Source organism: Bifidobacterium sp. ESL0798 (assembly GCF_029395415.1).
GTDB lineage: Bacteria > Actinomycetota > Actinomycetes > Actinomycetales > Bifidobacteriaceae > Bifidobacterium.
In genome coordinates this window covers 288,356-346,026 of sequence record NZ_CP113914.1, presented here as the reverse complement: position 1 = coordinate 346,026, position 57,671 = coordinate 288,356, and the positions used below count along the sequence as shown (strand labels likewise).

General features: G+C 57.7%; 40 protein-coding genes, 1 tRNA gene and 2 pseudogenes (2 of these 43 running past the window's edge). 11 read left to right on the top strand and 32 right to left on the bottom strand.

Annotation, left to right across the window (positions count from 1 at the left end):
* Both OZX74_RS01305 and OZX74_RS01300 read right to left on the bottom strand, forming a co-directional pair.
* A protein-coding gene (locus OZX74_RS01305; protein ID WP_277156800.1) for an LPXTG cell wall anchor domain-containing protein crosses the window boundary here: on the bottom strand, positions 1–4,072 show its 5' portion. The gene continues 1,364 nt to the left of window position 1, outside the view; 4,072 of the gene's 5,436 nt are visible here — the first part of the coding sequence; the start codon lies at positions 4,070–4,072; its stop codon lies off the left edge, out of view.
* Positions 4,073–4,262: 190 nt separating this feature from the next.
* The gene (locus tag OZX74_RS01300; RefSeq protein WP_277156799.1) at positions 4,263–5,159 is read right to left on the bottom strand and encodes a hypothetical protein; all 897 of its coding nucleotides are present in this window, start codon (positions 5,157–5,159) and stop codon (positions 4,263–4,265) included.
* Between the two features lie 533 nt (positions 5,160–5,692).
* Between OZX74_RS01300 and OZX74_RS01295 the strand changes: the two are divergent.
* From OZX74_RS01295 to OZX74_RS01285, 3 genes and pseudogenes are all read left to right on the top strand, one after another.
* Positions 5,693–7,899 (top strand): annotated as a pseudogene (locus OZX74_RS01295) (alpha-1,4-glucan--maltose-1-phosphate maltosyltransferase).
* Positions 7,900–8,024: 125 nt separating this feature from the next.
* Entirely contained in the window at positions 8,025–8,519 is a 495-nt protein-coding gene (locus OZX74_RS01290; protein WP_277146152.1) for an inorganic diphosphatase, read from the top strand.
* 387 nt (positions 8,520–8,906) lie between these two features.
* Positions 8,907–9,476 (top strand): manganese efflux pump MntP family protein, encoded by a 570-nt coding sequence (locus OZX74_RS01285; RefSeq protein WP_277157369.1) that lies wholly within the window; start codon positions 8,907–8,909, stop codon positions 9,474–9,476.
* A gap of 301 nt (positions 9,477–9,777) precedes the next feature.
* On the opposite strand, the gene OZX74_RS01280 is transcribed toward OZX74_RS01285, so the two are convergent.
* Positions 9,778–10,638 (bottom strand): hypothetical protein, encoded by an 861-nt coding sequence (locus OZX74_RS01280; protein ID WP_277156798.1) that lies wholly within the window; start codon positions 10,636–10,638, stop codon positions 9,778–9,780.
* A 317-nt stretch (positions 10,639–10,955) separates the two neighbouring features.
* Here OZX74_RS01280 and OZX74_RS01275 point away from each other — a divergent pair, with 317 nt between their 5' ends.
* The 4 genes from OZX74_RS01275 to valS all read left to right on the top strand — a co-directional run bounded on the left by OZX74_RS01275 (position 10,956) and on the right by valS (position 16,950).
* Positions 10,956–11,726, top strand: a complete 771-nt coding sequence (locus tag OZX74_RS01275) for a response regulator transcription factor (RefSeq protein WP_277156797.1) — start codon at positions 10,956–10,958, stop codon at positions 11,724–11,726.
* A 116-nt stretch (positions 11,727–11,842) separates the two neighbouring features.
* A complete protein-coding gene (gene nth, locus OZX74_RS01270) occupies positions 11,843–12,511 on the top strand; it encodes an endonuclease III (RefSeq protein WP_277156796.1) in 669 nt (222 codons plus the stop codon).
* A gap of 85 nt (positions 12,512–12,596) precedes the next feature.
* On the top strand, positions 12,597–14,129 hold the full coding sequence (locus tag OZX74_RS01265) for an ABC transporter substrate-binding protein (protein ID WP_277156795.1): 1,533 nt from the start codon (positions 12,597–12,599) through the stop codon (positions 14,127–14,129).
* A gap of 67 nt (positions 14,130–14,196) precedes the next feature.
* Positions 14,197–16,950: a valine--tRNA ligase gene (valS, locus tag OZX74_RS01260; RefSeq protein ID WP_277156794.1), complete on the top strand. Its 2,754-nt coding sequence runs from the start codon at positions 14,197–14,199 to the stop codon at positions 16,948–16,950.
* A 165-nt stretch (positions 16,951–17,115) separates the two neighbouring features.
* Here the strand turns inward: valS and OZX74_RS01255 are convergent, their stop codons facing one another.
* The 15 genes and pseudogenes from OZX74_RS01255 to rmuC all read right to left on the bottom strand — a co-directional run bounded on the left by OZX74_RS01255 (position 17,116) and on the right by rmuC (position 33,751).
* Positions 17,116–18,039, bottom strand: coding sequence for a hypothetical protein (locus OZX74_RS01255; protein WP_277156793.1), 924 nt, complete (start codon positions 18,037–18,039; stop codon positions 17,116–17,118).
* Between the two features lie 171 nt (positions 18,040–18,210).
* A complete protein-coding gene (locus OZX74_RS01250) occupies positions 18,211–18,612 on the bottom strand; it encodes a chorismate mutase (RefSeq protein ID WP_277157368.1) in 402 nt (133 codons plus the stop codon).
* Between the two features lie 233 nt (positions 18,613–18,845).
* Entirely contained in the window at positions 18,846–20,894 is a 2,049-nt protein-coding gene (gene rho / locus OZX74_RS01245; RefSeq protein WP_277156792.1) for a transcription termination factor Rho, read from the bottom strand.
* A 245-nt stretch (positions 20,895–21,139) separates the two neighbouring features.
* Positions 21,140–22,822, bottom strand: a complete 1,683-nt coding sequence (locus OZX74_RS01240) for an NAD(P)/FAD-dependent oxidoreductase (RefSeq protein ID WP_277156791.1) — start codon at positions 22,820–22,822, stop codon at positions 21,140–21,142.
* A 404-nt stretch (positions 22,823–23,226) separates the two neighbouring features.
* Complete coding sequence (locus tag OZX74_RS01235; protein ID WP_277156790.1) at positions 23,227–23,541, bottom strand: DUF2469 domain-containing protein; 315 nt, start codon at positions 23,539–23,541, stop codon at positions 23,227–23,229.
* Entirely contained in the window at positions 23,538–24,728 is a 1,191-nt protein-coding gene (locus tag OZX74_RS01230; RefSeq protein WP_277156789.1) for a GNAT family protein, read from the bottom strand. The genes OZX74_RS01235 and OZX74_RS01230 overlap by 4 nt, the downstream gene beginning before the upstream one ends.
* Positions 24,729–25,047: 319 nt before the next feature.
* Positions 25,048–26,547, bottom strand: a complete 1,500-nt coding sequence (gene gatB / locus OZX74_RS01225) for an Asp-tRNA(Asn)/Glu-tRNA(Gln) amidotransferase subunit GatB (protein WP_277156788.1) — start codon at positions 26,545–26,547, stop codon at positions 25,048–25,050.
* 24 nt (positions 26,548–26,571) lie between these two features.
* Positions 26,572–28,110 carry an Asp-tRNA(Asn)/Glu-tRNA(Gln) amidotransferase subunit GatA gene (gene gatA / locus OZX74_RS01220; RefSeq protein WP_277156787.1) on the bottom strand — a complete coding sequence of 513 codons (1,539 nt, stop codon included), beginning with the start codon at positions 28,108–28,110 and terminating at the stop codon, positions 26,572–26,574.
* On the bottom strand, positions 28,110–28,409 hold the full coding sequence (gene gatC, locus OZX74_RS01215) for an Asp-tRNA(Asn)/Glu-tRNA(Gln) amidotransferase subunit GatC (RefSeq protein ID WP_277146135.1): 300 nt from the start codon (positions 28,407–28,409) through the stop codon (positions 28,110–28,112). The genes gatA and gatC overlap by 1 nt, the downstream gene beginning before the upstream one ends.
* A 216-nt stretch (positions 28,410–28,625) precedes the next feature.
* Positions 28,626–29,489 carry a hypothetical protein gene (locus tag OZX74_RS01210; RefSeq protein WP_277156786.1) on the bottom strand — a complete coding sequence of 288 codons (864 nt, stop codon included), beginning with the start codon at positions 29,487–29,489 and terminating at the stop codon, positions 28,626–28,628.
* A 239-nt stretch (positions 29,490–29,728) separates the two neighbouring features.
* Positions 29,729–30,664, bottom strand: a pseudogene (locus OZX74_RS01205) (ATP-binding cassette domain-containing protein); the annotation flags it as partial.
* Positions 30,665–30,795: 131 nt separating this feature from the next.
* Positions 30,796–31,587 carry a TrmH family RNA methyltransferase gene (locus OZX74_RS01200; protein ID WP_277156785.1) on the bottom strand — a complete coding sequence of 264 codons (792 nt, stop codon included), beginning with the start codon at positions 31,585–31,587 and terminating at the stop codon, positions 30,796–30,798.
* Positions 31,580–31,741 (bottom strand): hypothetical protein, encoded by a 162-nt coding sequence (locus tag OZX74_RS01195; RefSeq protein WP_277156784.1) that lies wholly within the window; start codon positions 31,739–31,741, stop codon positions 31,580–31,582. The genes OZX74_RS01200 and OZX74_RS01195 overlap by 8 nt, the downstream gene beginning before the upstream one ends.
* A gap of 1 nt (position 31,742) precedes the next feature.
* On the bottom strand, positions 31,743–32,405 hold the full coding sequence (locus OZX74_RS01190) for an orotate phosphoribosyltransferase (protein ID WP_277156783.1): 663 nt from the start codon (positions 32,403–32,405) through the stop codon (positions 31,743–31,745).
* Positions 32,405–33,751, bottom strand: a complete 1,347-nt coding sequence (gene rmuC, locus OZX74_RS01185) for a DNA recombination protein RmuC (RefSeq protein WP_277156782.1) — start codon at positions 33,749–33,751, stop codon at positions 32,405–32,407. The genes OZX74_RS01190 and rmuC overlap by 1 nt, the downstream gene beginning before the upstream one ends.
* Positions 33,752–34,036: 285 nt before the next feature.
* On the opposite strand from rmuC, the gene OZX74_RS01180 reads away from it, so the two are divergent.
* Positions 34,037–35,068, top strand: coding sequence for a hypothetical protein (locus tag OZX74_RS01180; RefSeq protein WP_277156781.1), 1,032 nt, complete (start codon positions 34,037–34,039; stop codon positions 35,066–35,068).
* Positions 35,069–35,474: 406 nt separating this feature from the next.
* Here the strand turns inward: OZX74_RS01180 and clpB are convergent, their stop codons facing one another.
* The 13 genes from clpB to OZX74_RS01115 all read right to left on the bottom strand — a co-directional run bounded on the left by clpB (position 35,475) and on the right by OZX74_RS01115 (position 51,841).
* On the bottom strand, positions 35,475–38,108 hold the full coding sequence (gene clpB / locus OZX74_RS01175) for an ATP-dependent chaperone ClpB (RefSeq protein WP_277156780.1): 2,634 nt from the start codon (positions 38,106–38,108) through the stop codon (positions 35,475–35,477).
* 330 nt (positions 38,109–38,438) lie between these two features.
* Positions 38,439–39,254: a fumarylacetoacetate hydrolase family protein gene (locus OZX74_RS01170; protein ID WP_277156779.1), complete on the bottom strand. Its 816-nt coding sequence runs from the start codon at positions 39,252–39,254 to the stop codon at positions 38,439–38,441.
* A 134-nt stretch (positions 39,255–39,388) separates the two neighbouring features.
* The gene (locus tag OZX74_RS01165) at positions 39,389–40,213 is read right to left on the bottom strand and encodes a YggS family pyridoxal phosphate-dependent enzyme (protein ID WP_277157367.1); all 825 of its coding nucleotides are present in this window, start codon (positions 40,211–40,213) and stop codon (positions 39,389–39,391) included.
* Positions 40,214–40,505: 292 nt separating this feature from the next.
* Positions 40,506–41,441, bottom strand: a complete 936-nt coding sequence (gene trpA / locus OZX74_RS01160) for a tryptophan synthase subunit alpha (protein WP_277156778.1) — start codon at positions 41,439–41,441, stop codon at positions 40,506–40,508.
* On the bottom strand, positions 41,434–42,633 hold the full coding sequence (trpB, locus tag OZX74_RS01155; RefSeq protein WP_277156777.1) for a tryptophan synthase subunit beta: 1,200 nt from the start codon (positions 42,631–42,633) through the stop codon (positions 41,434–41,436). Before trpB ends, trpA begins: the two co-directional genes overlap by 8 nt.
* A 124-nt stretch (positions 42,634–42,757) precedes the next feature.
* Complete coding sequence (locus OZX74_RS01150) at positions 42,758–43,567, bottom strand: phosphoribosylanthranilate isomerase (protein WP_277156776.1); 810 nt, start codon at positions 43,565–43,567, stop codon at positions 42,758–42,760.
* 12 nt (positions 43,568–43,579) lie between these two features.
* On the bottom strand, positions 43,580–44,431 hold the full coding sequence (trpC, locus tag OZX74_RS01145; protein WP_277156775.1) for an indole-3-glycerol phosphate synthase TrpC: 852 nt from the start codon (positions 44,429–44,431) through the stop codon (positions 43,580–43,582).
* Between the two features lie 196 nt (positions 44,432–44,627).
* Entirely contained in the window at positions 44,628–45,677 is a 1,050-nt protein-coding gene (gene trpD / locus OZX74_RS01140) for an anthranilate phosphoribosyltransferase (protein ID WP_277156774.1), read from the bottom strand.
* Between the two features lie 81 nt (positions 45,678–45,758).
* Positions 45,759–46,346 carry an aminodeoxychorismate/anthranilate synthase component II gene (locus tag OZX74_RS01135; protein WP_277156773.1) on the bottom strand — a complete coding sequence of 196 codons (588 nt, stop codon included), beginning with the start codon at positions 46,344–46,346 and terminating at the stop codon, positions 45,759–45,761.
* Entirely contained in the window at positions 46,343–47,932 is a 1,590-nt protein-coding gene (locus OZX74_RS01130; protein ID WP_277156772.1) for an anthranilate synthase component I family protein, read from the bottom strand. Before OZX74_RS01130 ends, OZX74_RS01135 begins: the two co-directional genes overlap by 4 nt.
* Positions 47,933–48,264: 332 nt before the next feature.
* Entirely contained in the window at positions 48,265–49,539 is a 1,275-nt protein-coding gene (locus tag OZX74_RS01125; RefSeq protein WP_277157366.1) for a glutamyl-Q tRNA(Asp) synthetase, read from the bottom strand.
* Positions 49,536–50,633, bottom strand: a complete 1,098-nt coding sequence (locus OZX74_RS01120) for a DUF3152 domain-containing protein (RefSeq protein ID WP_277156771.1) — start codon at positions 50,631–50,633, stop codon at positions 49,536–49,538. The genes OZX74_RS01125 and OZX74_RS01120 overlap by 4 nt, the downstream gene beginning before the upstream one ends.
* Before the next feature lie 476 nt (positions 50,634–51,109).
* The gene (locus tag OZX74_RS01115; protein ID WP_277156770.1) at positions 51,110–51,841 is read right to left on the bottom strand and encodes an MIP/aquaporin family protein; all 732 of its coding nucleotides are present in this window, start codon (positions 51,839–51,841) and stop codon (positions 51,110–51,112) included.
* 628 nt (positions 51,842–52,469) lie between these two features.
* Between OZX74_RS01115 and OZX74_RS01110 the strand changes: the two genes are divergently transcribed.
* Positions 52,470–52,543 (top strand) — tRNA-Lys (locus OZX74_RS01110).
* Positions 52,544–52,889: 346 nt separating this feature from the next.
* Here the strand turns inward: OZX74_RS01110 and OZX74_RS01105 are convergent.
* Positions 52,890–54,317: an MFS transporter gene (locus tag OZX74_RS01105; protein ID WP_277156769.1), complete on the bottom strand. Its 1,428-nt coding sequence runs from the start codon at positions 54,315–54,317 to the stop codon at positions 52,890–52,892.
* A 366-nt stretch (positions 54,318–54,683) separates the two neighbouring features.
* Here OZX74_RS01105 and OZX74_RS01100 point away from each other — a divergent pair, with 366 nt between their 5' ends.
* Together OZX74_RS01100 and OZX74_RS01095 are read left to right on the top strand one after the other, a co-directional pair.
* A complete protein-coding gene (locus tag OZX74_RS01100; RefSeq protein WP_277156768.1) occupies positions 54,684–55,385 on the top strand; it encodes an ABC transporter ATP-binding protein in 702 nt (233 codons plus the stop codon).
* Positions 55,385–57,671, top strand: partial view of an ABC transporter permease gene (locus tag OZX74_RS01095; RefSeq protein ID WP_277156767.1) — the 5' portion only. 965 nt of this gene lie beyond the right edge of the window; 2,287 of the gene's 3,252 nt are visible here — the first part of the coding sequence; the start codon lies at positions 55,385–55,387; its stop codon lies beyond the right edge, outside the window. Before OZX74_RS01100 ends, OZX74_RS01095 begins: the two co-directional genes overlap by 1 nt.

Sequence of the window (57,671 nt, the reverse complement as noted above, 5' to 3'; positions counted from 1 at the left end):
GGACAACCACGTCTTTGCTGGGATTGATGGGCTTGAGCGGATTGCTCACCTCATTGGTCTGCCTGCGTATGGTGTTTTCAATCTGGATGGCCTTGTTTTTCACAACATACCCATCGCTGACCTTCCGCACTTTGTACGGCATCACGATGTGATAGTACTGGCCAAGCAATGACTGGTCGATTGCCGGATCGGAAAGCGGGTCATGCCTATCATCGGCGGCGTATGCCTGAAGATCTTCGGGCTGCGGGTCGCCTTTCAGCGTGACCGCCGTTGCCGCTACGAACGTATCGACCTGACGAGCGAAAGCATAAAGAACACCGTCGCGGATGCCGATGTTGAATCTTCCGGTGTAGTCCTTCCCATCATCGCCACTGACCACAATGCCCGTAGGATCGACCTGGAGATATTCTTCGTCAAAGTCATCGACGACACCGAGTTTCCATACGTTATAGGCCTGCCCAGTCTGCGTGGCATCAAGGTCAATGACATAGTTGCCGCAGTCTCCAAGCAACAACGTTCTCCCGTCGATGGATACGGTGGGATCGCCCTGCTTTGAACTCTGAAAATCGTGCTTGACCGGGTTCAAGGTAGGCGGAACGTTGAACACTTCATTGCTTGGAGTCACAGAATTGTTCAAGGTGAGCATCCACTTATTGCCGACCTTATGATCCGCCGGAGCATCATTGGAGACGGTTCCCTCGAATCGCAGCTGCAAACGTGGCGTGCCTCCGGACTGCCATTGCGAGATAAGAGCGATATCCGTGATGCGCACCGCCACTTCATGAACGTCGTCATCCCACTTGGTTGCGTATTTCGACTTGGGGACCATGCGGCCGCTGTTGAGGTCCATAAGCTCGAGCGTCTGTTTGTCGGGCTTGAGGTAACGATCATAACGGTCGGTGAACACAATGGTCTTCACCGGATAGGCCAAAGAAGGCAATTGCAGTTGGGCGTCCAAATCGTATTCGACCTTCTGACCGGGATACACCACCTTGCCGTCCACGGAATCCTGATCGCCACCTTGCGAGGCTTCACTGACCACGTCCTTCTTCACAGCCGGTATGTAACCGCAAATTTTCGGCAGATTGGTGTCTTTGCCCTGCCTATTGACGCGGATCGAACCAATATTTAGCAAATCAGAACCGTTGGGATCAGTGCCGAAGGCAAGCTCGTCACCAGGATTTTTACCGAAATCCTCGCGCACTTTCGCGGCCCCCTTGCCATTGGCATAATTCGCCAGGAACGGTATGAACATCGTAATCTGGACAGGGCCGTCGTGGCGCGAGAACGTCGCAAGCCACTCGTACTTGGCAGTGGCCGTGATCTTTTTACCCGACTGAGAAACGTCAAACTCCTCGGTGACATCGGAGCCTGCGACTTCGTTGATCGCATCAACGCTTGACTGGCTGCTTGAGGAGGCCGGTGCCATGTAAACACGCACTTTGGAAAGCCCTTGCGGATCGACCAAGTAGTCAACCTTCGCGTAGTCATCGGTCAACGAAAGTGGGTTGATACGATGTTGCAGCACGCTCGGGTCAGTTATCGGAAGATTGACCACGGCGCCCAATTGGTCACCGTCAAGGAACGTGAGATTGTCGGCACCGGTCGCATTGCTCTTGCTCGGGTCAATGACCAGCTTCCACTTGCCTTCGCCATCCAGCCGCACCCAGCTTTTGTCGGGGTTCGGGCTCCACACATGCACTTGTGGTGTGTTCGCGGCAGCCGTTTTCCCGTTCCACTGCTCGCTGCCTTTGTTGACGAGGGTTTTGGTCGTGTGCGCATCAAGGTTTCTGGGCATGAGTCCCATCAGCACCAATTTAACCTTGCGATCCCGGGCCTGCTTGCCACTGCCGTTGAGAATCGCCGGCTTTGCCTTGGCGGTGGTCACATTCCCGTTGGTCTCGATGTTGAAGTCGCGGGTGCGATCCACGCCGTCGACGAAGACATTGGTCCGATCGCTGGAAAAGTGGGCATATGGAGCGGCCTGCGACCAATCATCCGTAATGGCATATTGGTCCAGATCCTTGGCCAGGTTCTTGGGCAACGTTCCGCCAACAAAGACGGTCACATCGTCGCCGGTGATGTATGTTTTGTTGTCGGCCGCCACATTGTTGGTATGCCCAGGGTCCTCGGTATTTTTGGCTTCCGTTGGGTCCATGACCCATGCCTTGTCTGGATTCGGGCTGCGCACAAGCACTGACGGTGTGTTCGTATCTGCATTCTGCCCATTGAATCGCTCTGTGCCGGAATTGTTCATGGACACAGCATCGGCGGCCGTCGTCTCCGACTTGAAACTGCCGTCGAGTACCAACTTGACCACCCGATCATTGCCTTGATGCGCGCTGCCGGCAAGCATCGACTGATGGGCTACGGCCGTTGTCTTGAAACCGGTGGTGGTGATGTCAAAATCGGCGGTGCGATCGACGCCATCCACATACACTTTGGCGTTTTCGTTGGGGAAATCGAGATAACGAGAGGCATCTGACCAGTCATCGCTCAACGAATATTGAGAAAGATCCTCTATCAGATTCTTGGGCAACATGCCGTTGACCACGCTGGAGACCCGGTCGCCGGGAACAAACGCTCTGCCGTCGCTACCTACCTGATTCGTATGGTTGGGATCAGAAACGGACAAGGACTCATTGGGGTCAGTGGTCCATGCCTTGTTCGGGTCAGGACCGCGCGTTGGGAATTCATAATGCGGGGTGTTCACAAAGGCTTTTTTGTTCCACGAGACCGAAGCCGTGTCCCCCACCTGATTCGTATTTGGATTGTGTACCCCTACCTTGAACTCAAAGCGGAAAACGTGGTCGACGGGCATCTCACCCATATCCTTCGAACGATCGGCACTGACCGTGTTCGCGGACCGGTCCCAATTCATCGCGAATTGATCGGATATATCCCTATTTGTAGTAGTATCCGTGACTTTCATGCCCGACACGTCATAATCGACACCATTGGGAGCAATGACATCCCTGAAATGCAGCTCGTAACCGCCCCGACCAGTACCCGATTCGATGATGGTCGTGTTCGACATACCATCCGCACTCGTTCCCTCCTGCACGGATTTAGCGGGTGCGGAAGGCGCCAAAGAAGCTATATCCCAACGTTCGGCAGCGTCGGCATAGCCGATGTGGCCGACATCGGCGCTCATCCTTCCCTGCTTGTATACACCCACATCGAACCAGTAGGGGCCCTCTTGCCAATGGCTCATGCCCAAATCCGAGGGAACGAACGACGGCGACCATGAATCGCCGTTGTTATGAATCGCCATGGTTTTCGTAACCCGAGTTCCTGGCACATAGCCGTCAGGCTGGCCGCCATAATACAGGGTCACATTGGCATTAACATCCTCGGTGATAGGCGACCCGTTGCCGGTGGCATGGATGAGATCACGGACCGGATCCGTGGCACCGACCACGACGCCAGCTGGCATCTGTTGGCTGGAAGTCAGGCCAAGATCGTAATTGCGTGGCGGCTGCTGGTTGTTGACCGCCAAGCACACCACCTGTACGCCGGCCGGAGTTGCCGCCGCCTGCGCGTTGATACCAGCCTCGAACATGGACTTGCCTCGCGCAAGCCATCCCGAATCCCAACCAACCAGGCTTCCGGAAGGATTCGCCGCGTCCCAGTCAGCATGGAACCGGTTCATGAAATCCGTACCGTTCGTCCCCCATAAGTTGATTTTGTTGCCGCCTGCCAGTGAAGGGGTTGCCGCCACCGCCATCATTACCCCGACCACACGCGCCTGGGTTGCGGGACCGTCACTGACATCTGCGATGGCATTGCTAATCGCATTGCGACAAACCGGCTTGACTCTACCGTCGAAATCGTTGCCCACCGGAGTTCCGGGGTTCGACACAGCAAAGTGACTATGAATCTGGCTCAAGGCATAGGTAATCGAGTCTTCGCCCCAGCCTTGTGCCGGAGTGCCAACGTAATTGTTGTTATCCAACAACCAAAGAGCATCACTATTGGGACCTACACTGCCGCCTCCGCCAACACCACCGCCCCCGATGCCCATTCCAGCATTCGCCACACTAGGAACAAGCATCGAAAATGCTGTCAACATCGCCAATCCGCAAGCAATCAAATGTCTTATGCTTCCGGGTTTCAACCAGTTATGCCTTTTCATCTTTCTCCTCCATTCGTTAAGATGGAGGAAGAGCACCCGCACGGGTTCTCTTCCAACTATTGGAGTCGCGTTCTCTGCCCGAATCCGCCAAGATAAACAGCGGGGAACACGACAAAATCTTTGATTGTTAATTACCTGAAATTATGTTGCCATTCCCGTCGACTTGATTGCCGTTTCGGTCGAGACAGTCATGCGGACCGAAGCACATAATGTCATGATGACCGCCTTCAGGGCCATGGTCTTCACCAGCGCTACCCGCAAAACCATGTATTTGGGGAGTAGATGTTGTGGAACTCCGTACCCCAGAACCAAACGAGCCACCACGCGCCGAACCAGACGACTTCAAACGTGCCGAAGCCCGCTTCTGCGTAGCCTCAGCCGGAGCCTGCGCTGCGACCTGAGCAGCCTCGGCATCGGCGACAGCCTTCGCCTGCACACTCGCGTTGACTGCGTTTACCGCTCCATCAAGCGTCTGCGCGGCCTGTTGCAAATCGACAAGTTTGGATTGTTGATTGCCAATCAGCCCATTTGCCGCATCAATCTGTTGCGAAAGAGCCGTGCGGGTCGCGTCGTCAGCCACATTGCCAGCCGACGAATCCAACAGCTGCTTGGCTTGCCCCGCCTTCGCAGTTAACGCATCGCGCACATCTTTCAATGTCTTCGCGTCACGGCTCACCAGCACTGCTTTCGCCGACGTTCCAACATCCCTACGCGCCGACTTCAACGATTTCAGCGACGCAGCAGCAACACTTTCCTGCTTCTGCGCAGCCGAGCGCGAAGTAGCGTCACAGGCAGGTACGTTCTTTTGGGCCAAATCACTGAGCTTCTTCTGATCCGTTTGCAGCATTTCCCAGGTTTTGCCATCGGCGACACCCTGCTTGTCCACTTTCGCCGCCTCAATCACCGTACCGGCAAGAGGTGTTCCAGCAAGCTTTCGAATCTGCGCCGTATAGTGCCGACAATCTGAGATCGCTTCATCCTTGGTATGGACGTTGAAAGCCACCACACCGGCAGTGCCAGCCACAAATGATAGCAATCACGGAAATTGCGGCAATCCACACCGCTGGTCGCCTCCATAACGGCCGCTTATCGCCACCGGAAGCAATCTCGCCTTCATCTGACTGCTCATCGCCAGCGTTTCGCGATGCTGCTTGCGCGTCTAACTCATCGGGAGGCGGCGCACCCTTCTCTCCGCGTTCGTCGGCGACCTGCCCCGATTCCACCTCATCGTTCATCTTTCTCTCACTTTCTCTTTGCAAGCGGATACTGCCATCGTTGCACAGTTGCGCAAATTTCCGCGTTGTTTTCAGGCACTGTGGTCGAATGATCGGGGTCTCGGCGTGTTGTGGATAACTTGATTTCCACTATCCACATTTCGCCGTTTACAGGGCATCTTTGCCTGATTCGTCCACATGCTTATCAACTATTTTGTCATACGAAAAAATAGTTATACACAAATCCTATCATTTTGCTCAAAATAACGAAGGCCATCAATCCTACCTTTACAATGATGACTACAGAACAAGTCACCGACGCGAAAAACGAGGCGGTAATAAGATGTCAGCCAATACAACAAGCCATGAATTCAGGGAGCCGGCAACGCCCAGACTCCTCATAAGCGCGCCTCGCCAATTCGGACGGATAGTCATCATGTCGGTCACGCCAGGCGAGGAGCGCGGAACCTTTCCGGCACGCGTCGAACTCGGAGAAATGTTCACCGTCACAGCCCGAATCTTCATCGAAGGCCGCAGTCATACGGGAGCCACCGCGATTCTGCGCGACCCGCACGGCGAAATTAGGCAACGGATTCCAATGGACTGCGTTAATCCCGGCCTTGACCTGTGGAAAGCAAATCTCGCCGCCGGGGCTCCCAGCAATCTCAAGCCCTGGGACGAGGATTTCGGTAAGATACAGCAGCAGCTCGGCGAATGGACAGTCGTGCTGGAGGGCTGGGAAGACGTATACGACTCCTGGCTGGCCGATGCACGAATCAAGGTCAACGTCAACGACGATGCCGAAAAAACGCGTTGATTTCAGGCTCGCAGCTCCTTGCACGTTGGGCGGACGATGAGGAAGCCGGGCTCAATGACGCTCAGCGTGACATCTTGCAAAAAGCCGCTCGACAGCTTGCCGACGATTCTCTGAAAATCGAGGAACGGATTTCCGCCGCCGACAATCCTGCCATCGAGGCGCTGCATCTCGCAAACCCACTACGTGAAGGCCTGACCGCGAGCGCACCGCAACGATTCAAGGTCGAACGCCCCGAATCGAGCTTCACCGCGTGGTACCAGTTCTTCCCGCGTTCAGAGGGCGCAACGAGGAATCCTGAAACCGGCGAAATCGTCCAAGGCACGCTCAAAACAGCGCTGTCCGGACTCGACCGCGCCAAGGCCGAGGGCTTCGACGTGGTCTATCTGCCGCCGATCTTCCCCATCGGCGTTACCAACCGCAAAGGTCGCAACAACGCTCTGGTCGCAGGGCCAAACGACCCGGGCTCACCCTTCGGCATCGGCTCGTCGCTCGGCGGACACGATACGGTCGACCCGCTGCTCGGCACCATGGACGATTTCAAGGCGTTCTGCGCCTACGCACACAAGTTGGGTCTGGAAATCGCGCTCGACTTCGCGCTGCAATGCTCGCCCGACCACCCGTGGGTAACGGAACATCCGAACTGGTTCCGACACAAACCTGACGGCACCATCGCCTTTGCCGAGAATCCGCCGAAGAAATATCAGGACATCTACCCCATCGATTTCGACATCGACATGCCGGGCATCGAACACGAGACCGAACGCATCATGGACCTGTGGATTGCGGCGGGCGTTACGATATTCCGTATCGACAACCCGCACACCAAGCCGGTACGTTTCTGGCAGGACGTCATCGAGGCCGTGCAACGCAGGCACCCCGAAATTCTGTTCCTCGCCGAGGCCTTCACCCGTCCGGCCATCATGCGCGCGCTGAGCCTCGCGGGCTTCACCCAGTCGCACAGCTACTTCCCTTGGCGAAACACCAAGGACGAGGTGAGCGAATACCTGCAGACCACCAACAGCGACGAGGCCTACTACCAGCACAACACCTTCTGGCCCACCACGCCTGATATCCTGACCGACTATCTGCGCGACAACGGGCCGGCTGGCCACAAAGTTCGCGCGGTGTTGGCCGCCTTGGGCTCGCCTTCATGGGGCATCTACAACGGCTATGAGCTGGTGGAGAACCATCAGCAAGAGGGACGCGAGGAACAGGCGGACAACGAGAAGTACGAGATCAAGGTGCGCGATTGGAACAAAGCGGATACATACGGCATCGCCACTTTGCTCACCGACCTCAACCGCATCCGCCGAGCTCATCCCTCCTGCCGCAGCTATCACGATTTGATCATGCTGTGGACCAGCGACCCGAACGTCGTGGCTTTCGCCCGTCATATTCCTCCGATGTCAGCCGATTTAACGGATGGGCAACATAGCGATAAAACCAACAATGACACGGAAAGCCAAGCTCTCGCCAATGCAAGCAGCACCACAGCAGACCCAACCCTCGGCGACACCCTCATCGTTGTGGTGAACCTCGACTGCAAGGCCGCCCACACCTCGGAGGTCAACTTCGACCCGGCACTGCTCGGCCTCCCTCGCGATCACACCTTCGATGTCCACGACGAACTTGGCGGCGGCAACTTCACCTGGTCGAGCAACAACAAAGTCACTCTGAATCCCACCGAACGCCCGGCTTACATATTCAGTCTTGTTCAAACCGACCAGGAATAGCAATCAACCGCAGCCAACGGCAAAATGAAGGAAATCAGCGCATCGGCGAGTATCTGCGCTAGACTTGGTTTCGGTAATAAAACCGTACACACAACGTACGCAAGGCACGTTCAAAAGGAGCAAACATGGCTGAAACGTTCAATGTCCTCGTCGAGATCCCGCGCGGATCGAAGAACAAGTACGAAGTGGACCAGGAGACGGGCCGCATCACGCTCGACCGCACCCTCTTCACCTCCTTCGGATATCCGGATGACTACGGCTACATCGAAGGCACCCTCGGCGAAGACGGCGATCCGCTCGACGCCCTGGTAATGATTCCGAACTCGGTCTTCCCGGGCTGCGTCATCGAGTGCCGCGCCGTAGGCCTCTACCACATGGAAGATGAAGAGGGCGGCGACGACAAGGTGCTGTGCGTGCCCGCCGATGTGCGTTTCGATGACATCAAGGACATCGATGACGTCAACGAGTATCACAAGGCCGAAATCAAGCACTTCTTCGAGCAGTACAAGGCCCTGGAGCCCGGCAAGGAAGTCAAGCCCGGCGATTACTGGACCAACGTGGCCGAAGCCGAGAAGCAGATCAAGGCTTCCCGCGAGCGCCTCGCCGCTTCCAAGAAGTGAGACGATAGCTCATCTTGAATATCGTTGGTTCTCAATTACGACCATTGATGAGATAACCATTCGGCATTCACCATTACCTAAACCGGAACATGCATCGCGCATCGTTCCGGTTTTTATTTGCCAAATTCGCAGAACGACGAAACATCGGTCAAGTCATCGACCGGGTATTATACTGAGGTCAACAATTGTGGCATGCGAACGGTATTCACATCGGGAATTCAAAGCCGGGACATTGGTGGGTTGCCAGCAGTTCTCAATGCCGAAACACAAGGCGTAGGCGGGTAACCGTCGAGGCCCATTCGCGTGCGACTTGCGGTGACAACCGACTGGCTCACCGCCATCAACGTCGGCGCCGCGGATGAACACGAAAGTGCAGCCGTCAAGCTTATGATCGTCGAAATCCTGCTTATCGCGGTGTCCGTTTCGATGGATGCCTTCGCCATCGCCATCGGCAAGGGGTTGGCCACCAAACATGTCCGGCCGGTCAATGCGATCAAAACTGCACTCTGGTTCGGTGGTTTTCAGGCGCTCTTCCCCGTCCTGGGCTACTTCTTCGCTTCATTGTTCGGCAAGTACGTCGAGGCCGTCGACCATTGGATCATCTTCGCTCTGCTCGCGCTCATCGGCGGCAACATGATTCGCGAGGCCTTCGGCGAGCCGGAGGAAGACACCAAGGAAACCGCGCAATTCGACTGGCGGCACATGGCCCCGCTCGCCGTGGCGTGCAGCATCGACGCCTTCGCGGTGGGCGTGAGCTTCCAGTTCATGCCACTCAACATCTGGGGGGCCGCCGCCATCATCGGCGTCATCACGGGAGCCTTCTCCATCGCCGGCCTCTACCTCGGCCACACCATCGGCGTACGTTGGCAGCAGACCGCCCAAATCATCGGTGGTATCATCCTGATTCTCATTGGTCTGAAAACCCTGTTGGAACACCTCGGCATCATCGCTTGGTAAATATGCAATCATGACCGCCATATGCATATGTACAGCGAGCAGATGTCTAAATCCAATTCGATGCAACACTGAAGACCTAGGATACTCAAAAATGTGTTCGCCGCTGTATCGAACAGCAGAGAACGGAATTTCAATCGAAATAAGGTTTCCCTGCTGCAAATATATTCATCACAGCAATTTGTCAGTCACCGGAATCATTGGTATTTCAACGTTTTGCAATTCTCAAGCAAAACACGACACAGCGCTGAAGAACAATCACGGCATCTACACGCGTTCCATGCTATGAATCGCGACATAGCCATCAGCCAACAAAAGCAAGCAGCGCAACCACCGCGAGGAATACCACAAAACCGCCGTACATAATCGGCATCAGACCAAAGGAATACATGCCATAACGACGAAACTTCTGTACCTCTTTGGAATCATAGGTATCCTGCTTGAAGCGTGTAATGGGGCTTCCGGCAGCCCGATAATCCTTCGCCCACCTGGTCGACGCCCACGACAGCGCCGCCAACAGAGCCACGGCAATCACTGCGACAATCGCGACCACATACGGCTTGCGCGCACCCAACGCGCCGACACCGAAATAACGCAGCAGAGCCGGAGCGAACACCCAGCCCGAAGCCCCTGCCATCGCGACGTCGAACATCAGGCCGTGCGAAAGGGAAAGCACCATATTCGTCCGTTCGCGGCGCAGCATCTGATGCAGGAAACCGAGGATGACGAACGCCGCCAGCACAATCAGCAATGCGGTCGCCCAGCGAGTGCACCAATGCAGCAATTCATCACCAGACATCGCATCGAAACGGGCAGACACATGACGACGCAGCCTGCGCGGCCCCGTCATGCCATCGGCATTCGGCAACGCCTCCGCCAGTGACGTTTCGGTCGCATATATCATGCCGAATCCGCCAAAGGCTCCCACCAAGGCATCAAAAATGCTGGTGTGCAACGGCCAGGAAACTCCCACAAAAATCGCCAGTGCCCCGGCAACCGCCGTAAAGATGGCGACTTCCATACGCCCTTCGACAAAGCAGGCAACGACCAAGAGAACAGCGATAACCGCATACGCGCCGACCTCAAGCGCCACCATCCCCTTGGGGGAACCTATCGACATAGATTGCTGTCCACCATTGCCGTCGCCATTCGCCGCAGCAGTCATCCGTAACCCCGTTCCGTCTCGTGTCACTCGCTTTTCGCACCATTCTAGGCACGAAATCCGGTCATCCAAAACCTTGCCGCCTAGCCGCTTACCGGCTTTCGAACCACCAAACCCCGGCGTAACACCGCCGAAACCAACAAGGTTTTCTATAAGAAATATGGTAGCTGCCAGTGTCCACAACCAGCAGGTACAATGACGGTAATCGCATAAACCCCAATGACGTCGTATACACGGTGTCGAGTTGTGCTTGAGGCCGTTCGACCGGAGACGGCAAAGCCTACAGGCAACAGGGCGCACGATCGGGAGGGGAGGGCTCGATGACCGATTTGACATTGATGACGATGGCCCCCAACCCTGCGAGCGTGCTTCCCAGCCTCGCCCTGCTTTCCTACCGCGTGCGCGTGCTACCGATGGATGCCGCAAGCCTGGTGAAGCTTCCCGAAAACACCATTCTTTTCCTCGATGCGCGCGACGATCTCGCCAACGCCAAGACGCTGTGCAATCTCATTCACGCCTCCGGTCTTTCCATTCCGATCATCCCCATTATTACGGAAGGCGGCTTTACCGCCATCAATATCCAGTGGGGCGTGGCCGACGTCGTGGTGAACAACGCCTCCCCCGCCGAGGTGGAAGGCCGGCTGCGGCTGGTCTGCGAGCGCGGCCAGACCGCCCCGACCACTACGCGCACATCCGTGGAACGCGACAATTACAACGATGACGGGCAAATCCGTTCCGGTGACCTGGTGGTGGACACCAAGGGTTATACGGCCACGCTCAACGGCGAACCGGTGAACCTGGCCTATAAGGAATTCGAACTGCTGAAATATCTTGTCGCGCACCCTCACCGCGTCTTCACCCGCGCCCAGCTGCTACAGGAAGTGTGGGGCTACGACTATTACGGCGGCACGCGCACGGTCGACGTCCACGTGCGTCGCCTGCGCGCCAAGCTCGGCGGCGAATACGAGCATATGATCGGCACCGTGCGCAACGTCGGTTATCGTTTCGATCCGCCGGATGACGACAGCGCCAACACTGACGGAAACGACGATAACGACGAAAATATCGGCGATGGCGCAAACAACGCCTGAAATCCGCAAAATAGGTGACAACACGAAATTTTTCGCGCCTATAGTGGCAAAGAATCACCTGATTATCAATATGATTCGATAATCAGAAAACGTCTATACACAAGGAATGGAAGCCGATGCCTAGGGAAACCAAAGCGCAACGCGCAGAACGCATCCACGCCGAATACGATGTACTGTGCGAAATGTTTCCCAAGGCGATGTGCACACTCGATTACGAAACCCCGTTCCAGCTTTTGGTCGCCACTGTTCTAAGCGCCCAGACCACCGACGTGCGCGTCAACAGCGTCACCCCCACGCTCTTCAAGGATTACGGCACACCGGAACGACTCGCGGCGGCCAACCCGGAAGTCATCGAAGACATCATCCATCCAGTCGGCTTCTATCATACGAAATCAGCACATATCATCGAACTTGCAGCCCAGATCGTCCGTGATTTCGACGGCGTGGTGCCGCAGACGATGGAGGAACTCACGACGCTTTCCGGCGTGGGCCGCAAAACCGCGAACGTCGTTTTGGGCGACGCATTCGGCGTGCCCGGCTTTCCGGTCGACACGCATGTCATCCGCGTCACTGGCCGTCTGCGCTGGCGTACGGATTGGAGCAACAAGCATCCCGACCCGGTCAAGGTCGAAAAGGAAATTACGCAGTATTTCGAACCGAAAGAATGGTCTGACCTTTCGCACCGTCTCATCCTCTTCGGCCGTAACGTGTGCACCGCGCGCAACCCCGACTGCGAATCCTGCCTGTTGAATGACACTTGCCCCTCCGCTTTCCATCCACTCTGACCCGGCCTGCCTCAAAATCCATTGTGCCGCAAGGCTTTATCCGTTTTCAGGAATCATTCAGCACCGGATAGTAAACTGTTGAGTCATGTCACGTCATAAGCAGCAAATGAGCGGGCCGATGAGGGGTCTCGTCTTCCTCGGTGCTGCTGCGGTGCTCTTCGCCCTTGTAGGTGTCGGCTGGGCTCATTTCGACCATCGCTCCGTTGACGCCACCCTGCTTCATTCCGGTTCGGAAGTCACCGTCGGATTGGATGCCACGGCCCCGCAGTCTCTCGACATCCGCACAGTGCAAGGCAAAGAGCTCGACCAGGCGTTGCTCGGCAATGTATACGAAACCCTCGTCGGCCGCGACCAGGACAACAAACTTGTCCCGTCCATCGCCAAAAGCTGGGATGTCTCGAAAGACGGCCTCAACTATACGTTCACGCTCAATGCGGATATGCGCTTCGCCAACGGGGACGCTCTGGATTCCACCGACGTGGTCTACTCCCTTCAGCAGGTCATCAACAGGAACTACGTGGGCTCCGAGGATCTCACAGGTCTCAAATCCGTCAAAAACCCTGACACCTCGACGGTGCAGATAAGTCTTTCCTCACCCAATCCGCGACTTCTGCGGGCGCTTTCCTCACGTGCCGGAATCGTCTATGATTCGACTTCCAACATCAACTATGCCAAGCAGGCCGGCGGCAGCGGACCGTTCACCGTGCGCAGTTTCGACCCCGGCAATTCCATCGTATTCACACGCAATCCCCTGTACTGGAAACAACAGTCGGCCAGTTCACAGATGACCCTGCGCTATTTCGACTCCGTTCAATCGCTTGGCAAAGCCATGAAAGACGGAACGGTCCAGCTTGCGGTGCTGCGTCCCTCGGATTCCCCGAAGCCATTCCAAGGCAGCAAAAAATACAGCGTTTCGAAGGGATTGACGACTTCAAAGTTGACGCTGGCGCTCAACAACAGCAGCGATTCGATCTTCTCCGACGAACGCGCGCGTTCGGCCGTCCGCTATATCCTCGACAACGAGGCCATCACCAAAAGCCAGCCCAACGCGGCGTCCGTGCTCAACGGACCGATCAGTCCGCTGGAACCCGGTTACGACGATCTTTCCGCGATATTCCCGCACAATCTGGACGCTGGAAAAAACGATCTGAACTACTGGATCACCCGGCCGGGGTATTTCGGGGACATCACGTTCCTGGTACCCGACGAATACGCGTCGCTTGGCCAGCAGGTGCTCGACCAGTTCAAGACCACGCAGCTCCATCTGGTGATGCAAGTCGTCGATGACGATACGCTCAGGCAACGGCTCGACAACGGCGATTACAAAATGGCTATCGTCGCCATGCAGGGGCCGGACGATCTGGGCGCCTTCGCCGAAGGCCGCTTCGGCTATCAGAACAGCGAGGCCCAGCAGGATTACCGCAACGCTCTGGCCTCCACCAACGATATCGATTATCAGCAGAATCTCCGCGCCTATGCCAAAACCGTGAGCTCGGACGCCGGAAGCGCTTGGTTCTATAACGAAAGCAGCATGGTGGCCGCGGACAATAACATCGCCGGCTACCCCAGGAATATGACCGACGAACTGCTGCCGTTACGCGATGTGAGCACAAAGTAACCCGCCAACGCCCGCATGCCAACCACGGCGGCGCTGATGTCACCATTGCTTTCTAAAATTGGTCGTTATGACTGATCAGGACAATAGCATTATCCACGCAAGCCTTTCGCCGCTGCCCGACCGGGTCGGCGTCGACGGCCTGGAAGACAAATGGCGTTCCGAATGGGACAACGACGGCACCTACGAATTCGAGATTCCGCGCGACGGCAACGGCGCACCCGACCGTGCGTCCGTCTACTCCATCGACACCCCGCCACCTACCGTTTCCGGCAGCCTCCATGTGGGCCACGTCTTCTCCTACACCCACACCGACGTCATCGCCCGCTACGAGCGTATGCGCGGCAAGCACGTCTTCTACCCGATGGGCTGGGACGACAACGGCCTGCCCACCGAGCGCCGCGTGCAGAACTACTACGGCGTGCGCGTTGACACGTCGCTCAAATACGATCCTGATTTCAAGCCGCCGTTCGAGGGCACGGACGGCAAGAAGATCAGCGCCCGCGACCAGGTGCCGGTCAGCCGTAAGAACTTCGTGGAGCTGTGTGAGCGCCTGACCGCGCAGGACGAGAAGCAGTTCGAGGCGCTGTGGCGTTCCTTGGGCACGTCCATCGACTGGCGCCAGACCTACCACACCATCGGCGAGCATCCGCAGCGCGTGGCACAGAAAGCGTTCCTGCGTAACCTTGCACGTGGCGAGGCCTATCAGAAGGATGCGCCGAGCCTTTGGGACGTCACCTTCCAGACCGCGGTGGCGCAGGCCGAGCTGGAAAGCCGCGAATATGACGGCTTCTACCATCGCGTCGCCTTCCGCTTCGAGGACGGCACGCCGATCTACATCGAGACCACCCGACCGGAGCTCCTGGCAGCCTGCGGCGCGCTGATCGCCAACCCCGACGACGAACGTTACCAGAAGTATTTCGGGCAGTACGTTTACTCTCCGCTCTTCAAAGTCAAGGTGCCGATCATGGCGCACCCGGCCGCCGAGATGGACAAGGGCGCCGGCATCGCGATGTGCTGCACCTTCGGCGACCAGACCGATATCGAGTGGTGGCGTGATCTGAACCTTCCGCTTCGCCCGATCATCCAGCGCAACGGCCGCATCATCATGAGCGTGCCGGATTGGGTCGTCGACGAAGGCGGCAAGAAGATCTTCGAGGAGACCGAAGGCAAGACCACCTTCACGGCCCGCAAGATCATCGTGGAGCATCTGCGCGAGTCCGGCGATCTCGACGGCGAACCGAAGCCCACCAAGCGTATGACCAACTTCTACGAGAAGGGCGACAAGCCGCTCGAAATCGTCACCTCACGCCAGTGGTACCTCAAAAACGGCGGTACCGATATGAAGCTGCGCGCCGAGCTGTTGGAGCGCGGCAAGGAGCTGCAATTCCATCCCGACTTCATGCGTGTGCGCTATGAGAACTGGGTCAATGGCCTGAACGGCGACTGGCTCATCAGCCGTCAGCGCTTCTTCGGCGTGCCGTTCCCGCTGTGGTATCCGGTCAACGCCGACGGCGAGCCGGATTACGACCATCCGATCACCCCGCGCGAAGACCAGCTGCCGATCGATCCGACCAACGACGTGCCTGAAGGTTACACGGAAGACCAGCGCGACGTGCCCGGCGGCTTCACGGCCGAAAAGGACATCATGGACACCTGGGCCACCTCGTCGCTGACCCCGCAGATCGTCACCCACTGGGAAGAGCCGGATCAGGAGAGCAAGGACCTCTTCAAGGCCACCTTCCCGATGGACCTGCGCCCGCAGGGTCAGGACATCATCCGCACCTGGCTCTTCACCACGATGGACCGCGCGCATCTCGAGAACCACTGCCTGCCGTGGGCGCATACCGCGCTGTCCGGCTGGATCCTCGACCCCGACCACAAGAAGATGTCGAAGTCCAAGGGCAACGTCGTGGTTCCCAAGGAGCCGATCGAGAAGTACGGCGCCGACGCGGTGCGCTACTGGGCCGCTTCCGCCAAGCTCGGCCTCGACGCCACCTATGACGAAGGGCAGATGAAGATCGGCCGCCGTCTGGCCATCAAGCTGCTGAACGCCACCAAGTTCGCGCTGGCCATCGGCCGTGAGGACGACAACCATCACGTTGGTGCCGCCTCAAGCGCCGATTGGAATCCGGCCGACGTCACCGAACCGCTGGACCGCGCGGTGATGGCTCGCCTGGCAACCGTGATCCGCGAAGCCACCAAGTCGATGGACGCCTACGAGCACTCCAAGGCGCTCGAACTCATCGAGACGTTCTTCTGGCAGTTCTGCGACGACTACATCGAGCTGGTGAAGAACCGCGCTTACGGCACGGCAGATTCCACCGGCAAGACCCCATCTGAGGCCGCCGTGAAGTCCGCGCACACCACGCTGGGCCTCGGCCTTGAGGCGTTCGCACGTCTGCTCGCGCCGTATATGCCGTTCGCCACCGAAGAGGTCTGGCACTGGATGCACGCCGGCGAGGGATCCGTGCACACCTCCTCCTGGCCGACCGCCGAGCCTTACGAGGCCGCCGCAGGCGACGCCGACCCGGACATGCTCGTTTGGGCAGGCAAGGCACTGGCCGAGCTGCGCGGTTTGAAGTCGCAGGCCAAGGTCTCAATGAAGACCCCGATCTTGAAGGCCACGCTCAACGCGGCCAACGAGGCCGGCAAGACGGCCATCGACTTGAGCCTCGTCGACATCGCCGAAGCCGGCAAGGTCACTGGTCCGCTTTCGGTTACGGTCGACGCTTCCGACGATACCCCGGACAACGAGATTATCGTTCGTGTCAGCGACGCCGAACTCGGTGAGCCGCCGGCCAAGAAGCCCAAGAAGAAGTAACCTTCCGTCGCAAAACCGGTAATAAGAATACGCGAGTGGGGCTGCACTTTCAATCGGTGCAGCCCCACTCTCGTATTCTTATGCCCCTTATGCGCTCCTGTCAACAACGATCTTCGCGCGAACGACGTTTTAACGCTTATGTTTTAACCGTTACGTCTCACCGTTTTACTTGTTTTTATCGCCCTTGCCCAAATCGAGCCGCTTGAGTTCGGGGATATCACTCAACGAGTTGTTGCCTTGGGCATGTTTTCCATGGACATCGTTGTTTTTGACGTCGTTGCTACTGTCGGAACTGGCTTCGCCTTCCTTACCCCGTGCACCGACATTGCTATCAGTATCGGCCGCATTCTCAGACAATCCCTCGGTCGCCGCGGATTCGTTCAACGGACCGGTTTCTGCCAGGACTCCAGCGTCTTCCTCATCGTCTGATGCCTCGAAATCCGCTTCTTCATCAGCGAAGACATCAATGCCGATACCGGCCTCCCCGGCTTCATCATCAACGTCATCCAACGCGTCAGGATCGGCGTATTCCTTGGCATCCTCGAACGCGACGGCCCCGGGAGAATCTGAGGCATCAAACCTGCGGTCGTTCTTCGCCTCACGCTCTTCCTCGCGCGCGGCGATGGCCTGCAACGTGCGGGCGAAACGCATCACCTGATCGTCGGTAATCGCTTCAAGCTTCTCCTTGGTCATCACCGAACGCATGACCATACGGATATGCGCAACGTCAAACGCAGGCCCCTTCTCCCGCTTCGACTTGTTCTTCCTGGCGTAGATCTCCAAGCCGTGCTTGCCTTGACGCGCATGAACGAACGGCTTCCATTTGCCCCCGGTTTGCGAGGCGTCAAGCAGCGTCGCAAGCCTCGCTATCAAAATCGCGCTTTGCATGGTCGAAAGCCCATACCAAGAGCACATCAGATACCACGAAACCGAGCGTTCCAGCGTTCCGCCCAGATATTCGTCATATTCATCCATCGCCATCTGCATCAACAACACCCGGTCTTGAAGCCGCTTCTCCTCGGTGTCCAGATTGTCGATGACCTTGAATTTCTTTCTGCTGACGATTTTCTTGCCATGCTTTTTGCTCATACCAGCCTCCTTGCCAACGTATGCGAAAGCACATTACAAAGCAATACTATCATTCTTGGAAGTTTCGTTTCCCCAACATAACAAGGCAGAAGTCATCGTTGACTTGCCAGCATTCACCTTAAGCGAGAGCTTACATCAGCAACAAAACGTCATACAAATACTTGATGCATTTCACGCATAGATATCGAGCACGCCAGGATCGCCGCCGGCTTCGGCGATGCGCTGATGACGTTTTTTGGCTTCCGTGACCACGAACTCACGATAGCTCTCTTCAATGCTCGGATCGAGCCCGGCATCGAGAGCCACCTTCGTAAGCCGCTCGGCCTGCCGACTTTCACGTTGTCGATCTTCCGGAGCGAACCCGGACTGGGCCTTCAAAACCCCGACTTCAGCGGTGTATTTGAAGCGCTCCGCAAGCAACGAGACGATGGCCGTATCCACGTTGTCGATGGACTGGCGCAACCGCTTGATGCGTTCGACGGCCTGCGCGGTTTGCGGGTTGGCCCTCTCCTGCGCGTCGTCGATGGTGGTATCACGCCAGCCGTCTTTTTGCGGAGTATCGGCATTCCGCATAGTGTCAGCATCTTCAGAAAAATCAGTCATGTCTTTACCTTACGACAAGAACCCCACCACTGTCCTGTAATCCAAACGACAAAGCGCGCCAAAACATCCATATCACCGCCGAACTGTCACTTTGCACACGCTTCAATCTGCAGCGAGGTAACGAAAATTACCGCTCGAAAGAAAAACAGAACGACGTCTGGCCACAGTCAGACGTCGTCAGGGATTCAATGAAATCCATTCAATCAGGCGTTACCACTGTTCTGCTTGATGATGGCCTGCAGGAAGTCACGGTTGGTCGCCGTCTTCTTCAAGCGCGGCACAATGGTCTGATATGCCTTCTCCGGCTCCATGCCACCAAGCAAGCGACGCAGGCTGTAGATGACCGCAAGCTCATCTTTCGCCGTGATGAGCTCCTCACGACGCGTGCCGGAAGCATTGATGTCAATGGCAGGGAAGAGTCGCTTATCGGCCAAATCTCGCGAAAGACGAAGCTCCATATTGCCGGTGCCCTTGAATTCCTCGAAAATGACCTCGTCCATCTTGGAGCCGGTTTCCACCAGCGCCGAAGAGATAATGGTCAGCGATCCGCCGTTTTCAATGTTGCGGGCGGCGCCAAAGAACTTCTTAGGCGGATAGAGCGCCTGCGCGTCGACACCGCCGGAAAGCACGCGACCAGAAGCCGGAGCGGCGATGTTGTAGGCACGGGCAAGCCTGGTCATGGAATCGAGCAGCACCACCACGTCCTGGCCGAGCTCCACCAAGCGCTTGGCACGCTCGATGGCGAGTTCGGCGACAGTGGTGTGGTCGGAAGCCGGGCGATCGAACGTCGAGGAGATGACCTCGCCCTGCACGGTGCGCTCCATGTCGGTGACTTCCTCGGGGCGTTCGTCCACGAGCACCACCATCAGATGCACTTCTGGATTATTCGTAGCGATGGAATTGGCGATGTTCTGCAAGGTGATGGTCTTGCCGGCCTTCGGCGGGGAGACGATCAGACCGCGCTGGCCTTTGCCGATCGGCGCGACCAGATCGATCAGGCGACCGAGAATCTTGTTCGGAGTGGTCTCCTGCTTGAGGCGTTCCTGCGGATAGAGCGGGGTGAGCTTGGAGAACTGCGCGCGGTTGGCCGCATCCTCGACGCTCATGCCATTGATGGTCTCGATGGATTGCAGCGGCACGAACTTCTGGCGCTGGTTGCGGCGTTCGCCTTCGCGCGGTTCGCGGATGAAGCCCTGAACGGCGTCGCCCTTACGCAGACCGTATTTGCGAATCTGGCCCATCGAAACATACACGTCGTTGGGGCCCGGCAGATAGCCGGAAGTGCGGATGAACGCATAGGAATCAAGCACGTCGACGATGCCTGCGACGGGGACCAGCCCCTCCTTGTTGTCGCCACGACGCTCGTGCGCATTGTCAACATTGCCGGCTTCATCGTTGCCGTAACGGTCGTTGCGGTCGTTGCGATTGTCGCGGTCCTTATAATCGTAATTATTGCCACGATCGCGCCCACGCAAGCGGCGCTGATGCCGATCATTACCGCGATCATCACGGTTGTAGCGGTCGCTGCGACGCGCATGGCGGGTGAACTCGCGACGGGGTTCATCCTCTTTGGCGTCGTTGGCATGTTCCTCGTCATTGCCGGGAACAGGCAAGGTGGCAAGAATATCGTCCAGGTCGCGAACCTCATTGGAAGCGGTATCGTGACGGGACTGCTGCTCGGCGCGATAGTTGCGACGGCGGGTATGTTCCTCGCCGCCTTCTTCCATTTCACGTTCACCGCGACGATGCGCGACAAACGACCTGTTCCTGCGATGCGGGGGCTCGACGTCATCAAAAAGCCCAGGCTCCTGCTCAGCTCGTTCTTCCTCGTTTTCCTGCTTTTGCGAACGTCTCACGTTCCCCTCTGCAGAAGAATGTCGGATAGCCCTGGCCCCGGTCTTTTCACGGTTTTCGTCATTGCCCGATACGGCATCTGCGGTTTTTTGATCAGAAACGGGCTCCTGGCTTTTATCGTTACCCGCCTCGTCAACATGTTTGGAGGCAGAATCCTGCTCTTGCACGGATCCGGACTTATCGCTTTCGGCACCGTTCTTTTCCGCAGCCCTTTTCGGCGCGGCTTTGGGAGCACGAACCGTAACGCCACTAGGCGCTTCCCCGCCTGTTCTTGCAGCTTGAAGGGTGGCGAGCAGCTCGGGCTTACGCATCGTTGACGTGCCACGAAGCCCCATCTGTCTGGCGAGCGCTTTCAGCTCAGGCAGCTTCATATCCTCAATATTCTGGCTAGTTGCCACTATAATGTTGCCTTTCCTCGACTTCCTACGGCATTGCCCGGAAGCTATATGAAAAAGATACGGCATATTGTAAAACCGCTTATGAAATATCCGATACCACCATGTGGTTTTCGAACTTTTCTTTAGATTACAACCGATACAAGACCTTCGCCATGAGCCAACAGGCAGCGTGTCGAAAACGCAAAAGGCGAACACTCTTTCAAAGAGCATCCGCCTTGTTACTATGCTTTAAAACCGATTGCCGTCTACTTTTCCTCATGATAGGACTTTTCAGTGTTGACCGACCAGACGTTCTTCTTGTCGGCGCGGCCGGTCTTGATGTTGTCGACGGCCTCCATCGCGCTGGCCATGGAATGGTCCTGGTTGTTGTAGCGGTGCTGGCCGTTGCGGCCCACGCAGTAGAGGTTGCCGAACGAATCCAGATAGTCGATGAGCTGCGGCATCTCGTCGTAGGTGTCAAAGTAGGCGGGATACGCCTTCTTGACGTGCTCGCGGTGCGAGTCCAGCACATCCTGCGGCCCGTTGATCACGCGCATGCGGGTGAGTTCCTTGATGGCGAACGCGGTGGCCTCCTCGTCAGAGAGGTTCCAGAAGTCATCGCCCTCCTCGCAGAAGTACTCGAGGCCGACCCACACCGTGTTGTCGACGTCCTTGACGAGGTAAGGGCTCCAGTTGTTGAAGATCTGCACGCGGCCGACCTTGTAGCCCGGATCCTGCACGTAGATCCAGCAGTCCGGCACGATCGGCGGGTTGCCGAGCGTCTTCATGTCGGTTGTATTCTTCAAGCGCAAGTGCTTCACCAAGAGGCCCACGGTGACGAAATCGCGGTACGGCAGGCCGTTGGCGATGCGCTTCATGTCTGCCGGCACGTCCTCGGAGGTCGTGGCGATTTCCTTGGATGCGGAAGTATTCGCGGCTTCGGAACCGTCGACGGCCTTTCCGCCTTCATCCTCTTTCGCGGCACGATCGATGGCGTTGACCAGATCCTTAACCGGCATGGAGCTGATGAAATCATCCGCCGCCAGTTCGGTGCGCGCACCCTTGTCATCGACGTACACGACCGAGGCGATCGATCCGTCATCCTTCTGACGCAGCTCGACTACGTTCGCATCGGTGATGACCTTGCCGCCATTGTCAACGACCTGTCCCTCGACGATCTCCCAGAGCTGGCCCGGACCGAGCTTCGGGTACCAGAATTCCTCGATCAGCGAGGTCTCCACCTTGCTGGAGTCGCGCTTCTGCGGACGCATCTTGGCAATCGCGTTCTTCAGCACCGTGATCACGGACAGGCCGCGCACGCGCTGGGCGCCCCAGTCCGCCGAAATCTCGGCGGGCGTACGGCCCCAGACCTTGGTGGTGTAGCCCTCGAAGAACATCGAATAGAGTTGACGGCCGAAACGGTTGATATAGAAGTTCTCGAGATTGTCTTCAGGAAGCTTGTGAATCATGGACCAGAGGTAGCTGAACCCGGCCTTCAGCGTCAGCTTCAGACCCAGCGCCTTGAAGAGGCCGGCGGAAAGCGAAATCGGATAATCCAGGAAATGCTGGTTCCAGAAGATGCGGGAGACACGGTGACGCTTCAACATCACCACATCCGTCTTCTCCGGATCCGGGCCGCCCGGCTCGAGGTCATGATGTCGTCCGAGCTTCTTGTCATCGTACGATGGCGCGCCCTGCAACGGCATGATGTTCTTCCACCAATCCATCACGCGGTCGTCCTTGGAGAAGAAACGATGACCGCCGATATCCATGCGGTTGCCGTTGTGCTTCACCGTGCGCGAAATACCACCGAACTCGCGCGTCGCCTCCAACACCGTCACATCATATTTGCTGGCTCCGCCGTCCTTCAGCAGTTCCCAAGCCGCAGTCAGACCCGCAGGCCCGCCGCCGATAATCACCACAGACTTCTTGTCAGCACCCTCAGCCACAACAGCCTCCCCAAAAAAATACTTATTTTGAAGCCAATACGCCCCATACACAAATCAAAACCAGCCTACACGAACGCGCAAACCAGCACCATCATTGTCTAAAAACATACACGAACCATCTGCATGTTTGCTGAAAATATTCGCTTAAAAGCGCTTCAGAACCCCGACATCGGCCCAGTCGACTCCTAGCAGATTCTAAGGCTGAGGCCTGGAAGGGGAAGATATGCTTTGCTCGGGCGTAAAGACTTGGCCTGTGCAAAATTGGAAATTTTGCCTTCGCGCTCGATACATCGCGCTCACTTCGCCTACGAAAAGCCCACAGGGCTTTCCGCTTAACGGCTCAGCCCGGAGCGTGTCGAACAATGTATGTCCCACCCTCCCGAACCGTCATAAGCGCTAAAGAATCATGTCAGAGAATCGGGAATATCGATGTCGGTCTTCTGCACTTCCTCTACGTTGACATCCTTGAACGTGACAATCCGCACGTTCTTGACGAATCGCGAGGAACGATAGACGTCCCAGACCCACGCATCCGTAAGCTGTACGTCAAAATAAACGTCCTGACCGGCGGAACGCACGTTGAAATCGACCTTGTTGGCCAAATAGAAACGACGCTCTGTCTCCACAACGTAAGTGAACAGCTTGATAACGTCACGATATTCCTTGTAAAGCGCCAATTCGGCGTTCATCTCGTAATCGTCGAGATCTTCAGCGCTCACTGAACGCTACCCCCTGCTTTGTCGTTTTTGGAACCGGCCGTCTTGTCGACGTCGCCTTTTTTCTGCCCGGTATGCCCAAGATTACGCCACCAGGCCTTTTTGGATTTCTTGCTTTGTGTGGCGGAAAAGGGCCATGACGTTTCGGAACCATCGTCGGCATCGTGCTTGCGACCTTCGTGATCAATGCCTGCGGATGGAAGTTCGCCCGAACGCGACTTACCCGCCGTTCCAGCGCCGTTTGAACCAGTAGCGCGAGCCGCCTGTTCCTCGGCATTTTCCGCACCGTCTTGTCCGCCGCTTCTGGCGGCTTGGCTATTGGCCTGGCCGGAACCGTTGCCCCCGGTTTCGCCACTGCTGGTATCGGCGGCGCCGTCTTTGTCTTTTCTTGCCTTGTGCTGTTGGATTTCGATGGAATGCTCACGCGCCGCCATAGCCTCCTTGACACCGGGATTGCCCTCGATGACATGCATACCGAAGGCGTCGAGCGAACGGATGGGGTCATATTCATCGACAAGCGTATCAAGAACTATCAAATCCTGATACTTTCCGATAGAGGCGTCCCACAGCGAATCGCGGGAGGTGCCTGACTTGATGAAGCCCAGAGACTGGTAGACCGAGAGGGTGCGGGCGCTTTTCTCCGGTACCGCCACCCAAATACGATGCATTCCCAAACCCACCGGGGTGGAAGCGAACCCGTAGGTCATCACTCGGGGCATCGCGTCGCGCGAATAGCCGCGGCCACGGTAATCCTTGCCGAGCATCACCTGGATACGAGCCGAACGCGCCCAGCCGTCGATGTCGATCAGGAAAATCATGCCGATGACGTTGTCGGTCTCCTCGGCATCGATTTTGCCGTCGGCGTCATGGTCCGAATCGGTCAGAATGGTCCAGGCCATCGTGCGCCGGGCCTCGGGATCGCCGACTCCGGATTCAGACGCGGCAATGCCGTTGACCCATGCCACCGAACGCTTGACCCAAGCTTGGACGACGGCGCGCTCGGACTGCTTGTCTTTGCCGGTGTCGCCGGAAGCGTTGAAATAAACCTCAAGCTGATCGAGCTTCGGCAGATCGTCAAGGGTCGCGGGGCGCAGATGCACCATCTCACCACGAATCTCCGGTATGACGATACGTTCCGGCAGTTGACGCAAATCCGCCTGAACAGTAGGGTTTTCGGAGTTTCCAGACATTTGCTTTCATTCCTCCAACGCGCTTGAAATCTTCTTTAAGATTACCGTGTTCGCCTGACTATTGGCATTCGCTTCTTTTTTCGGTTGAGGCGTCGTCAGAACCCCAAAACACGAAAGCCTGGCCGGAAGGATATGCGTTGTTCGACCGTAAAGACTCGGCCTGAGCAAAATCTTACGATTTTGCCTTCGTGCTCGTACATCGCGCTCACCGAACCTACAGGAAGTCCACAGGACTCCCTGCTTAACGGTTCGGCCCGGAGCGTGTCGAACAATGTATATCCTTCCGGCCAGGCGTCAGTAACTACCCAGCCGAGAAGAGTCAGCCTTTCATCTTTTTGATGACCAGAGCGCTCACGGCCTTGGCGTCGGCCTGACCGTGGGTGGCGCGCATGACGGCGCCGATGATGGCGCCCATCGGCTTCATGTTGCCGCTCTTGAGCTTCTCGGCCACATCCGGGTTGGCGGCAAGTGCCTCATCAATGGCCTTGTCGAGCGCACCATCGTCGGAAACGACCTGGTAGTTGTGCTTCTTAACGACCTCATCAGGGGTGCCTTCGCCGTCCAGCACGCCGGTGACGGTCTGCTTGGCAAGCTTGTCGTTGAGCTTGCCCGCGGCGACGAGCTTCTCGACCTCGGCCACGTCGGCCGGGGTGATCGGCAGCTCTTCAAGCGAGACGCTGCGCTCGTTGGCGACGCGGGAAATCTCTCCGAGCCACCACTTGCGGGCGCCGGCAGCCGAGGCACCGTCCTTGACGGTCTCCTCGACCAGGTCGAGCGCGTCGGCGTTGATCAGGTCGCGCATCTGCAGATCGGTCAGGTTCCATTCCTTCTGCAGGCGGGCACGACGCTCGCGCGGCATCTCCGGCATGGTCTTGGCGATTTCGTCGATGTGCTCCTGCGTGATGTGCAGCATCACGAGGTCGGGATCGGGGAAGTAACGGTAATCGTTGGCATCGGACTTTACCCTGCCGCCAGCGGTGGTCTGCGTGGCCTCGTCCCAGTGGCGGGTCTCCTGCAGAATCTCGCCGCCCTCGTCGAGGATGGCCGCCTGACGGCGAATCTCGTACTGCAAGGTCTTCTTGATGCCACGGAACGTGTTGACGTTCTTGGTCTCCGAACGAGTGCCGAGCTCCTTAGTGCCCTTCTTGCGCAGTGAGATGTTGACGTCGGCGCGCATGTTGCCTTGCTCCATGCGGCCATGGGAAATGCCCAGGGCGCGCACGATGTCGCGGATGGCGCGCATGTAGGCGTCCGCAATCTCCGGGACGCGCTCGCCGCCGCCCTCGACAGGCTTGGTGACGATCTCGATGAGCGGAACACCGGCACGGTTGTAATCGACCAGCGAGTGGTCCGCGCCCTCGATACGGCCGTCGGCGCCACCAACGTGGGTGTTCTTGCCGGCGTCGTCCTCGATGTGGGCGCGCTCGATCGGCACGCGGAAGGTGGTGCCATCGTCGAGCTCGACGTCGAGATAGCCGTTGCCGTTGGTCGGCTTGTCGAACTGCGAGATCTGATAGTCGCGCGGCATATCCGGGTAGAAGTAGTTCTTGCGGGCGAACTGGCTCCACTCGTGGATCTCACAGTGCAACGCCAGACCCAGCTTGATCGCGAAGTCGACGGCGGTCTTGTTGACCACCGGCAGGCTTCCGGGCAGGCCGAGGCTCACCGGGGTGAGCTCCGTGTTCGGCTCCGCGCCGAACTCCTCGTGCGCCGGGCAGAACAGCTTGGTCTGCGTGCACAGCTCGACGTGGGTTTCCAGACCGAATACCGGGTCAAATTCCTTGACGGCATCGGAATACTTCATCAATTTTTCAGCCATGATTTGTTTCTCCTTGCCGTCCGATTACTTTGCGCTCTTGAGCCACGGGGTCTTGAGGTTCTGCCAGACCGGGCCGCCCCACTGCTCCTCCAGGGCCGCCTCAAGCGCGGCGGCGGGCTTGTACATCTGCTCGTCGTGCTTCTGCGGGGCCATGAACTGGAAGCCCACGGGCAGGCCATCGTCGGAAAGCCCGGCGGGGATGCTCATCGCGGGGGTGCCGGCCATGTTCGCCGGAATCGTGGCGATATCGCTCATGTACATCGTCAGCGGGTCGTTCATCTTCTCACCGAACTTGAACGCGGTGGTCGGGCTCGTCGGCGCAACCAGCACGTCGGCCTTCTCGAACGCCTTGTTGAAATCGTCGATGATCAGGGTGCGAACCTTTTGTGCCGAACCGTACCATGCATCGTAGTAGCCGGCGGAAAGGGCGTAGATGCCGAGGATGATACGGCGCTTGACCTCGTCGCCGAAGCCGGCCTCGCGGGTATAGGCCATCATGTTGGCGGCCGTCTGCGGCACACCTGCCGGCGGCATCACACGCAGGCCGTAGCGCATGCCATCGTAGCGGGCCAGGTTGGAGCTGACCTCGGACGGCATGATGATGTAGTAGGCTGCGAGCGCGTAATCGAAGTGCGGGCAATCGACCTCGACCACTTCGGCACCCATGTCTTGCAGAAGCTTGACCGCTTCATTGAAACGGGCCTCGACACCGGGCTGATAGCCATCGCCGCCGAGTTGCTTGACAAGTCCGACCTTCATACCCTTGAGGTCGCGCTTGTAGCCTTCGCGAGCAGCCTTGACGATTGGCGGAACGTCCATCGGAATGGACGTGGAATCACGCACGTCGTGGCCGCCGATGATCTCCTGCAGCAGCGCGGAATCAAGCACGTTGCGCGAGACCGGGCCGATCTGGTCGAGCGAGCTCGCCATGGCGATTGCGCCGAAACGGGAGACACCGCCGTAGGTGGGCTTGACGCCGACCGTACCGGTCAAGCTGCCGGGCTGGCGAATCGAACCACCGGTATCGGTGCCGAGTGCAAGCGGGGCCTCGAATGCGGCGACCGCGGAAGCGGAACCACCGCCGGAGCCACCGGGGACACGGGAGGTGTCCCAAGGATTGTGCGTCGGGCCGAACGCGGAATGCTCCGTGGAGGAACCCTGTGCGAACTCATCAAGGTTGGTCTTGCCCAAAAGCGGCATGCCAGCGGCCTTGAGCTTGGTGATGACCGTGGCGTCGTACGGCGGAATCCAGCCTTCGAGAATCTTCGAAGCGGCGGTCGTTTCGATACCCTTGGTGACAATCATGTCCTTGATGGCGATCGGCACACCGGCGAGCTCCGGCAAGCCCTCGGTCTCGCCCGCGGCGTTCTTCTTATCGAAGGCGTCGGCCTGAGCGCGCGCCTCGTCAGCGGAAATATGCAGGAACGCATGAATGTCCGGCTCGGCGGCATCGATGACGTTCAGCTCGGCATCGACCAGCTCGCGGCTGGAGACTTCCTTGTTGCGAATCTTCTCCGCCATCTGTGCGGCGGTGAGCTTCACCAATTCATTTGCTTCGGCCATCAGGCCTCACCTCCGAGGATGCGCGGGGCTACGAACATACCGTTCTCCGTGGCTGGGGCTCCGGCGAGCGCGTCCTCGCGGCTCAACGGCTTTTCGGGGACGTCGGGGCGCAGATACGCCTCGAGCGGAACCGGGTTGGCAGTAGGTTCGACGTCATCGGACGCGACTTCCTGCACCTTGTTGATGGAATCGGCGATGACGTTCAACTCGCCTTGCATGCGGGTCGCTTCCTCGTCGGTGAGCGCGATCTGGGCAAGTTGGCCCAGATGCTCGACTGTATCTCTTGTGAAAGTAGGCATAGCCTCAATTGTATGAGTCATCTGTGACGTTCAGATGACGAGTATTCCACGGCAAAAACCTCATCCCAGTAACGAATACCTCAGTATTCTGGCAACTTCTACGACTAACAAGAGACAATCCTGCTAGAAAACGTACGTTTCAGAGGTCCAAAGTATACGTTTCCTCGCAGGATTGTCTCGTTTCCAGCACAACCTACCGGTTATCGGACCGAATCGTCACTTCACGTCACGTTTGCGGACGATAAACATCCCGACAATGTAGAAAACGACGGCCCATGCAAGCATGATCAGACCGCTCTGCCACCAGCCCGGAACCGGCCAGCCCTTGGGCACCATGCCGGCCTCAAGCTCGTTGCTCTTCCCCGACAGGAACGTATTGACCAAGCTCGAGGGCATCAGCTGCGAGCACCAGTTGGCCCAAAGCATATGCTTGGAGAGGCTGGAGATGATGCCGAAAATCGTAGTGGCCATCATATAGATCACGACGAAAATGACCACACCGCCGGCCGTCGAGCGCGCGATAGCGCCCAGACCGAGCGAAAATTCAGCGACCAATGTGGTTATCGCCGCACCCCCGAGAATGACAATCAGCGGTAGCCAATGCTCTTTGGCAGTCAGCGGCGTCTGCTTCGAGCCCGCAAGCATGGCTTCGACCACACCCCATGAAATGAGCAAGGTCACCAGCGAAAGCACAAAGGAATAAATGGCCACCGCAAAGGCCTTGGCATTCATGAACATCACGCGCCGCGGGTTGACGACCAGCGACATCTGCACCGAGGACGTGGCATATTCGCCGGTGACCACGAGAATGGCGATGACACCGATCAGGATGATAGCAACAATAAGACTCTGTGAGACGCATTCAAACAGGACCGAACGAGGAATCGGCATGGCCGTCGCCATCCACTTGCCCTTATCGTCATAATGGCTCTCCTGCTTGATGCTCCACGCAAACAGCGCGGCGAAACCGACCGTCGTGAGCAAGGAAATGGCCGAAAGCCAAAGCGTCGAAGCGAGGCTGGACAGTTTCAGTAGTTCAGAACGAATGCTGCCGAAGAAGCTCAAATGCACGTGAGCCATGCTGCGGTTGCGGTTGAGATTCGCGGGACGTTGAGTGGAGGTCGGTCGTGGGTTGTTGCTTTTGCATGGCCTTGGCGTTTGTTGTCGCATTTGTCGCCATCATATTTGTCCTGCTTATCATCGCTGTTGTGTTCGGATCCGTCATCGTATTCGTCATCATCGTGCCTGTCCCCGTTCTGCTGCGCCGCGTTAGTGCCGTTTTGCTGCGCCGCGTTGGTATATTGAATCGGCTGCTGGCCGGGCAATTCGTGCGTGGCATATTGCGCCTGGGAATGCGTGAGTGACAGGTAGGCCTCTTCGAGCGACACCTTTTCCTCGACGAGTTCGTAGGTCACTAGCTGCGCCTGCGCGAACACCTGCGCGGCGGACTTCAGGTCGGCTCCGTTGATGCGGAAGACCTCGCCTTCACGCGGGTCGGACGCTGTGCGTTGTTCAACATGTACCTGGACCTCCGGGGCACTGGCGAAAATGGCCCTGAGTTTCTGCGGCTCCGGGGTGACCACACGAATCGAATGGGCGGAGTGCTCGGCGACGAAATCGTTGACCGTGGTCGTTTCCAAGACCTTGCCCTGCCCGATGATGACCAGATTGTCGGCGGTCAGCGCGACCTCGCTCATCAAGTGTGAGCTCAGCAGCACCGCACGGCCCTGGCTGGCGTAGAACCTGCACAGTTCACGCACCCATTTCACACCTTCAGGGTCGAGGCCGTTGACCGGCTCGTCGAGCACGAGGTTGTGCGGGTCGCCCAACAGCGCCGCCGCGATGGAAAGCCGTTGGCTCATACCCAGCGAAAAGCCGCCGGTTTTGCGTTTCTTGACGCTTTCCAAGCCGGTGAAATTGATGACCTCGTTGACGCGACGCTTGGAAATGCCGTTGGTGAGCGCCAGAGAAAGCAGATGATTGTATGCGGAACGGTTCTTGTGAGCCGACTTGGCGTCGAGTACTGCGCCCACACTCGTCATCGGGGCGCGGGATTTGCGGAAATCGCCGCCATCAATGAGCGCCTGCCCGGAGTCCGAGGAAATCAGGCCAAGCGCCGCCCGCATCGTAGTGGATTTGCCGGCACCGTTGGGGCCGAGAAAGCCGGTGACTTTGCCGTCGGCGGCCGTAAAACTGACATTGTCGAGCGCGACCTTGGACCCGAATCGCTTGCTCAAATTGGTTATTTTGATCATGTTTTGAATATAACATGACGAAGCAAAAGACCAGTACCCGTCTAAGGGACGTTTCAGGGTCTGTTCAGGGATAAATCAGGGGTTGATCCTTTGAGTTATCGCGCTACCTTGCCCAAATGTTCGATTAATGTTCAATCGACCAAATGCTGGGAAATCCAACAGTGCATGGAGACTGCGGCGGCGGCACCGGCATTAATCGAGCGCACCGAGCCGAACTGGGAAATATAGACCACATCATCGGCCAGTTCCAGCGCCCGCTGAGAGAGACCAGGCCCTTCGCCTCCGAAGAGCATCAGGCAACGGTTCGGGAAACGGTAGGTTTCGATGGGAACCGCGCCGGGGATGATGTCGAGTGCGATGATACGGGAGGCCCTGGCCTCCTCGGCAATGCGGTGATAACGGGCCTTGTCCACACGGAATTCGGCCTTGGCCTCGTCTGCTTCGGCTTGCTTGATTTCCTCGGCGATTTCCTGCTTCCAGCTCGTCACCAGCTCTTCGATGGAGGGATGGTGGTCGACGTGCTGGTAGAGCTCGGTCATCAGCGCGCCCTTGCGGTTCCACTTGTGCGGGCCGACGATATGGACCTTGTGGGCGGCGAAGGCATTGGCCGTACGCACCATCGATCCGATGTTGAAATCATGCGTCCAGTTTTCGACGGCCACGTCGAAACCATGACGGCCCCGCTTGTCCAGCTCAGCCTTGATGGCGGCCACCGACCAATAGCGGAATCCATCGAGCACATTACGACGGTCACCGTTGTCAAGCAGTTCCGGATCGTAGCGTTCGTCGAAATTCGGCGACTGCGGATTGTCGGGACGAGGTTCGTCTGGATGGGTCTGCGCCCACGGACCGACACCGATCTCGCGGAAAACCGGCTCGCCCGAAGCCTGGGCCGCCGCGGTTATGGGATTAGGCTCACGCACGATAATCAGTACTCCCTTCGATCATGGCCTTGACGTCGGCATCGACCATGCTCGCACTATCAATAGATTGCAAACGCCTATGCCGCACGAAATACGGTTGCTCGCTGCTCTCACGAGCGACTATAACAGCGGTCATGCGGGTTGGCTCATCCATATCAATCGGTCTTTTCTGCTTCAGTCGCGCCACCACGCAACCCGTCCTCGTCGAAAACCGTTACAAACGGCAGATTGCGTTGCTCGCCGGAAACGGGATTAATGACTTTGATGCCGCCAGCGTCGGCATCGCCACTAACCCCGCCGATCAATGAAGCGATGGCAACGACCTCTGCGCCCTCGTGCTCCACAACGCTGAAATCAAGACTCAGCTCATTGCCGTTGCGCAAGGTGACCAGCGACGAAGTCTGTACATACGACTTTTCGGAAAGCCACGAATCGAGCAAGACCACGCGCCTGCCTGAAATGGAAGGGCCTTTGATCGACGGATAGACGAAATCCATCACAAAGCCGTTAAGCTCACGTCCGCGCTCACGAGCGGCGTGCATCACCGCAGTCACCATCGGCACGGCGGCAGCGGTCAACGCGCCGACCGCATCAAAGCCACCAAGAGCGAAACCGCGCTGCTCCAACGCGTCGAGCAAAGCGTCACCGATTAACTCAAAGCCGTGCGCATCAAGACTCACTGCAAACAGCTCGTTGAACGGCTTCCTCGCCACCGCCGACCGCAGAAGCGTCGGCAATTCCCTAGCATTTTGGCCTTTGCCCTTATCTTCGCCTTTGCTTTTGGTTTCGACGTCGATCTCGGCTTGTTCGGCACTCATTACTTCTCCTCCGGCTCAAGGTCCAACTCGGGAGCCGTAAGCTCATGGACATCAGTTTTCTCGGAATCGGCCATCTCGACCGGCTCGATAACCTTGCTCGAATCAATCTTCTGCATTTTACGCGCGGTGACCAACACACGCGACTCCAACGACGAAGCGAAAGCATTGTATGCCGAAACCGTACGGGTAATGGAATGGCCAAGCTTGTTGGCTTTGTCGCCAAGAACCGCAAAACGTTCATACAGCTCACGCGAAAGATCGAAAAGCATCTTGGCGTCATCGGTAAGGCTCTGCTGTTGCCACGCGAAAGCGACCGATTTCAGCACCGCCCACAAGGTGACCGGCGAAGTCAACGCGACCTTACGCGCGAATGCATCGTCCATCAACGTCGGGTCGACCTTCAAAGCCGCCTCAAGCAAGGCATCGTTGGGAATGAAAGCGATAACAAAATCGGGAGTGGTCTCGAAAGCATTCCAATAAGCCTTGTCGCCCAAGGTCTTGACATGCTCGCGCAACGCTTTGGCGTGGGCCCGCAGCAACTCATCACGACGTTTGAGCTCGTCAACGGAAGCCGTATCGGGAATCTCGCAGGCACGCTGGTAATCGGAATACGGTGCCTTGGCATCGATGGGAATCGTCTTGCCGCCGGGAAGATAAACCACCATGTCCGGCCGCTGTATGCGACCTTCCGGATCGGCCACGACCACCTGCGTATCAAAATCGACATGCTCCAGAAGCCCTGCGGATTCTACGATGTTGCGCAGCTGCGCCTCACCCCATGCGCCACGCACCTTGTTGTTGCGCAACGCGGCCGAAAGCGAACTGGTCTCCTTGTCCAAGCGGGTCTGTTGCTCATTCAATCCCTTGAGCTGCTGGCCCAAGGCGCCCATCTCATGCTTGCGGCCTTCTTCAATCTGGGTGACCTTCTGCTGCAGGGCATCAAGGTTTTTCTGCACAGGCGCGAGCGCGGAAAGCACCTTGCTCTGCTCCGCCATCGCCTTGGCCTGCTCGGCCTGTTTGCGTTCGGCTTCCCGCCGCTCCTGCTCCTGCTGTCGTTGCACACGAAGCTGTTCGGCCTGCTGGGCCTGCGCCAATTGCGATTTGACGAACGCCAGCTGCTGATTCAACCCATCGCACTGCGTTCGATATTGCGCGGCCTGCGTGGTAAGCTCACCTACCTGTCGCCGAAGCTGGTCGTTTTGCGCCTGCGTCTCTTCGGCACCGGTGTCTTTGACGGTTCTCGCGGTCTCCTGCCCTTTGGATTTGCCCAGCACAAATCCGGCCACCAGCCCCAGCGCCGCTGCGAGGATGACCATTACGATTGCCACTACAGGATTTTCGAACATATGTTCTATTACACAGGATGCCATGGACGAAACCCGCATGGCAATAACGGCAATCAAGACCGCCAGTATCAAAACCAATGATCTTGCTGCAACGGGGGCTTCTCGCCAGCATCTTGACAATGAGACAGCCACTTGACCCCACCGATAGCATGCCGACACAAGACAGACGCGTCCGGTATGTCTGGCAACCAGGTAAAGCGTGCGTATATCTCGTGTCAATCAGCGTGTCACAAGAGATATCGGCACACAAAACTGCGATGATGAAGAGACAACCAGGGAGGGGCCATGGGATTCGACTTATTCATGGGCGGTTTGGCAGTGGTGGCCGCAGCGTTGGCCACTTGGCTCATCATCCTCTTTTTCCGCTCGCCCACTTTGCCGCAATCCTCGGCGGAAACAGCGCTTCAGGGGCTGCGCAGCCCCTCTTCCAACGACACATCGACACCGACGGACAAAACCCGTCAGACCGGCGAAACAGACCAAACCGAACAGACCGGTGCTCAGATCTCTCGCATTTCACGCCTGATGATTGTCGCAATGGTATTTACCGTAATCGTCTTCATTCCCTCATTGCTCAGCCGTTTCACCACAACTCTGATACCGACCTGGATGGTCAATCCTTGGCTGCAAGCCATTTTGACCACGCCGACGATGTTTTGGTGTGGCGCGCCGATTCATCGGGAAGGCTGGCACGCACTGGGCCGCCGCACCCCGGACGTCAATTCGCTGATTTCGCTGGGAGCCACGGGAGCCTTTATCTACAGTCTGGCGATTTGCGTGGCCGGCAACCAGTTCCCGGAAGGCTCGCGGCACGCGTATTTCGGCGGGGTCAATCTCATCATCACCTTGGCGTTGGCCATTGAGCTGGTCGAGGTCCTGATTCTTCGGGATGTCGAAAAATCTCAGAATTCGATGAATTCCGTATCAGCATCGCAGACCACGTCTGCAGCAACGAAAACCTTTACTGCCAACGATGGCTCACCGTCTCAAGTCTCAGACACCGGTTCCAGCACCAGCAATACCGCAACCACAAACGCAAGTGCCGCAGCCCACGCCATCGCCGATCGCGCGTTCAACACGCTTATTTCCGGCATCAGAAAGCTGGCGCATTTCAGCCGCATTTTCGTCATCACTGTCATCATCATCGCGGTCTGGGCGTTCGCGCTGCTGGTAGTGTTCGGCCCGCAACCACGGTTAGCCGTCGCGCTTTTCGGCGGCGTGGGGGTACTGGTTATCGCCGGCCTTATCCTCGCTATTCTCGCGGTTATCCTTATTATCAATGGACGCAGAAAAGCGCGCCGCAACAATATCGGTTAAGACAACGAACTGAAAGCACTGCCGGCTTGTAACGGACATATCCATACAACCTGCGTAGCACGGAAGAATTTCACGCGCATTTCTGATGTTCGTTGCTACGCGTCGAACATCATCCGTTCGTAGAATCGCTGGTATTCCGCGGTTTCTTATGTTCAGAAATCCCATACAATCAATTATCGAAGCACTGAGCCGATTTTTTTTTCAGATCAAGACGTTCCCTGCTGCAAATCGGTACGCCTAGTAACGATACACAATTCGAAACAGCACAAGAGCCGAGCCGCCGCATTGCTGCGACAGCCCAGCTCTTGTGCCAGATATTGCTATCTACCGGTTATCGATCAACCTGCAAACCTGCTGCAGAACGCTTGGCTACTCGCGTTCCGCAACGAAATTCATACCTTCCAAATCACTCGTCGTCGCGGTCCTCGTCCAGCGGGTCCTCCGGCATCGTGCTCAGCTCAAGGTGATCGCCGCCGGTCTGGTCGACCAGAACGGTGTCGCCGTCATGAACCTTACCCGAAAGCAGCATCTTCGCCATCTGGTCGCCAACCTCGGTCTGCACCAAGCGACGCAATGGACGAGCGCCGTAAGCCGGGTCGTAACCGGCATTGGCGAGCCATTCCTTCGCGGCCTTGGTGACGTCGAGCGTGATGCGGCGGTCGGTCAGGCGCGAGGCGACCTGACGCACCTGGATGTCCACGATGTCACCCAACTCCTCGCGGGTGAGCGGATGGAAGATGACCAGCTCGTCGAGACGATTGATGAATTCGGGCTTGAAGTGCGCGTGCACCGCGTCCATCACCGCGTTCTTCTTCGCCTCGTCATCCAGATCGGGTTGCACCAGGAACTGCGAACCGAGGTTCGAGGTCATGATCAGAATCGTGTTCTTGAAGTCCACGGTCCGGCCCTGTCCATCGGTCAGACGCCCGTCGTCAAGCACCTGCAGCAGAATGTCGAAGACCTCGGGATTCGCCTTCTCCACCTCGTCGAACAACACGACGGAGTAAGGGCGACGCCGCACGGCCTCGGTGAGCTGACCACCTTCCTCGTAGCCGACATAGCCTGGGGCCGCACCGATCAGGCGGGTCACGGAACCCTTGTCCATGTATTCGCTCATGTCGATACGCACCATGGCCTTCTCATCGTCGAAGAGGAAGTCCGCCAACGCCTTGGCGAGCTCCGTCTTGCCCACGCCCGTGGGTCCGAGGAAGAGGAACGAACCGGTCGGGCGATTCGGGTCGGAAATACCGGCACGCGAGCGCCGCACCGCATCCGAAACCGCCTGAATGGCTTCCTTCTGGCCGATGACGCGACGCCCAAGGAACTTCTCCATATTCAACAGCTTCTCGTTTTCGCCCTGCATCAGACGGCCGACGGGGATGCCGGTCCATTCGGAGACGATGCCCGCCACCGAATCGGCATCCACATGGTCGGGCACCATCGGCTCGGTCTCCTGGCCGTCCGCATTTTCCTCGTCCGCGGCTTGCTCAGCCAGATCGAGCTGCTTCTGGATCGCCGGAATCTCACCGTAAAGAATCTTGCTGGCCTTCTCCAAATCGCCCTCGCGGGTAAACTTGTCGGCCTGCACCTTCTTGGCGTCGAGCTGGGCACGCAAGTCGCCGACCTTGTTGTGGCCGGCCTTCTCGGCGTCCCAACGCGACTTCAGGCCCGAAAGCTTCTCACGGGTATCCGCCAGATCGCTTTGCAGCTTCTTCAAGCGGTCCTTGCTGGCCGGGTCCTCGGCCTTCTTCAGCTGCATCTCCTCCATTTCCAGGCGGGTCTCGCGGCGCTGCAGCTCATCGATTTCCTCGGGTTGACTATCCAGCTCCATGCGTAGGTGCGCCGCCGCCTCGTCGACCAAGTCGATGGCCTTGTCGGGCAGCTGACGGCCGGAAATGTAGCGATTCGAAAGCGTCGCCGCGGCTACGAGCGCATCGTCGCCGATGGTCACCTTGTGGTGCGCCTCGTAACGCTGCTTCAAGCCACGCAGAATCGCAATGGTATCCTCAACGCTCGGCTCACCGACGAAGACCTGCTGGAAACGACGTTCCAGAGCCGGGTCCTTCTCGATGTTCTCGCGGTATTCGTCGAGCGTGGTCGCGCCGATCAGGCGAAGCTCGCCGCGCGCCAGCATAGGCTTCAACATATTGCCCGCATCCATCGAGCCTTCGGCCGCACCCGCGCCGACGATGGTGTGAATCTCGTCGATAAAGGTGATAATCTCACCGTTCGCGCTCTTGATCTCGTTCAAGACGGCCTTCAGCCGTTCCTCGAACTCGCCACGATACTTCGAACCGGCTACCATCGATCCCAAATCGAGGCTGATGAGCTTCTTGTTTTGAAGCGTCGTCGGCACATCGCCGGCAACGATACGTTCCGCCAAGCCTTCAACGACAGCGGTCTTGCCGACGCCAGGCTCGCCGATCAGCACCGGGTTGTTCTTGGTGCGGCGCGAGAGAATCTGCATAACACGGCGAATCTCCTGATCGCGGCCGATCACCGGGTCGAGCTTGCCTTCCTTCGCCTGCGCGGTCAAGTCGGTGGAGTACTTCTCCAACGCCTTGTAGCTGCCTTCGGCGTCCGGGCTGGTCACTTTCGCACCGCCGCGCACGCCCGGAACGGCCTTGCGCAAGGCTTCCGGCGTCACGCCGTTGTTTTTTAGAATCGTCGCGCTTTCGTTCGGCGCGGCGTCGGCGATGCCGATCAGCAGGTGTTCGGTGGAGACGTATTCGTCGCCCATCTGCTTCATTTCCTTTTCGGCTTGAGCCAACGCGGCCGTCAACTGGCGGCTCGCCTGTGGTTGCGAGGTCGAGGAACCGCTGGCGCTCGGCAGCGCGACCAAGGCGTTGCGCACCGCGGCTCCGATTGCTTTCGGATCTCCGCCCGCGGCGCTGATGAGCCCCGTGACCACGCTGTTTTCCTGACGCAGCAGCGCATCCATCAGATGCAGGGTGTCGACCTGCGGATTGCCCGCAGCCGACGCGCTTTGAATCGCGTCACCGATGGCTTCCTGGGCCATGGTCGTAAATTGTTGTTCCATGTTTTCCTCCGTTTGTTCGCCCTGTTCCGTCGCAAATCGGCGGAATGGCAAGGCATCGTTCAATCTCTGATTAGTACAACCACAAACGGAAGGGTTCTATTCCCAAAACTTGAGTCTCTTCGACTCAACTTTTAGACCTCATTGTCTAGTTATGTAATTCAAATATCTGTTAGCCATAGGCCGCGCGGCGCTACAAGAATCCTTTGAATGAAATCTTCTGATTGACGCCATCAAATAAAAGCAAGCCGGCCAACGGAACTTCAATCCCGTCAGCCGGCCTGCCTGATACATACCTTCATATATTCATGAAACCACAATCAATTCCGCATATCAGCCCTTGACGACCACGTTGCGCAGGGATCCGATGCCCTCGATGTTGACGATGGCTTCGTCGCGCGGCTTCAGCGTACCGGAAGCGTTGGGGGTGCCGGTCATGATGACATCGCCCGGCAGCAACGTCGCAAAGCTTGAGATTTCGGCGATCTGCTCGGGAATCGAATGAATCAGGTCGGCGGTGGTGCCGGAAGCGGCGGGCACGTCTTCACCGTTCAGCGTGAAGGAGATCTTCGCGTCCTTCCAATCAAGGTCGGTCTCGATCCACGGGCCCAGTGGGCAAGAGGTGTCGAAACCCTTGGCGCGCGTCCACATCGGGTCGCTGCCCTGCAGGTCGCGCAGCGTCACGTCGTTGACGCAGGTGAAGCCGAGCACGTAGTCCATGGCTTTGTCGACCGAAACGTTCTTGGCGATGCGGCCCATCACAACGGCCACTTCTGGCTCGAAATTCATATCGTTGGAATAGTCGGGAATGACTATCGGATCGTCGGGGCCGATGACAGAGGTGGACGGCTTCATGAAGATGACCATCTCACTGGGAGCATGCTCGACGGCCGACTGGCCTTTCGAATGCATATATTGCGCATGGGCCTCGTAGTTTTTGGCCAGGCCGTAGACCTTGGAGGGAATGACCGGAGCAAGCAGGCGAACACCGTCCTCGTCGATCAGGTGGCGCTGGCCGGTGGGCCCGACCGGCTGGGAGCCGAACGGGTAGCCGTCAAGCTCGACCAAGTAATCCTTCTTGTCATTCTTGTCGGTCTGTACGAAGGCATAGTGCGGAACATCGTTATAGGAGTAGCGTGCGATTCTCATGCCTTTAGCCTACGCCACTTCCCTGTCTTCGGTAGGCCAAAAGCCGAAAACAGTTGGCTGCGAGCACGCCCACGGGCCCGCCCGGATCGGTTACCGAGCCTTCAGAATTGCGTCGAACCCGGAAGACCGACGTTTCAGATGAAGGCGCGCTCACCGAAAATCGCGGTGCCGACGCGCACGATGGTCGAGCCTTCGGCCACGGCGTAGTCCATATCGTGGGTCATGCCCATCGAAAGTTCGCGGCATTGCGCTGTTCCCGGTTCGCCAGAGTCCAGAATCGTGTCGCGGGTGCCACGCAGGTGCGCGAACCCGGCACGAATCGTCTTTTCGTCGTCGACGTGGGCACCGATGGTCATCAGACCCTGCAATTGCAACCCTTCCAAGGTGCCGATCCGGCAGGCCAGATCTACGGCCTCGTCGGGTTCGCAGCCGGACTTCGAGACCTCGCCGGATTCGTTGACCTCCAGCAGCACACCGACCGTGAGGTGACGGGCGAGCGCGCGACGGGCGATTTTCTGCGCCTCCTCGAACGAACCGACCGACTCGATAGTGTCAACGTAAGGCAGCACCTTGCCGATCTTGTTGGATTGCAGCTGGCCGATGAGATGGAAGGGAATGTGGCCGTTCGGGGTAGGCTGAGAAGCTTGGGAAGTAGCGGCACCCAGCGAGAAGCCGCGCTCGGCACATTGACGAATCAACCCCTCGGCCTTGGCGGAAATCTCCTGAGGGCGATTCTCTCCGATCATGCGTACGCCGGCGTCGATGGCCGCCATGATTTCGCCGACATCACGGGTTTTCGTAGCCGCAAGCAGACGCACCGACCCGGACTCACGCCCGGAAGCGGACTCGGCCTGCGCGATGTCATCGAGCACGCGACGCACGCCGTCCGTGATTTCCTTGACCCGCGCCTCGTCGATGACCTCGTTGGCGAGATCCTTGTGATCCATATAAGCAGTCATCATTCCCCGCTTCCCACTTCGATTATCCGCCTCCATATTATGCATGCCCATGTCATCGCGAAGAAATTATTTGAAAATCAAATCACGATTCCACCGATGATTCACGCCCGATTCATCTCGATGCTATAAAACGGGCTCTTGGCGACTATCAAGCGCAGCAACCCAACATTTACTGTTGAAAAACGAACTCTGACCATCAATCAGATACCGTTTACCAGCAGCAAAATGCGGGCACACCGTCGGATGACGAATGTGTCCGCGTTTATGCTGTTGCACTTTACTTACGAAACCCTCAGTTCAAACCGTGAACCGCGCCGGCAAGCGAGCGGACGTAGTCGGCGACGTAGGGCACCGCGTCCTCGCCGTACTTGCCGACGATGCGCACGATGGCCGAACCGACGATGGCACCGTCGGAATCGGCGGCCATCTCGGCGGCCTGCTCGGGGGTGGAGATGCCGAAACCGATGGCGGCCGGCACGTCGGTGGCGGCGCGCACCTCACGCACCATCCCGGCCACATCGGCGGTAATCTCCTTGCGCACGCCGGTGACGCCCAGCGAGCTCACGCAATAGATGAAGCCCTTGGCGTCCGAGGCGATGCTGCGGATGCGCTCGTGCGAAGTCGGGGCGATGAGGCTGACCAGCTCGAGCCCTGCGGCAGCCAACGGCTCGTCGAACTCCGGCTTTTCCTCGTGGGGCACGTCCGGCAGGATCACGCCGTCGAGCCCGACTTCGGCCGCCCTGCGCGCGAAACGCTCGAGACCGTAGGAATAGAGCACGTTGGCGTAGGTCATGAAGACCAGCGGCGTCTCGATCTTGTGCTCGCCTCGCAGGCGCTCGACCAGCGCGAAGGCGTCGTCGGTGGTGGTGCCCGCGGAAAGCGCACGGTTGCTGGCCGCTTGGATGACCGGACCTTCGGCCGTCGGGTCGGAGAAGGGCACGCCCAGCTCGATCAAGTCCGCTCCGGCATCGATCATCGCCGGAACCAGTTTCTCGGTCAGAGCAATCGAGGGATCGCCGACCGTGACGAACGGGATGAAGGCCTTGCGACGGCTGCCGTCAGGGTTGGCGAATGCAGACGCGATACGGGAACGGCGCGGCGCGACGGGTTGCGATTTCGCAGCGTCGCCGGCCGGGCGCGAACCCTGCGCATCGCCGTCATTGTTGGCAAACAGTCGCGCTTCGGCCGCTGCTGCGCGCGCGGAAGCGGTATTGGTGTTTTCAGTCATGAAGATCCTCCCCACGGTAGCGGGCGATGGCCGCCACATCCTTGTCGCCACGTCCGGAAAGAGTGACGATCACATTTTGGTCTTTGGACAACGTCGGCACGAGCTTCACGGCGTAGGCCACGGCGTGCGCGCTTTCGATGGCCGGGATGATGCCCTCGGTACGGCTCAGATATTCGAAGGCGTCGACGGCCTCGTCGTCAGTGATGGCGACGTATTGGGCGCGGCCGGAATCCTTCAGCGCCGCATGCTCGGGGCCGACGCCCGGGTAGTCGAGGCCGGCGGAAATGGTATAGACCGGCGCGATCTGGCCGTACTTGTTCTGGCAGAAGTAGCTTTTCATGCCGTGGAAGATGCCAAGCGAGCCGGTGTTCATGGTAGCGGCGGTACGGTCGGTGTCGATGCCGCGACCCGCAGCCTCGCAGCCGATGAGTTTCACTCCTTCGTCTCCGATGAAGTTGTAGAAGCTGCCGATGGCGTTGGAGCCGCCGCCGACGCACGCGATCACGGCCGCGGGCAACTTGCCTTCGTCCTCGAGAATCTGCTCGCGGGCCTCCTTGGAAATGACGGACTGGAAGTCGCGCACCATGGTCGGGAAGGGGTGCGGACCCATGCACGAACCGAGGCAGTAATGGGTGTCGTCGATGCGGCGCGTCCATTCGCGGAACGTCTCGGAAACCGCGTCTTTGAGCGTCCCGGTGCCGGTGGTCACCCCACGCACCTCCGCGCCGAGCAAACGCATGCGGTAGACGTTCAGCGCCTGACGCTCCATATCGACCTGGCCCATGTAGACCACGCACGCCATGCCGAAAAGCGCCGCAACGGTGGCGGTGGCCACGCCGTGCTGGCCCGCGCCGGTTTCGGCGATGAGCCGGGTCTTGCCCATACGTTTGGCCAACAGCGCCTGCCCGAGCACGTTGTTGATCTTGTGCGCGCCGGTGTGATTCAGGTCCTCGCGCTTCAAATAGACCTTCGCGCCGCCGAGGTCGCGGGTCATATTCTCTGCGTAATACAGCAGCGACGGACGGCCTGCGTACTTCTTCTCGAGGTCGTCGAGTTCGGCGAGGAAATCGGGGTCGTTTTTGTAATGATTGTAGGCCTCCTCCAGCTCGCCCACGGCGCCCATCAGCGTCTCGGGGATGTACTGGCCCCCGTGGATGCCGAAGCGCCCCTTTGAATTCGGTGAATTCGTCATGAGATTGCTCCTTACTATATACAGTTGGTTTTGATTATTTGATTACGTCGTTGATACCGGCGATATTAGCCGGATTTGGCGGCCAAAGCATCGAAACGTCTACCCCGTAAACCTCGCTATCGCATTACATATCATCGGTATCGCCTGTTTCCGTCTTATTCGAAACGTCCCGCACCGCCTTGACTGCGGCAGACATCTTGTCAGGGTCCTTGAGATGGTCAGTTTCAACACCAGAACTCATATCGACACCGAAGGGGTGCGTCGCTCGGATGGCTTCGGCCACATTGTCCGGAGTGAGTCCGCCGGCCAACATGAACGGACGATTCACATCACGAACGAGTGACCAGTCAAAGGTCTTGCCATCGCCCGCTCCGGCGTCAAGCAGCACCATGTCGGCCGACGATTCGAGAGCCTCGGCCACATCCAACGCCTCGCGCACCTTGAAAGCCTGCATGATTGGAACGGTTACTAGCTCGCATAATTCGGAGAGATAATCCTCATTCTCATGGCCATGCAACTGAACCACGTCAAGGTCTGCATCACTCACGATTTCCGCCACGCGCCGGGCAGGTTGGTCAACAAACACCCCTACCGCAGCCGGTGGATTCACGCCGGTTTCGCAGGCTTGGGCCTTCATATATTTGACCAGCTCGGCCGCGCGTTCGGGCGAAATCGAACGGTGCGATTTGGGGAAGTCGATAATGAATCCGACGGCATCGCTACCGGCCGCCAAAGCGGCGTCCATATCCTGCTCACGTTTCAGCCCGCAAAGCTTGACTTTGTAGGCGTTTGACGATTGCGCACTTGCGTCGCCGTTTAATGAAGATTCACGTCCTTCAATGGCATTGCAAATACTTGCGTTGTCTTCAAACGGCACGTGGATATCGGACGGTTCCTCAGACGTAGCCCGAGCCGATGCAGTTGGATTGTCCATTATTCCCGCTTCTTACTTCTGCGCCGCAACGGGATTATTCGCAGGGCCACCGCGAAGCTCGGCAAGAGCCGCGGTCTTGTCGGGAGAACGCATCAGCGTCTCGCCGATCAGCACTGCATCGACGCCAGCAGCCTCAAGTTCCTCAACGTCGGCACGGGTACGCACACCCGATTCCGAAACGAAGACACGGTCGAGACCGACAGTCGGGCGTAGCTTGATGCTGCGCTCGAAATCCACTTCGAAATTGCGCAGGTCACGGTTGTTGACGCCAACGATCCTGGCACCGGCATCCATCGCCCGTGGCACCTCTTCGGGTTGGTAGGCCTCTACCAGGGCATTCATGCCGAGTTCGTGGGCGAGCGCGATGTAATCCGCAATCTGCTTATCATCGAGAATCGAGCAGATGAGCAGAACGGCCGAGGCGCCGCACGCACGGGCCTCAAAGATCATGTATTCGTCGACGATGAAGTCCTTGCGCAGCACCGGGATATCGACCGCCGCCGCGACCTGCCGCAGATGCTCGTTGGAACCTTTGAACCACGTCGGTTCGGTCAGGCAGCTGATGGCCGCCGCCCCGGCCTTTTCGTAGTCGCGGGCGATGCTGAGGTAGGGATAATCCGGCGCGATGAGGCCCTTGCTGGGCGAGGCCTTCTTGAGCTCGCAGATGAAGCTCATGCCGGGAGCCTTCAACGCACGTTCGAACGGGAACGCCGCGTCGCCGACCTCCCCCGCTGCTACCTTTCGTGCGGCGACCTCACGAGCCTGAACCTCCACCACGCTCTGCGGAGTCTGCGCCTTTTCCTCAGCCACGCGTTCGCGGGTTTTCGCGGCGATACGCTGCAGAATATTCTCGGAATCAGCCATTACCTTTGCACCTTCTTATTGCGGATATCGACAGCCACATATTCACAAACCAATGTCATACGTTTAACAATATGCGGTGAATCTATTGCCATTCAACTCTGTATCGGCGCCGTTAGGGGCGAGAAGTTCACGAACGCACAAACCAATGTCGGCCATGAGACAACCCATTCGTAAACTTCCCGCCACTTTTCACCCATCACTTTTCGGCGTCGGCCTTGGCGAACTTCTGCGAGCCGGCGACGAACGCCTCGAGCGTCTTCATCGCGGCACCGGAGGCGATTTGCTCGCGGCCCAGTTCCACGCCTTCGCCGATCGAGTCCGCAACACCCGAAACATAGAGCGCACAGGCGGCGTTGAAAAGCGCGGCTTCCAGCTTCGGCCCGGTCTCCTTGCCCCCAAGGACGGCACGGGTGATGGCGGCGTTCTGCGGCGGAGTGCCACCGAGCAGGTCTTTCTTCTCACAGCGGGTCAGGCCGAATTCCTCGGGTGTCAGGGTCATCGGGTGGTATTCGCCGTCGCGCAGCTCGCAGGCGGCTGTTTCGGCGGAAAGCGAGACCTCGTCCATCTTGTCGCGGCCGTAGACAACCAGCGCACGCTTGACGCCTAGGCTTTCGAGCACATGGGCGATGGGCTCCACGAGATATTCGTCGTAGACGCCGAGCAGGAAATATTCGGGACGCGCCGGGTTGGTCAGGGGCCCCAGAATGTTGAAGACGGTGCGGAAGCCGAGTTCCTTGCGAATCGGGCCGACGTAGCGCATCGCGGTGTGGTAGCGCTGGGCGAAGAGGAAGGTGAAGTTGTCGGCCTTGAGCAGGTCGAGCGCTTCATCGGGAGAGAGCGAAATGTTCGCGCCCAAGGCTTCGAGACAGTCGGCAGTGCCACACTGCGAGCTGGCCGCGCGGTTGCCGTGCTTGCTGACGTGAGCACCAGCCGCCGCCGAAATCAGGGCCGCGGTGGTGGAGATGTTGAAGGTGTTGGCGCCATCGCCGCCGGTGCCCACGATATCGATGGTCTCGATACCGGGATGCGGCACGGGGGTGGCCAGTTCGCGCATGGCGGCCGCGCAGCCCGCGATCTCGTCGATGGTCTCGGCCTCGGCCGATTTGGTGGAAAGCGCCGCGAGGAAGGCCGCGTTCTGGGTCGGCGTCGATTCGCCGCCCATGATCTCCTTCATCGCATGGTAGGCCTCGTCGTAGGTGAGGTCGTGCTTGTTGACGATTTTGACGATGGCTTCACTGATCATCATGACTTCCTTGTTATTGATTGATGGATAATCTTGTATTACTAATTGAATAATTGCTGAATATTGAAAACTAAAGATTTATGCTCAATTGCCGAACCTTTCGACAACATCGATGAAATTCCTGAGAATGTCTTTGCCGAGCGGGGTCAGGATGCTTTCGGGGTGAAATTGGACACCGAACGTCGGGTCCGTAACGTGGGCCACGGCCATGATTTCATCGGTGCCGAGCGTGCGGGCGACGACGCGCAACGTTTTCGGCAACGTCGCCTTGTCGGCCTCAAGCGAGTGGTAACGCGCGGCTTGGATTTCACGCGGCATGCCTGCGAACAGCTGGCAATCGTCGCGCAGCTCGACCGGCGAAGCCTTGCCGTGCATGAGTTCCGCGGCGGGGATGACCTTGCCGCCCAGCGCCTCGCAGATGGCCTGATGACCGAGGCAGACGCCCAGAATCGGCAGTTTCCCGCCCAGTTCACGCACCACGTCTTCGCAGATTCCGGCATCTGCGGGCTTGCCCGGACCAGGCGAAAGCACGATACCGTCGGAGCCAAGCGCGGCAAGCCCGGCCACGTCGAGGTCGTCGTTGCGCACCACCTTGATGTTCGGATCGATGGAGCCGATGAGCTGGTAGAGATTGTAGGAGAAGCTGTCGTAATTGTCGACGATGGTAATCATTTCAGGCCTCCGTTCGCCTGGTTGATGGCGTCCACGACGGCGAGCGCCTTGTTGCGGCATTCCTCGAATTCCTTGTTCGGGTCGGAATCGGCGACAATGCCCGCGCCGGATTGCACCGTCACCTTGCCATCGTGCTTGAACGCCAAGCGGATGCCGATGCAGGTGTCAAGATTGCCGGAGAAGTCGAGGTAGCCGATGGCCCCGCCGTAGATGTCGCGCGGGGAATTTTCAAGTTCCGCGATGATCTGGCAGGCGCGGATTTTCGGGGCCCCGGAAAGCGTGCCGGCCGGCAGCACCGCGTCGATGACGTCGAGCGCATCCTTACCGTCAGCGAGCTTGCCCGCGACTGTGGAACCAATATGCATGACATGCGAGAAGCGCAGGATATCGTGCAGCCGTTCCACTTCGACGCTGCCAAGCTGCGAGACACGGCCGATGTCGTTACGTCCGAGGTCGACCAGCATGTTGTGCTCGGCCAGTTCCTTTTCGTCGCTGAGCAAATCCTGTTCGATGCGCTTGTCCTCTTCCGGCGTCGCACCGCGCGGGCGGGTGCCGGCCAGCGGATAAGTCAGCAGCTTGCCGTCTTCGAGCCGTACCAGCGTCTCGGGCGAGGCGGCGGCGATTTCGATATCGTCGCTGGACATGAAGACCATGTAAGGACTCGGGTTTTCGGCCCGCATGAGACGGTAGGCGTCGAACAGGCTTCCCGAGGCCAGAGCAGTGCTGGGATTGGAAAGCACGACCTGGAAGATATCGCCGGCGTAGATGTGCTCCTTCGCCTTCTTGACCATCGAACCGTACTGCTCGCGGTTGAGCGTGAGCTGCAATTCGCCCTGAAGTTCCAGCGGCTTAAAATCGTAGCGCTTACCGTTCTCGAGAATCTGTTGCATTCCCTCGATCTGGGCGACGGCGCGCTCGTAGGAGGCGTCCACATCATCGGTATCGACCCCGGCGATCAGCTGGAGGCGCTGACGGTAGGAATCAAAGGAGATGAGCTGGTCGAAGAGCATCAGATCGACATCAGGCAAGGCCTTGGGGTCCCGGGTTTTCTGCCGCAACGTCGGCTCGGCATATGCGAAATAGCCGAAGGAGAAGTAGCCCACCAAGCCGCCGGCGAACGGAGGGAAGCCTTCGAGCCGCGGGCTGGCATATTGGGCGAGTACCTTGCGAATCGCATCGCTCGGATGATTGACATGCCTGCGCTCGACCACGACGTCGCCGTCCGACGAGCCGGCAGGAGCGACGCGCTTGATGCTCAGCTCCCCGGCTTTGCAGGTCAGTTCCAGCGTCGGCGCAAACCCTAGGAAGCTGTAGCGTCCCATACGCTGGTCGGCTTCGGCGCTTTCCAGAAGGAAGCAGTGATTGGAAGCGGCACGCACCCGGCGCATCGCCTCGATGGTGGTCAGACGGTCGGCAAGCAGCTCGCGCATCACCGGGATACGGCGGTATTTGCCGGTACCAGCCAACTCGCGCACTTCATCAAGCGTCGGCCGAATGCCAGCGTAACGGCTCTTGCTACCGACAACGCCCCGCACGGCCGCATCGCCGTCCGAACCCGCACCAGCTTCCGCACTCATGCTCATCATGGGCACCTCCTGAAGGCTTTCGCCTCATTCAGGGACTAAAAAAGCCCGTCCCAGCTGTCAATTACAGCCAAGGACGAGCGAATATATGCCCGCGGTGCCACCTTGGTTCACGGTCTCCCGTGCCCTTATCGGAATGCCAACACATCCCCGGCAACTGACGTATGCCTTACGTCGCAGCCTCATGGCCAAAATCCAGCCAATCGGTGCGCCCTCAGCGGCCCACTCAACGGTTCGCATCTCGTCCCGGCTCTCACCATCCCAGGCTCGCTCATCGCGCGTTTCCGTCTACTTCCCCGCTTCATCGGTTTGTAGTGTTTTTTAGTTATTGATGCTTAGGCTACACTTCCGTTTTTCGGCCTGTCAACTTCATCTGCCCAATCCGGGCTTAGAATGCGGTCGGATTTGTTCGCACGAATATCGTCAAAAGTGAAGCATTCCAAGGCCTCTCGTGCGCTCATCGCAACCGGCGCGGAAGTGTCCGAAATGTGGACAGCCCCAGTTGTGCGAATGCCAAGCAACCATGCACAATACCCGATAATCTGCTCCGGACGGACCCCATCGGCACGCAACGCTGCGATATCCAGTGAATGTTTGCGCTTGGCCAGACGCACACCCGCAGGGTCGTCGATCAGCGGAAGATGGGCGTAGGCGGGGTTCACCGCTGAAATCATGCCGGCCGGTTCACCTGAGCCTTGCGCGATTGCCCCATCATCACTGTCTGCATTACACCTATTTTCCGGTGAAGAAATCCTATCGACGTTTCCGTCAATCCCGTATTTTGCGGCGAAACCGGAGGCCACCAACGCACGTCGAATCCAAATCTGCAGGGCCGTGGAACGCAGCAAATCGCGGCCGCGTACGATGTCGTTGACCCCCATCAACAGATCATCGACCACCACCGCCAGCTGGTAGGAAAAGATGCCGTCCGAACGCCGAATCACCGTATCGCCGACCTCACGCGATAAATCGAAACGCTGCTTGCCAAATACCGCGTCATCAAATTCGACAACACTTCCCGGCACCCCGGCTTCCGGGACCGCTATACGCCACGAATGACGCTTCCCGGCTTCCAACCGCGAGCGCACAACGTCAGGCCGCTCGGCCAGAAGCCTCCGGCACGTTCCGGGATAGATCAGGAACCGGTCGCCCTCCTGCGGCGCCGAGGCCGCGCGCAAATCGGCACGCGAGCAGAAACACGGGTAGACGAGCGGGAAATCAGACAGAGACGAATGACGATCGGATAGCACATATCCATCGAACTCAATGTCATTATCGGATGGCAATACGACCGCAGACTCAGCATCCCCAAGACTCATCGACTCCAGCGAGCGTAGCGCCTCCTCGTAGATTTCCGTACGCTGAGACTGATAGACCGGCTCACCGTCCCAGTCCAACCCGAGCCAATGCAAATCGTCCATGATCCACTTGTCAGCATCCTTCACCGCCCGAGGCCCGTCGACGTCCTCGATACGCAGCAGCACTTTGCCGCATTGCCCGCCCCTGTTGCCGGCATGCGCCGAAAGCCAAGCCGCAAGCATCGCGTAAACGTTGCCAATATGCATCCGGCCGGAAGGTGTGGGTGCGAAACGACCCGTACGCCCGGTCATTTCACCCACAGCTCTGAATCCAACGGCCATTCGTTGGGCGTGCAGCCGCGCAGGCTCATCGATTGCTCCTGCATCAGCGGCGCGGGCGACCCCGAAGCTGGGCATGAAGGCTGGTTGTCAAGATGGCCGAGGCGGTGGCCCGTCTCGTGGTTGATAACCATTTCGCGGTAACGGTCAAGACTCATGCCCGCTGAGAGCAATTGCGGCGTCGCCTCGTTGTAGCGGTCCTGATTGATGATGACGTTGTCGCCTACGCAACAGCTGTAGCTATTGGAACAATTGGCTGAAAACGTCTGCATCTGTGAGGCCTGGGCAAGATAGACGGTAAAATCGCAATGACTTGAATCGGCGTTATACGTAAACGTGGCGCCGGCACGAGGCCATCCGCGCGGATCGTTCAACGTACGGAACACGACGTTTTCAAAACTCTGGATCACACCGGCATCGCCGACATCGCCCTTGCCGCTCACACAGTACGAGTACTGGCGAACCTGCTTGCCGCTGGCAGCAGCGGTTTTCTGCGCCGCCGCGGCGATCACTGCGCGGCTATGGTCGGTCAGGGCCTCCTGCCCGCTCGCCTTGCTGGTATCTGGTTTCGGCGGTTTCCTTCTACCGGTGTCTTTTGATGGATTCGTTCGCTTCTGTTTCTTGGCAGCCTGAGAAGAGTTTTGCCCGCTTGCCAAATCATTGTGATGGCCGACGGCCGATATCACGGCCCTGCAGCCCAGGACGATGGCGACGACCACTACCAAAGCCACCACAGCCACGACGACGCGGCGTACAAGATAAACGGACTTCGGCACAGGACGCGTCCGCGATGGCGAGGCATTGCCGAACCTTCGCCCAGCACCAGGTTTTCGAGCTGAATTTCCGGCGCTGTCGTTTCCGAGAACGGAGCCGATGAAGCCTTGCGATATCGCAGAATCCTGACGCGGCATTCTTACGCGGGAATTCTGGACGCCGTGGGCCGCGGCACGACGAGACGTCGAATCCGTATCGGTTTTGTCGCGTGATTTATGCGAAGCCTTTGTTGCCGGGCCCAATCCCAAAACCTGCGAAGCGCCCGAAACCCGCGCCGTACGGAGTGGTTGCACCAACGAATACCGGCAAGCAATGTGCTGCCGAGCCAACGCAAAAAAGCCGAAACGACCTTGCCGGACTCTCCCAACGCAGCGTTCGTCGGAGATTTCTTCACCGGTTTTTTGCGGCGCGGAGACCTCGCCTCTGACCGATCCCCACGTTTCACATTGTCTCCCGCCTAAGGCTTCAATCGTTACGGGGTCAATAATAGAGATTCTTTATGACGAGAAAAATCTGCATGTCGCCAATTTTCATAATCATGGCAAACGAAAATAACCGAGGAATAACCGAAATGTGAGGTCTTTTCGTAGCGGAATTTTCGATAAAACTGTTTTCAGTATTCCTCGGTCAGAACCCAGACTGGCCAGAACGCAAACCACAAAAGCCTCAAGCCAAGTGCCAAAGCCAATAAAACGGCACAATCTGCGAATCACAGACCGCGCCGTCATAGTTAGCTATAAAAGATAAAGCCTTTGGAACCTTGGGCGAATCAGCCGAAGCAGACCTTGAAAATCCACGCGCCGATGATGGCGCCGACAATCGGGGCCACGACCGGGATCCAGGCCTCGCCCCAGCGAGAAGTGCCCTTGTTGGGGATGGGGAGGATCCAGTGCAGGAAGCGCGGCACAAGGTCACGAGCCGGATTGAGGCCGGGGCCAGTGGAGCCGCCCATGGAGGTCACAAGGCCCCAAACGATAAGGCCGACGACGATGGCTGCAGCCGCCGGGTCCTTCTTGCCCCAAGGCAGAGAGAGCATGCACAGGGCGCCGAGCACGAGAACGAGGGTGCCGAAGAGCTCGTTGAGGAAGTAGACGACTTTGTTGCCGGAGGCCTCAGTGGTGCTGAACGTCGCAAAAATGGCGTCCGGGCTGGTCTCCATCTTGTAGTACGGGAGATAAGTGATGTAGATGATCAGCTGGCCCAGAGCAGCACCAAGAAGCTGCGCGATGATATACGGCATGACCTCGGACCATGGGAACAGGCCATTGACGGCCTGGCCGATGGTCATCGCGGGGTTGATATGCGCACCTGAGACGGAACCAATCATCATGACCGGGAACATCACGCCGAAACCGTAGCCCATCGCTATGTTGAGCCAACCGGTACCATGACCCTTCGTGCCTTTGAGTTCGGTGTTGGCGACCGCACCGTTGCCGAATATCATCAGAAAAGCGGTGCCGATGAATTCGGCAGCCAATTTTGCCGTAAGAGAGAATTCCATTATTCCTCCTTCTCGAGTGCGACGCATGCACCATCGCCACAACCGCGTAGCTTAGGCACAGAACATCTATCGTTCTTAGTCATTATTCGAAAATGCTATGCTCAAACGTTGAACATATTCATATCCGATAGGAAGAATCCTATCTCGCCAAGTCGTTGCAACATTCCGATTTTGGTTATTTCTTATTCTTTTTCATATTTTTGTTATATAAATCACTTTTTAATTCAACGATTTATTGAAATTTAGCCTAAAAATCACCTATGCGTTGCCCATAAAACCCGTCGGCACTATTCCGAATTCCACTGACGCTTCTACTGAATTAAGAAGATGGCTATCGCTCAATCAGGGAAGACGCTCCATCCAAACCATATTAAATTATCTGATAATGATGAACCATATAAAAGCCGGCAAACGTTCTTAATCAATAATCAGGAAAATACGATTCCACATACAACAATCCATCCGTCGAGCAACGATGGCCAAACCGCCATTGCTTTTCCCACGTGAAAGAGCACACCCGAACGATTCTCCCAAGGCCATGAAGACAAGACCCGGGGCGACACACCGCCTTGCACAATATCGGAAGCGTATGTATACTGTTTTCTTGGCTCTTGTAGTTTAGACCAGCGCCCCTATAGCTCAGCTGGTTAGAGCAGCTGACTCTTAATCAGCGTGTCCGGGGTTCGAATCCCCGTGGGGGCACAGATGAAATCCGCAGAATCGCAAGGTTCCGCGGATTTTTGATTTTTCGAGGCAATTTCCGCGATAATGCGAAGTATCCTAAATGTATCCGCATCAATAGCAAACCACGCGGCACATACCGGATCTGACTGATCTAAATAACCCGTAAGGATTAATGAAGCGCAGAAACCACTCACCCCTCCATCGACTGCATTCCCGCTAATGGCCGTAATTGTCGCTTTTTGCTTGCTGTGGTATCCAAATAAAAAGCGACAAATAGAGGCTGTAAATGTGTCTTTTACTTAGCAGCCCCACACAAGCAAGTAAAAAGCGACAGAGAAGGCGCGACCTCGCACGAAGCGACCGGTCACACCTCTACAGCCTGCATTCCGACGGACGGAGTTTTGCGAACCTTGATGGAAACAAGCGTGATGCAGAGCGCCACCAGCGAAAGCACGATCAGCAGAGCGAAGGCATTGCTGGCTCCAGCCACCGACGCCGCTTTGACGTTGTGCGGAATGCGGGCTTCGCTGAAGGAAAGCGAGGCGGAAAGCACCGTCGTTCCCAACGATCCGGCATACTGCTGCAGCACGTTGAACAGCGAGTTGAAATCGGTCTGTTGCGGACCGGCGACAAATTTGCTGGCGTCCGACATCGTGTTGCCGTAACCGAAGTTGAAACCGGCACGCAGGAACATATAGAGCAGGGTCAGAATCACCACGGTCGCTTTGCCGGTCATCGCCCACAAAGCCGAGGCTCCGACGATCAGCGAGATGTTGGAGATCAGAAGCACCAACGTCGGGCCGCGGCGGTCGTAGAGCCGGCCCACGAACGGGGCGATGGCGGCACCAAGCAACGAACCGGGCAGGAGCATCAGCCCAGCGGCCAGCGAATCGATGCCAAGGAAGTTTTCGGCGAAAACCGGCAGAAGGAAGGAGCTGCCGATGTTGATGAACTGGAGAATGGCGTAGTTCGCGCCACGCAGGCTCACGATCGGGTTCTTGAACAGACGCAGGTTGAGTAGCGGCGACTTGGAGGCGAGACAACGCCAGATGAACAGCGCGAGCAGCACCACCGCCACGCAGATGGCGACAGCCACCTTGTACGACCAACCGCCGTCGGCTCCGAACTGGTCGAAGATCTCGGTGAAGCTGATCATGAAGAAGCTCAGCAGCACCAATCCGATGCCATCGAAAGACTTGCCGGCTCCCTGCGCCTTCAGCCGCAGGTTCGTCTCTCCCAAGACCCACGCGACGATAAGCAGCGGCAGCGTGAATACGAAAATGATGCGCCAGGAGAAGTAGTAATTGATGAGGCCGCCGTAGGTGGGGCCGAGCGCGGGGGCGAAAGACGTGACCATGTTTGCCACACCGACGTAGGTGCCGCGTCGGCTCACCGGCACCAGCGCAAGAATGACATTGATCATCAAAGGAGTGGAAACGCCCGTAGCCGCCGCCTGAAGCAGACGGCCAAGCAGCAACAGCCAGTAGTTGAGCGGCAGACAGCACAGCACGGTGCCGACGATGCTGACGATGATCGCACAACGGAAGAGCAGGCGGGTGTCAAAACGCTTGAGCAGGAACGACGACGTGCTCATCACGATGGTGACCATCAGCAGGTAGCCGGAAGTCAGCAACTGGATGGTCGAAAGCGGCAGACCGAATTCTCGTGTCATCGTCGGGAACGTGACGTTCAACGACGTCTCGGTAAGGATGCCCGTAAACGAAAGCAACGCCGCCGCGGCGATGGATAGTTTTGTCTGTGTAGATACGCGTTCTTCTTGCAAATTCTTCAAACCTCAATATGCTTTTGCTGTCCCAAGCACTCCAGGGGTGTGGCAACAGTTGGCGCGCCCCGACCCCACCGAACGCGCAACTTACCTAGTATACGCCAATAGCGGCGATTTTTTAAAGCAACATAGCGTTAGGCCTCACGGAAAACAACATTCGTCTGACAGCAAAACCGAAGAATGTCCATTGAGCCAAGAGCAATACGGACACAGCCGGCCAATCCGCCAAAATCCGGCGTTTCGAAGGAATTCCCTATATCCAACTAATCAAAGTTGATGAATCCATTTCCGGGAGACTATTATGTTATCGTCTAGTTCGTGTAACAGACGCTTGTAACAGAGCAAGAGAAAACTTTCAAAAGAGGGGAAGTAATGAGCTATATTGACGTGGAGCACGAAGTCAAACGATATGATTCCGGCGGCTCAAAGCTTATAGCCAACAATGACATCAGCTTCTCCATCAACCAAGGTGAATTGGTCATGATTCTCGGCGCCTCCGGTACCGGCAAATCAACTCTGCTCAACATTCTGGGCGGGATGGACTCCTGCGATGACGGCAGAGTCGTCATCGACGGGGAGAACATCGCAGAATACAACGCCAAAGAACTTTCAGAATACCGTCGCTACGAAGTGGGCTTCGTCTTCCAATTCTATAATCTCGTCCCCAATCTCACGGCTCTGGAAAACGTCGAACTTGCCTCCGAAATCGTCGAACGGGCGAGCGATCCCATGAGCGTGCTGAAAAGCGTGGGCCTGGAAGATCGAGCCAACAACTTCCCCTCCCAGCTTTCCGGCGGTGAACAGCAGCGCGTCGCCATTGCCCGCGCCATCGTCAAGCGTCCGAAAATCCTGCTATGCGACGAGCCCACCGGCGCCCTTGATTACCAGACAGGCAAACAGGTGCTGCACATTCTGCAGGACACGAGCCGTAAATACAATGCCACCGTGATTATCGTGACCCATAACTCGGCCATCGCACCCATGTCCGACCGTGTGATCCATATGCACGATGCCAAAATCACCAACATCGAGGAAAACCCCAACCCGGTTGACATCGACACCTTGGAGTGGTGATGTCATCCCTGAACCCGCATAACACCATTCCGCCTTCCTCATTGCACAACCTCGCCGAATCAACCGATGCCACCGAACCTATTGACCGTACACAGGCACCAGAATCAGCCCAGTCGTCATTAGACACCACCCAGCTCGAACAACACGACCATCATGAATTCGAAGAGTCCTTCACGACGAAGCCGTCAAAACGAGAACAGCCAACCCCGAAGCATTCCATAGCCCATGCTTCGGCATCGCAAAACCATCAGCTTCATGTCTCACTTCCGCTGCGCGGCAAAGTTGCATCTCAAACAATTGGCCAACACAAGATCGCGATCCCCGAGAAAAGGATAGCCGACAGCTCAGCCACAGATGGTCACACAACCTCTCGCGCAGCCAAAACCACAATTGATCACGCCAACCCGTCAACACCCCGATTACCACAAAAACCGGCCCCCGAACGCCATGCGCACCACACCGCACACGCCAAGGAATACCCGACAACCTCGCCTTCCCTGCCGTCCGTTTCTTTGCCCCATCGGCCCTCGGCATCCCAGCACATCTCACACGAGAGCAATGCCCGCACCACACCGGTCCACATCGACCTTCCGCCACGCAGCCATGCGAACATGTCGCAGCAGCATACCCGTAACGGGGCAACCGCACAATCCCGTAGCCGCCGGTCCGCAAAAAACATTGCGCTCTCCATCGAATACCGCAATGCCATACCGCTGAAACGGCACAAGATCTCACACAAAATGCTCTGGCTCGACATCAAACGTTCGCTCGGCAAATCCGTCGGCCGTTTCATCTCGATTGTATGCATGGTGGCCCTGGGTTCTTTCGCGCTTGTCGGGCTTAGCGTCACCGGCCCTGATATGCGTTCGACCGCCGACCACTATTTTTCCGAACATCATCTGGCCGACATTTCGGTAATCGGCAAAACCGGTTTCGACGATTCCGCCATCAACGCCATCAACAGTACACAAGACGTAACGAAAGTGGAATACGGCTCGTTCAAGGATGTCGCAGTAAAACATCACGACGACAGCGTACGGATATTCTCCTCCACCAAGTCGATTTCAAGCTATGAGGTACGTAAAGGCAGGATGCCGCACAAGCCCGACGAAATCGCTCTGGACGAGCATATAGGCGACAGTCATCACATCGGTTCCACAATATCTTTCGACGAAAAACCGGACGCCGCCGGTCACACGATGCTCAAACACATGGACTACAAAGTCACCGGTATCGTCCGTTCCCCGGAAATCATCAGTCCGGTCAACCACGGCCAATCCGATTCCGGTTCAGGTTCGTTGGACGGATACGCGGTTGTGGTGCCGCAGGCCTTCAATCCAGGCCCATACAACATTGCCCGCCTACGCTACAACGTGCTCGATTCACTACCTGACCATTTTTCCGATACCTACGTCAAGAAAATGCACCGGGAAAAAGATATCCTGAACGATGACCTTGACAACCGTGATACCGACCTGTCGACAGGTACCTCCCAACAAACGCAAACGGTGAGCCAACCCAATTCGCCGATGCAGCAGACGGTCACCAAGCCGTCCCCGGCGCTTTACCGTGTGTTTTCCCGCGCCGAAGTACCGGGCGGAACCGGATACAACTCATATGAGACGATTTCCCGTGTCATCGATTCATTGGCCACCATCTTTCCGATCTTCATGTACCTGATCGCCGCTTTGCTGACATTCACTTCGATGACCCGTTTCGTCGAGGAAGACCGCATCAACGTTGGTACACTCAAGGCTCTCGGCTACACCAACAAAGACGTCATCAAGAAATTCCTCGTCTATGGCTGTACTGCTGGTATCATCGGCGGCTTGATAGGCGCTCTTGCCGGCGAATTCGCCATGCCGAAAATCTTCTACAAGGCCTACGGGGTCGGTTTCGCCGTGCCGGTCATCGCACCGCAATTCAACTGGACAATCACCCTACTTTCCCTTGTGCTCGCGCTGGCCGTGACCGTACTGCCTGCGTATATCGCCGCCCATCGCGAATTGAAGGAACATACCCGTACCCTGCTCTCCCCCAAGCCACCGGTCAGTGGTTCCTCAATCGCGTTGGAAAAAATCAAATGGCTCTGGAATGCTCTGAATTTCAAGTACAAAATCACCATGCGCAACATATTCCGTTACCGCATGCGCACGTTGATGACCATCGTCGGCGTATGCGGGTCGATAGCGCTTCTGGTCGCCGGTATCGGCGTACAGCATTCGATAGGCACCATCACCGACCTGCAATACAAAGACGGCATCATCGATTATGATCTGATTGCGG

What these genes read in the sequence shown, in the direction of transcription:
- OZX74_RS01290 (WP_277146152.1), top strand. Translation starts at nt 8,025, where the DNA reads ATGGCTGAAACGTTCAATGTCCTCGTCGAGATCCCGCGCGGATCGAAG.
- OZX74_RS01285 (WP_277157369.1), top strand. Translation starts at nt 8,907, where the DNA reads ATGATCGTCGAAATCCTGCTTATCGCGGTGTCCGTTTCGATGGATGCC.
- OZX74_RS01280 (WP_277156798.1), bottom strand. Translation starts at nt 10,638, where the DNA reads ATGACTGCTGCGGCGAATGGCGACGGCAATGGTGGACAGCAATCTATG.
- OZX74_RS01275 (WP_277156797.1), top strand. Translation starts at nt 10,956, where the DNA reads ATGACCGATTTGACATTGATGACGATGGCCCCCAACCCTGCGAGCGTG.
- nth (WP_277156796.1), top strand. Translation starts at nt 11,843, where the DNA reads ATGCCTAGGGAAACCAAAGCGCAACGCGCAGAACGCATCCACGCCGAA.
- OZX74_RS01265 (WP_277156795.1), top strand. Translation starts at nt 12,597, where the DNA reads ATGTCACGTCATAAGCAGCAAATGAGCGGGCCGATGAGGGGTCTCGTC.
- valS (WP_277156794.1), top strand. Translation starts at nt 14,197, where the DNA reads ATGACTGATCAGGACAATAGCATTATCCACGCAAGCCTTTCGCCGCTG.
- OZX74_RS01255 (WP_277156793.1), bottom strand. Translation starts at nt 18,039, where the DNA reads ATGAGCAAAAAGCATGGCAAGAAAATCGTCAGCAGAAAGAAATTCAAG.
- OZX74_RS01250 (WP_277157368.1), bottom strand. Translation starts at nt 18,612, where the DNA reads ATGCGGAATGCCGATACTCCGCAAAAAGACGGCTGGCGTGATACCACC.
- OZX74_RS01230 (WP_277156789.1), bottom strand. Translation starts at nt 24,728, where the DNA reads ATGTCTGGAAACTCCGAAAACCCTACTGTTCAGGCGGATTTGCGTCAA.
- gatB (WP_277156788.1), bottom strand. Translation starts at nt 26,547, where the DNA reads ATGGCTGAAAAATTGATGAAGTATTCCGATGCCGTCAAGGAATTTGAC.
- gatA (WP_277156787.1), bottom strand. Translation starts at nt 28,110, where the DNA reads ATGGCCGAAGCAAATGAATTGGTGAAGCTCACCGCCGCACAGATGGCG.
- gatC (WP_277146135.1), bottom strand. Translation starts at nt 28,409, where the DNA reads ATGCCTACTTTCACAAGAGATACAGTCGAGCATCTGGGCCAACTTGCC.
- OZX74_RS01210 (WP_277156786.1), bottom strand. Translation starts at nt 29,489, where the DNA reads ATGGCTCACGTGCATTTGAGCTTCTTCGGCAGCATTCGTTCTGAACTA.
- OZX74_RS01195 (WP_277156784.1), bottom strand. Translation starts at nt 31,741, where the DNA reads ATGGATGAGCCAACCCGCATGACCGCTGTTATAGTCGCTCGTGAGAGC.
- OZX74_RS01190 (WP_277156783.1), bottom strand. Translation starts at nt 32,405, where the DNA reads ATGAGTGCCGAACAAGCCGAGATCGACGTCGAAACCAAAAGCAAAGGC.
- rmuC (WP_277156782.1), bottom strand. Translation starts at nt 33,751, where the DNA reads ATGTTCGAAAATCCTGTAGTGGCAATCGTAATGGTCATCCTCGCAGCG.
- OZX74_RS01180 (WP_277156781.1), top strand. Translation starts at nt 34,037, where the DNA reads ATGGGATTCGACTTATTCATGGGCGGTTTGGCAGTGGTGGCCGCAGCG.
- clpB (WP_277156780.1), bottom strand. Translation starts at nt 38,108, where the DNA reads ATGGAACAACAATTTACGACCATGGCCCAGGAAGCCATCGGTGACGCG.
- OZX74_RS01170 (WP_277156779.1), bottom strand. Translation starts at nt 39,254, where the DNA reads ATGAGAATCGCACGCTACTCCTATAACGATGTTCCGCACTATGCCTTC.
- OZX74_RS01165 (WP_277157367.1), bottom strand. Translation starts at nt 40,213, where the DNA reads ATGACTGCTTATATGGATCACAAGGATCTCGCCAACGAGGTCATCGAC.
- trpA (WP_277156778.1), bottom strand. Translation starts at nt 41,441, where the DNA reads ATGACTGAAAACACCAATACCGCTTCCGCGCGCGCAGCAGCGGCCGAA.
- trpB (WP_277156777.1), bottom strand. Translation starts at nt 42,633, where the DNA reads ATGACGAATTCACCGAATTCAAAGGGGCGCTTCGGCATCCACGGGGGC.
- OZX74_RS01150 (WP_277156776.1), bottom strand. Translation starts at nt 43,567, where the DNA reads ATGGACAATCCAACTGCATCGGCTCGGGCTACGTCTGAGGAACCGTCC.
- trpC (WP_277156775.1), bottom strand. Translation starts at nt 44,431, where the DNA reads ATGGCTGATTCCGAGAATATTCTGCAGCGTATCGCCGCGAAAACCCGC.
- trpD (WP_277156774.1), bottom strand. Translation starts at nt 45,677, where the DNA reads ATGATGATCAGTGAAGCCATCGTCAAAATCGTCAACAAGCACGACCTC.
- OZX74_RS01135 (WP_277156773.1), bottom strand. Translation starts at nt 46,346, where the DNA reads ATGATTACCATCGTCGACAATTACGACAGCTTCTCCTACAATCTCTAC.
- OZX74_RS01130 (WP_277156772.1), bottom strand. Translation starts at nt 47,932, where the DNA reads ATGATGAGCATGAGTGCGGAAGCTGGTGCGGGTTCGGACGGCGATGCG.
- OZX74_RS01125 (WP_277157366.1), bottom strand. Translation starts at nt 49,539, where the DNA reads ATGACCGGGCGTACGGGTCGTTTCGCACCCACACCTTCCGGCCGGATG.
- OZX74_RS01115 (WP_277156770.1), bottom strand. Translation starts at nt 51,841, where the DNA reads ATGGAATTCTCTCTTACGGCAAAATTGGCTGCCGAATTCATCGGCACC.
- OZX74_RS01100 (WP_277156768.1), top strand. Translation starts at nt 54,684, where the DNA reads ATGAGCTATATTGACGTGGAGCACGAAGTCAAACGATATGATTCCGGC.